The 55262-nt window shown below is 72.9% G+C and carries 56 protein-coding genes and 3 pseudogenes (1 of these 59 running past the window's edge); 56 read left to right on the top strand and 3 right to left on the bottom strand.

Going from position 1 to position 55262, the window contains the following annotated elements; all coding sequences use genetic code 11:
* On the bottom strand, nt 1–236 hold the 5' portion of the coding sequence (gene flgM, locus PSEJ35_RS0106520) for a flagellar biosynthesis anti-sigma factor FlgM (protein WP_028917095.1). The gene continues 70 nt to the left of window position 1, outside the view; only the first 236 of its 306 coding nucleotides appear in the window; its start codon is at nt 234–236; its stop codon lies beyond the left edge, outside the window.
* A 78-nt stretch (nt 237–314) separates the two neighbouring features.
* The gene (flgA, locus tag PSEJ35_RS0106515; protein ID WP_028917094.1) at nt 315–965 is read right to left on the bottom strand and encodes a flagellar basal body P-ring formation chaperone FlgA; all 651 of its coding nucleotides are present in this window, start codon (nt 963–965) and stop codon (nt 315–317) included.
* Nucleotides 966–1062: 97 nt separating this feature from the next.
* Here flgA and PSEJ35_RS0106510 point away from each other — a divergent pair, with 97 nt between their 5' ends.
* From PSEJ35_RS0106510 to PSEJ35_RS0106375, 28 genes are all read left to right on the top strand, one after another.
* Nucleotides 1063–2007 carry a chemotaxis protein gene (locus PSEJ35_RS0106510; RefSeq protein ID WP_028917093.1) on the top strand — a complete coding sequence of 315 codons (945 nt, stop codon included), beginning with the start codon at nt 1063–1065 and terminating at the stop codon, nt 2005–2007.
* Between the two features lie 81 nt (nt 2008–2088).
* Nucleotides 2089–2499, top strand: coding sequence for a flagellar basal body rod protein FlgB (gene flgB, locus PSEJ35_RS0106505; RefSeq protein WP_028917092.1), 411 nt, complete (start codon nt 2089–2091; stop codon nt 2497–2499).
* 3 nt (nt 2500–2502) lie between these two features.
* Nucleotides 2503–2910, top strand: coding sequence for a flagellar basal body rod protein FlgC (flgC, locus tag PSEJ35_RS0106500; RefSeq protein WP_028917091.1), 408 nt, complete (start codon nt 2503–2505; stop codon nt 2908–2910).
* Between the two features lie 11 nt (nt 2911–2921).
* A complete protein-coding gene (locus PSEJ35_RS0106495; RefSeq protein WP_028917090.1) occupies nt 2922–3590 on the top strand; it encodes a flagellar hook capping FlgD N-terminal domain-containing protein in 669 nt (222 codons plus the stop codon).
* 37 nt (nt 3591–3627) lie between these two features.
* Nucleotides 3628–4851: a flagellar hook protein FlgE gene (gene flgE / locus PSEJ35_RS0106490; protein ID WP_028917089.1), complete on the top strand. Its 1224-nt coding sequence runs from the start codon at nt 3628–3630 to the stop codon at nt 4849–4851.
* A gap of 97 nt (nt 4852–4948) precedes the next feature.
* Complete coding sequence (locus PSEJ35_RS0106485; protein WP_028917088.1) at nt 4949–5698, top strand: flagellar basal body rod protein FlgF; 750 nt, start codon at nt 4949–4951, stop codon at nt 5696–5698.
* A 196-nt stretch (nt 5699–5894) separates the two neighbouring features.
* Nucleotides 5895–6680, top strand: a complete 786-nt coding sequence (gene flgG / locus PSEJ35_RS0106480; protein ID WP_028917087.1) for a flagellar basal-body rod protein FlgG — start codon at nt 5895–5897, stop codon at nt 6678–6680.
* A 22-nt stretch (nt 6681–6702) separates the two neighbouring features.
* Complete coding sequence (flgH, locus tag PSEJ35_RS0106475) at nt 6703–7389, top strand: flagellar basal body L-ring protein FlgH (RefSeq protein ID WP_028917086.1); 687 nt, start codon at nt 6703–6705, stop codon at nt 7387–7389.
* A 9-nt stretch (nt 7390–7398) separates the two neighbouring features.
* Nucleotides 7399–8520 carry a flagellar basal body P-ring protein FlgI gene (locus PSEJ35_RS0106470; RefSeq protein ID WP_028917085.1) on the top strand — a complete coding sequence of 374 codons (1122 nt, stop codon included), beginning with the start codon at nt 7399–7401 and terminating at the stop codon, nt 8518–8520.
* Nucleotides 8520–9644: a flagellar assembly peptidoglycan hydrolase FlgJ gene (flgJ, locus tag PSEJ35_RS0106465; RefSeq protein ID WP_028917084.1), complete on the top strand. Its 1125-nt coding sequence runs from the start codon at nt 8520–8522 to the stop codon at nt 9642–9644. The genes PSEJ35_RS0106470 and flgJ overlap by 1 nt, the downstream gene beginning before the upstream one ends.
* A 5-nt stretch (nt 9645–9649) precedes the next feature.
* Nucleotides 9650–11530 carry a flagellar hook-associated protein FlgK gene (flgK, locus tag PSEJ35_RS0106460; protein WP_028917083.1) on the top strand — a complete coding sequence of 627 codons (1881 nt, stop codon included), beginning with the start codon at nt 9650–9652 and terminating at the stop codon, nt 11528–11530.
* The gene (gene flgL / locus PSEJ35_RS0106455; RefSeq protein WP_028917082.1) at nt 11527–12732 is read left to right on the top strand and encodes a flagellar hook-associated protein FlgL; all 1206 of its coding nucleotides are present in this window, start codon (nt 11527–11529) and stop codon (nt 12730–12732) included. Before flgK ends, flgL begins: the two co-directional genes overlap by 4 nt.
* A 260-nt stretch (nt 12733–12992) precedes the next feature.
* On the top strand, nt 12993–14210 hold the full coding sequence (locus PSEJ35_RS0106450; RefSeq protein WP_028917081.1) for a flagellin: 1218 nt from the start codon (nt 12993–12995) through the stop codon (nt 14208–14210).
* Between the two features lie 444 nt (nt 14211–14654).
* Nucleotides 14655–15974, top strand: a complete 1320-nt coding sequence (fliD, locus tag PSEJ35_RS0106445) for a flagellar filament capping protein FliD (RefSeq protein WP_028917080.1) — start codon at nt 14655–14657, stop codon at nt 15972–15974.
* Nucleotides 15975–16111: 137 nt separating this feature from the next.
* A complete protein-coding gene (gene fliS / locus PSEJ35_RS0106440; protein WP_028917079.1) occupies nt 16112–16525 on the top strand; it encodes a flagellar export chaperone FliS in 414 nt (137 codons plus the stop codon).
* Between the two features lie 2 nt (nt 16526–16527).
* Nucleotides 16528–16821, top strand: coding sequence for a hypothetical protein (locus tag PSEJ35_RS0106435; protein ID WP_028917078.1), 294 nt, complete (start codon nt 16528–16530; stop codon nt 16819–16821).
* A complete protein-coding gene (locus tag PSEJ35_RS0106430; RefSeq protein ID WP_028917077.1) occupies nt 16821–17399 on the top strand; it encodes a PilZ domain-containing protein in 579 nt (192 codons plus the stop codon). The genes PSEJ35_RS0106435 and PSEJ35_RS0106430 overlap by 1 nt, the downstream gene beginning before the upstream one ends.
* 136 nt (nt 17400–17535) lie before the next feature.
* Complete coding sequence (locus tag PSEJ35_RS0106425) at nt 17536–18168, top strand: response regulator transcription factor (RefSeq protein ID WP_028917076.1); 633 nt, start codon at nt 17536–17538, stop codon at nt 18166–18168.
* Between the two features lie 176 nt (nt 18169–18344).
* Nucleotides 18345–19763, top strand: a complete 1419-nt coding sequence (gene rpoN / locus PSEJ35_RS0106420; protein WP_028917075.1) for an RNA polymerase factor sigma-54 — start codon at nt 18345–18347, stop codon at nt 19761–19763.
* A gap of 10 nt (nt 19764–19773) precedes the next feature.
* Nucleotides 19774–20151, top strand: coding sequence for a response regulator transcription factor (locus tag PSEJ35_RS0106415; protein ID WP_028917074.1), 378 nt, complete (start codon nt 19774–19776; stop codon nt 20149–20151).
* Nucleotides 20148–21602 (top strand): sigma-54-dependent Fis family transcriptional regulator, encoded by a 1455-nt coding sequence (locus PSEJ35_RS0106410; protein ID WP_028917073.1) that lies wholly within the window; start codon nt 20148–20150, stop codon nt 21600–21602. Before PSEJ35_RS0106415 ends, PSEJ35_RS0106410 begins: the two co-directional genes overlap by 4 nt.
* Before the next feature lie 205 nt (nt 21603–21807).
* The gene (fliE, locus tag PSEJ35_RS0106405; protein WP_028917072.1) at nt 21808–22179 is read left to right on the top strand and encodes a flagellar hook-basal body complex protein FliE; all 372 of its coding nucleotides are present in this window, start codon (nt 21808–21810) and stop codon (nt 22177–22179) included.
* A gap of 19 nt (nt 22180–22198) precedes the next feature.
* Entirely contained in the window at nt 22199–23860 is a 1662-nt protein-coding gene (fliF, locus tag PSEJ35_RS0106400) for a flagellar basal-body MS-ring/collar protein FliF (protein WP_028917071.1), read from the top strand.
* A 13-nt stretch (nt 23861–23873) separates the two neighbouring features.
* Nucleotides 23874–24863: a flagellar motor switch protein FliG gene (gene fliG, locus PSEJ35_RS0106395; protein ID WP_028917070.1), complete on the top strand. Its 990-nt coding sequence runs from the start codon at nt 23874–23876 to the stop codon at nt 24861–24863.
* Nucleotides 24860–25477: a FliH/SctL family protein gene (locus PSEJ35_RS0106390; protein ID WP_028917069.1), complete on the top strand. Its 618-nt coding sequence runs from the start codon at nt 24860–24862 to the stop codon at nt 25475–25477. Before fliG ends, PSEJ35_RS0106390 begins: the two co-directional genes overlap by 4 nt.
* Nucleotides 25477–26886: a flagellar protein export ATPase FliI gene (fliI, locus tag PSEJ35_RS0106385; RefSeq protein WP_084635477.1), complete on the top strand. Its 1410-nt coding sequence runs from the start codon at nt 25477–25479 to the stop codon at nt 26884–26886. Before PSEJ35_RS0106390 ends, fliI begins: the two co-directional genes overlap by 1 nt.
* On the top strand, nt 26883–27335 hold the full coding sequence (gene fliJ, locus PSEJ35_RS0106380; RefSeq protein WP_028917067.1) for a flagellar export protein FliJ: 453 nt from the start codon (nt 26883–26885) through the stop codon (nt 27333–27335). The genes fliI and fliJ overlap by 4 nt, the downstream gene beginning before the upstream one ends.
* On the top strand, nt 27332–28405 hold the full coding sequence (locus tag PSEJ35_RS0106375) for a flagellar hook-length control protein FliK (protein WP_037082606.1): 1074 nt from the start codon (nt 27332–27334) through the stop codon (nt 28403–28405). Before fliJ ends, PSEJ35_RS0106375 begins: the two co-directional genes overlap by 4 nt.
* Nucleotides 28406–28477: 72 nt before the next feature.
* Here the strand turns inward: PSEJ35_RS0106375 and PSEJ35_RS15580 are convergent.
* Nucleotides 28478–29501 (bottom strand): annotated as a pseudogene (locus PSEJ35_RS15580) (glycerophosphodiester phosphodiesterase family protein).
* Between the two features lie 241 nt (nt 29502–29742).
* On the opposite strand from PSEJ35_RS15580, the gene PSEJ35_RS0106365 reads away from it, so the two are divergent.
* The 28 genes and pseudogenes from PSEJ35_RS0106365 to PSEJ35_RS0106235 all read left to right on the top strand — a co-directional run.
* Nucleotides 29743–30267 carry a flagellar basal body-associated FliL family protein gene (locus PSEJ35_RS0106365; RefSeq protein WP_028917065.1) on the top strand — a complete coding sequence of 175 codons (525 nt, stop codon included), beginning with the start codon at nt 29743–29745 and terminating at the stop codon, nt 30265–30267.
* A gap of 9 nt (nt 30268–30276) precedes the next feature.
* Nucleotides 30277–31296 carry a flagellar motor switch protein FliM gene (gene fliM, locus PSEJ35_RS0106360; RefSeq protein ID WP_028917064.1) on the top strand — a complete coding sequence of 340 codons (1020 nt, stop codon included), beginning with the start codon at nt 30277–30279 and terminating at the stop codon, nt 31294–31296.
* A complete protein-coding gene (gene fliN, locus PSEJ35_RS0106355) occupies nt 31293–31631 on the top strand; it encodes a flagellar motor switch protein FliN (protein ID WP_028917063.1) in 339 nt (112 codons plus the stop codon). The genes fliM and fliN overlap by 4 nt, the downstream gene beginning before the upstream one ends.
* Nucleotides 31628–32026: a flagellar biosynthetic protein FliO gene (gene fliO, locus PSEJ35_RS0106350; protein ID WP_028917062.1), complete on the top strand. Its 399-nt coding sequence runs from the start codon at nt 31628–31630 to the stop codon at nt 32024–32026. The genes fliN and fliO overlap by 4 nt, the downstream gene beginning before the upstream one ends.
* A 2-nt stretch (nt 32027–32028) precedes the next feature.
* Entirely contained in the window at nt 32029–32796 is a 768-nt protein-coding gene (gene fliP, locus PSEJ35_RS0106345; protein ID WP_028917061.1) for a flagellar type III secretion system pore protein FliP, read from the top strand.
* Nucleotides 32797–32798: 2 nt separating this feature from the next.
* Nucleotides 32799–33068 (top strand): flagellar biosynthetic protein FliQ, encoded by a 270-nt coding sequence (locus PSEJ35_RS0106340; RefSeq protein WP_028917060.1) that lies wholly within the window; start codon nt 32799–32801, stop codon nt 33066–33068.
* Between the two features lie 3 nt (nt 33069–33071).
* Nucleotides 33072–33866: a flagellar biosynthetic protein FliR gene (gene fliR / locus PSEJ35_RS0106335; protein ID WP_028917059.1), complete on the top strand. Its 795-nt coding sequence runs from the start codon at nt 33072–33074 to the stop codon at nt 33864–33866.
* A 57-nt stretch (nt 33867–33923) separates the two neighbouring features.
* Complete coding sequence (gene flhB, locus PSEJ35_RS0106330; protein WP_028917058.1) at nt 33924–35063, top strand: flagellar biosynthesis protein FlhB; 1140 nt, start codon at nt 33924–33926, stop codon at nt 35061–35063.
* Entirely contained in the window at nt 35060–37147 is a 2088-nt protein-coding gene (flhA, locus tag PSEJ35_RS0106325; RefSeq protein WP_028917057.1) for a flagellar biosynthesis protein FlhA, read from the top strand. Before flhB ends, flhA begins: the two co-directional genes overlap by 4 nt.
* Nucleotides 37148–37292: 145 nt before the next feature.
* Complete coding sequence (flhF, locus tag PSEJ35_RS0106320; RefSeq protein ID WP_028917056.1) at nt 37293–38588, top strand: flagellar biosynthesis protein FlhF; 1296 nt, start codon at nt 37293–37295, stop codon at nt 38586–38588.
* Nucleotides 38575–39444, top strand: coding sequence for a P-loop NTPase (locus PSEJ35_RS0106315; protein WP_051412551.1), 870 nt, complete (start codon nt 38575–38577; stop codon nt 39442–39444). Before flhF ends, PSEJ35_RS0106315 begins: the two co-directional genes overlap by 14 nt.
* A complete protein-coding gene (locus PSEJ35_RS0106310; RefSeq protein WP_028917054.1) occupies nt 39441–40190 on the top strand; it encodes an RNA polymerase sigma factor FliA in 750 nt (249 codons plus the stop codon). The genes PSEJ35_RS0106315 and PSEJ35_RS0106310 overlap by 4 nt, the downstream gene beginning before the upstream one ends.
* A gap of 34 nt (nt 40191–40224) precedes the next feature.
* Nucleotides 40225–40617, top strand: a complete 393-nt coding sequence (gene cheY, locus PSEJ35_RS0106305) for a chemotaxis response regulator CheY (RefSeq protein WP_028917053.1) — start codon at nt 40225–40227, stop codon at nt 40615–40617.
* On the top strand, nt 40614–41228 hold the full coding sequence (locus tag PSEJ35_RS0106300; RefSeq protein ID WP_028917052.1) for a protein phosphatase CheZ: 615 nt from the start codon (nt 40614–40616) through the stop codon (nt 41226–41228). The genes cheY and PSEJ35_RS0106300 overlap by 4 nt, the downstream gene beginning before the upstream one ends.
* A gap of 4 nt (nt 41229–41232) precedes the next feature.
* Nucleotides 41233–43008, top strand: coding sequence for a chemotaxis protein CheA (locus PSEJ35_RS0106295; protein ID WP_028917051.1), 1776 nt, complete (start codon nt 41233–41235; stop codon nt 43006–43008).
* 220 nt (nt 43009–43228) lie between these two features.
* The gene (locus tag PSEJ35_RS0106290; RefSeq protein WP_028917050.1) at nt 43229–43969 is read left to right on the top strand and encodes a flagellar motor protein; all 741 of its coding nucleotides are present in this window, start codon (nt 43229–43231) and stop codon (nt 43967–43969) included.
* A gap of 12 nt (nt 43970–43981) precedes the next feature.
* Nucleotides 43982–44806, top strand: a pseudogene (gene motD, locus PSEJ35_RS0106285) (flagellar motor protein MotD); the annotation flags it as partial.
* Between the two features lie 135 nt (nt 44807–44941).
* The gene (locus tag PSEJ35_RS0106280; protein WP_028917048.1) at nt 44942–45724 is read left to right on the top strand and encodes a ParA family protein; all 783 of its coding nucleotides are present in this window, start codon (nt 44942–44944) and stop codon (nt 45722–45724) included.
* A 74-nt stretch (nt 45725–45798) separates the two neighbouring features.
* Nucleotides 45799–46362, top strand: a pseudogene (locus PSEJ35_RS15575) (chemotaxis protein CheW); the annotation flags it as partial.
* A gap of 216 nt (nt 46363–46578) precedes the next feature.
* Entirely contained in the window at nt 46579–46890 is a 312-nt protein-coding gene (locus tag PSEJ35_RS0106270) for an STAS domain-containing protein (RefSeq protein ID WP_028917047.1), read from the top strand.
* On the top strand, nt 46887–47252 hold the full coding sequence (locus PSEJ35_RS0106265; RefSeq protein WP_028917046.1) for a response regulator: 366 nt from the start codon (nt 46887–46889) through the stop codon (nt 47250–47252). The genes PSEJ35_RS0106270 and PSEJ35_RS0106265 overlap by 4 nt, the downstream gene beginning before the upstream one ends.
* A 31-nt stretch (nt 47253–47283) precedes the next feature.
* Nucleotides 47284–49227: a chemotaxis protein CheA gene (locus PSEJ35_RS0106260; RefSeq protein WP_028917045.1), complete on the top strand. Its 1944-nt coding sequence runs from the start codon at nt 47284–47286 to the stop codon at nt 49225–49227.
* A 205-nt stretch (nt 49228–49432) separates the two neighbouring features.
* Complete coding sequence (locus tag PSEJ35_RS17435; protein WP_198014159.1) at nt 49433–49843, top strand: hypothetical protein; 411 nt, start codon at nt 49433–49435, stop codon at nt 49841–49843.
* Nucleotides 49768–50805: an ATP-binding protein gene (locus PSEJ35_RS15570; RefSeq protein WP_198014158.1), complete on the top strand. Its 1038-nt coding sequence runs from the start codon at nt 49768–49770 to the stop codon at nt 50803–50805. Before PSEJ35_RS17435 ends, PSEJ35_RS15570 begins: the two co-directional genes overlap by 76 nt.
* Nucleotides 50806–51014: 209 nt before the next feature.
* Nucleotides 51015–51848 carry a flagellar brake protein gene (locus PSEJ35_RS0106250; RefSeq protein WP_084635457.1) on the top strand — a complete coding sequence of 278 codons (834 nt, stop codon included), beginning with the start codon at nt 51015–51017 and terminating at the stop codon, nt 51846–51848.
* A 202-nt stretch (nt 51849–52050) separates the two neighbouring features.
* Nucleotides 52051–52533: a chemotaxis protein CheW gene (locus PSEJ35_RS0106245; RefSeq protein ID WP_028917043.1), complete on the top strand. Its 483-nt coding sequence runs from the start codon at nt 52051–52053 to the stop codon at nt 52531–52533.
* Nucleotides 52534–52611: 78 nt separating this feature from the next.
* On the top strand, nt 52612–52998 hold the full coding sequence (locus PSEJ35_RS0106240; protein WP_037082602.1) for a hypothetical protein: 387 nt from the start codon (nt 52612–52614) through the stop codon (nt 52996–52998).
* A gap of 64 nt (nt 52999–53062) precedes the next feature.
* Nucleotides 53063–55262: methyl-accepting chemotaxis protein (locus PSEJ35_RS0106235; RefSeq protein WP_028917041.1), on the top strand; the 2200-nt coding region annotated here is incomplete at its 3' end.

Genomic DNA, 55262 nt, shown 5'->3' with positions numbered 1-55262 from the left:
GCTTCCAGCGCCTGCCGGACCTGGGCCACGCGCGCGGCGTCCACCGCGGGCGCCGCGGCCAGCTCGCGCTGCAGCGCCTGCAGGCCCGCGGTCTCGCCGGTCAGGCGCAGGCTGTCGCCGGGCTGGGCGGCCTGGACCGGGGCGGAACGGTCCGCACCGGCGGGAGCGACGCGGCCGGCGGCCGGGTCGATGCCGCGCACGGCCGGGGGCGGGACGCCTTCGATCTTCTGGCTCATGGGAGCGGATCCTTGTACGGGTACGCGAGGGGTATCGGCAGGGACAGGGATGACTTTAGCGGACCGGGGGGGGCGGGTTCATGGGCCGACCAGGACGTCGCCGCCCGCCCCCACCCGCCCCTGCAGGACCTTGCGCGAGGACAGGTTCTCCACCGTGACCCGCTCATCCTGGCCGGCGTCGCCCAGGGCGCGTCCGGCCACCCGGACTTCGACGCCCCCGCGCCGGGAGACCAGTGCGACCGTATCGCCGCGGCGTACCAGCCGGGGCGCGGCCAGGTCGCTGGCCGAAAGCACCGTGCCGGCCGGCAGGGTCCGCCGGGCCACCCGCCCGACCGCCTGCGCCGGATCCGACAGCGCCGCCCCGGCGATGCGCGAGACGTCGCGCTGCTCGGTGGCCAGGGCCTCGGCCGCGACCGGCTCGCCGGCCGCTACGCCCCGCGCCAGCACCACCACCGCCTGGCTGCGCCGCTGCCGCACCGGGACGAACAGGCGCCAGCCGTCCGGGCAGGCCACCTCGACCGTGCCCGCCGACGCCTGCCGCGCGACCAGCGGCCGCCCGCACAACGGCATGCGCAGGGCCGGATCCAGGCTGGCCTCGGCCTGCCCGCCGGGCACGGCCGACAGGGCCGCCTCGCGGATCGACGCCACCGGCTGGAAGCCGCCGCCCGCCACCGCCGGTATCGGCAGGCCGAGCAGGAACACGAGTGCGAGGCGGGACGGCAGCGACATCGGCGGACCTGTGAGGGACGACAACCTGCCCTAGCCCATGCAAGCGGCGTGCCGCGGCTGCGCTCAAGGCCGCGACCGCCCCGCCGATACCGGGCACATGGCGTACAACCTGCTCAACCGGATCGACCAGCGCACCCGCCTGGCAGGCCACAACCGCCTGGCGCTGCTGTTGTTCCGCCTCGGCGGCCGCCAGCTTTTTGGCGTCAACGTCTTCAAGGTGCAGGAGGTGCTGCGGCGCCCGCCGCTGTTCCAGCTGCCCGGGCTGCCGGGCCAGTTCGTGGGCGCGGCGGACGTGCGCGGCCGCTCGGTCCCCGTGCTGGACCTGGGCCTAGCGATCGGCCATCCCGAGCGCAACGCGCCGGGGGATGCGGACACCCAGTACCTGGTGGTGACCGAGTTCAACCGCTCGGTGCAGGGCTTCCTGGTCAGCGACGTCGAGCGCATCGTCAACATCGCCGTGGAGGACATCCACCCGCCCCCGGACCTGGGGGCCGAGAGTACCTACCTGACGGCCGTGACCCGCTTCCAGGACGAGCTGATCCAGGTGCTGGACGTGGAGAGCGTGCTGGCGGACATCACCCGTTCGCGGATGGACGCGGTGCTTTCGCCGGAGATGGTGCTGCCGCCCGGGTCGCCGCCGCTGCAGGTCCTGGTGGTGGACGATTCGCGGGTGGCGCGGCAGCAGATGCGCAGCATGCTGGACCAGTTGGGAGTGGGCGTGACCCTGCTGTCGGACGGCCGCCAGGCGCTGGACCACCTGCTGCAGGTGCACGCAGGCGGCGAGGACCCGACCCGCCGCTACGCCATGGTGATCTCCGACATCGAGATGCCGGCGATGGACGGCTACACCCTGACGACGGAAATCCGGCGCCACCCGGCCCTGGCGGGACTGTACGTGCTGCTGCACACCTCGCTGTCGGGGGTGTTCAACAACGCCATGGTCGAACGGGTGGGCGCCAACGCCTTCGTCGCCAAGTACAGCCCGCACGAGCTGGCCGAGCACGTGCTGGTGCGGCTGCGCGAGGTGGCCGGGGGCGCCTGAGCCGCGCGCCCCCGTTCTCGCCGGCCGGTCCTGGCACGCGCCTTGCCTGTCTTCCGGGCGACGGTCCGCCCGGAGGCGCCCATGCCCGACCCGATCTCCACCTATTTCGGCGTGCACGCCGACGCCCTGCCGCTGCGCGAGCAACGCATGAAGCTGCTCGCCAGCAACCTGGCCAACGCCGACACCCCGGGGTACCAGGCCCAGGACCTGGACTTCGACGCCGCCCTGGCCGCGGCGCGCCGCCAGCGCGAAGGCAGCGCCGTGCCCGGCGCGCGCGCCACCCACGAGCGCCACCTCGGCGATGCCCTGGACCTGGGCGCGGCGCCGTTCCGGTTTGCGCGCCCGGCCGGCCAGCCCAGCCTGGACGGCAACACCGTGGATCCGGACGCCGAGCGCGCCGCCTACGGCCGCGCCGCGCTGGAGTACCGCGCCTCGCTGAGCTTCCTCGAATCCAAGGTGCGCACCCTGCTCACCGCCATCACCGGACAGTAAGCCATGAGCAACCTGCCGATCTTCGACGTCGCCGGTTCCGCGCTGCAGGCGCAGTCCGTGCGCCTGAGCACCATCGCCAGCAACCTGGCCAACGCCGACTCGGTGGCCGGCTCGCCCGAGGCCGTCTACCGGCCGCTGCAGCCGGTGTTCCAGGCACAGGCCAGCGCCAGCGACCCCAGCCTCACCGGCGTGCGCGTGCGCCAGATCGCCCAGAGCGAAGCGCCGCCGGTGCGCCGCTACGAGCCCGGCCATCCGCTGGCCGACGCGGACGGGTACGTGTTCGCGCCGGACGTGGACCCGGTGGCGCAGATGGTCGATCTGATCTCCGCCTCGCGCAGCTACCAGGCCGGCGTGGAAGTGATCAACACCGCCAAGGAACTCGCCCTGGCCACCCTGACCATGGGCCGCTGAGGAGTCCGCGCGTGAACAGCATCGCCAGCGACATCTATGCCAGCCTCGGCCTGGCCGCGCCTCCGGCGCAGCAGGACAAGAAGGACGCCGCGCTCGGCCAGGCCGATTTCCTGCGCCTGATGACCGAGCAGCTCAAGCACCAGGACCCGCTCAAGCCGATGGAGAACAGCGCTTTCCTCGGGCAACTGGCGCAGTTCTCCACGGTCCAGGGCATCCAGGACCTCAACGGCCAGGTCCGCGACTTCTCCGCCGCGCTGGGGGCGGACCAGTTGCTGCGCGGCGCCTCCCTGGTCGGCCGGACCGTGCTGGTGCCTTCGGCCAAGGTGGCGCTGGGCCAGGACGGCGGCGCCAGCGGCGCGGTGGCCGCGCCCAACGCCGGGACGGTGGTGTTCCAGGTCACCGACGCCAGCGGCCGCACCGTGCGCGAGTTCAGCGTCGCGGCCGAACGCTCCGGCGAGGTCGCCTTCGCCTGGGACGGCACCGACGCGGCCGGCGAGCGGCTGCCGCCCGGGGCCTACGGCATCCAGGCCCGGCACGTGGACGCCACCGGCGCCATCACCCGGCTGGACACCTACGTCCACGGGCGGGTGGAGAGCGTGACCGTCGGCAGCGACGGCCTGCACGTCAACCTGCCCGGCCTGGGCACCGCCCCGCTCGACTACGTGCTCCGCGTGAGCTGAGCACCGTTCCTCCGCAAGCCTTCCGCAGGAGTACGCCATGAGCTTCAACACCTCCCTGTCCGGCATCAACGCCGCCAGCAGCGACCTCAACGTCACCGCCAACAACATCGCCAACGTCAACACGACCGGCTTCAAGGAGTCCCGGGCCGAGTTCGCGGACCTGTTCTCGTACACGTCCTGGGGGCTGGCGCGCAACGCCATCGGCGCCGGGGTGCGCCTGACCAACGTCGCCCAGCAGTTCTCCCAGGGCAACATCGAGCCCACCGGGCGCAGCCTGGACATGGCCATCGACGGCGAGGGCTTCTTCACCGTCAACAAGAACGGCGCCACCCTGTACACCCGCGCCGGGAACTTCCAGACCGACAACCAGGGCTTCGTCGTCACCCCCGACGGCGCGCGCCTGCAGGTGTTCGCCCCGCGCAGCAACGGCGAGGGCTTCGACGTGGGCCGCATGGGCGACCTGCGACTGCAGACCACCGACAGCCCGCCGCGGCAGACCGGGCTGGTGGAGCTGATGGCCACGCTGCCCGGCAACGCCGCCGCGCCGGCAGTGGCTCCGTTCGACCCGGCCGACGCCAACACCTACAACGAATCCACGGGCGGAGTGACCGTGTATGACTCGCTGGGCGTCAGCCACGTGCAGACCTCGTACTTCGTCAAGACCGCCAACCCGAACGAATGGCAGGTCTACAACTACGTCGACGGCACCCAGGTCGGCACGCCGACGACACTGCAGTTCTCCGACAGCGGCGAGCTGCTGGTCCCGGCCAACGGCCGGATCGTCATGGACCCGTTCACCCCGGCCACCGGCGCGGGCGTGCTGAACATGACCCTGGACCTGACCGGCACCACCCAGTACGGCGAGCGCTTCGCGCTGCGCGGGGTGAACCAGGACGGCTACGCCAGCGGCAAGCTCAACGAGATCAGCATTTCGCAGGAGGGCGTGGTGTTCGCCCGCTACTCCAACGGTGCCGACGTGGCCCTGGGCCAGGTGGCGTTGACCACCTTCGTCAACCCCCAGGGCCTGCAGCCGCAGGGCAACAACATGTGGGGCGAGAGCTACGCCTCGGGCACGCCGCGCACCGGCGCGCCGGATACCTCGGATTTCGGCCAGATCCAGTCCGGCGCGCTGGAGTCCTCGACCGTGGACCTGACCGAGCAGTTGGTGAACATGATCGTGGCCCAGCGCAACTTCCAGGCCAACGCGCAGATGATCACCACCCAGGACCAGGTCACGCAGACAGTGATCAACATCCGGTGACCGGGCTCCGGGACAGGGCCAGGGCGTCGCGCAAGCGCCGGCCGGCCCGTCCCGGTCGCCCCGCACCGGTCCCCGCCCCGCCCGGAGTCCGGCCGCCATGGACAAAGCCCTCTACATCGCCATGACCGGCGCCCGCGCCTCCCTGCAGGCGCAGGGCACGGTCTCGCACAACCTGGCCAATGCCGACACCGCCGGGTTCAAGGCGGCGCTGGCCAATACCGAGGCGTTTCCGGTGCACGGCCCGGGGCACGCTTCGCGCACCGCGGCGCTGCACGTGGACCAGGGCTTCGACGCCCGCGCCGGCGCGCAGCGGGTGACCGGCAACCCGCTGGACGTCTCGCTGCACCCGGACCGCTGGCTGGCGGTGCAGGCCGCGGACGGCAGCCAGGCCTATACCCGCGCCGGCAATCTGGCGCTGACGCCCAACGGGCAGCTGGTCACCGCCGGCGGGCGGCCGTTGCTGGACCCGCAGGGCAATCCCATCGCCCTGCCCCCGCACCAGGCGCTGGAGATCGGCCACGACGGCACGCTCTCCATCGTCCCGCTCGGTCAGGGCGCGGACACCCTGGCCGAAGTCGGCCGCCTGCACGTGGTCCAGGCCACCCCGGACCGGCTGGTGCGCGGCCTGGACGGGCTGATGCGCAGCGCCGACCCGGCGCAGCCGCCGCCGCCGGCCGCCGGTGCGGTCCTGTCCACCGGGATGCTGGAGGAGAGCAATGTCGACGCCGCCGGGGCGTTGGTGCAGATGATCCAGTTGCAGCGGCAGTTCGAAATGCAGGTCAAGGTGATCCAGCGCGGCGACGACAATGCGCAGGCGGCCAATACCCTGCTGCGCCTGGGCGGCTGAGGCCGGGCGTCAATCGATCGTCGCCGGGCCGGGCGCCAGGGGCGCCGGCCGTGCCGCGCGGCCATCGACTCCCGAGGGCCAGGGCGCCCGCAAGGGGTGGGCGTCGATATCGAAGCGTCGTCGCGCGCAGGCGCCGCGGTTCTGGCACGCGCCCTGCATGTTTCCCCGCGTCACTCCGTCTTCCGAGGTATGCGCCATGAACCAGGCACTGTGGGTCGCCAAGACCGGACTGGACGCACAGCAGACGCGGATGTCGGTGGTGGCCAACAACCTGGCCAACACCAACACCACCGGCTTCAAGCGCGACCGCGCCAACTTCGAGGACCTGCTGTACCAGCAGGTGCGCCAGCCGGGCGGCGCGACCTCGGCGCAGACCCAGTTGCCTTCCGGCCTGCAGCTGGGCACCGGGGTGCGCGTGGTGTCCACCGCCAAGGACTTCCAGCAGGGCAATCCGCAGCAGACCGGGCGGTCGCTGGACGTGATGATCAACGGCCGCGGGTTCTTCGAAGTGCTGATGCCCGACGGCACCTCGGCCTACACCCGCGACGGCAGCTTCCAGGTCAACGCCCAGGGCGAACTGGTCACCAGCAGCGGCTATCCGGTGCAGCCGGGCATCCAGATCCCCGAGGGCGCGCAGTCGCTGACCATCGGCAACGACGGCACGGTGACGGTGCAGGTGGCCGGCGAGGCGCAGTCGCTGGAGATCGGGGCGCTGACCCTGACCGATTTCGTCAATCCGGCCGGCCTGCAGGCGCGCGGCGAGAACCTCTACGTGGAGACCACCGCCTCGGGGCCGGCGCAGAACGGCACGCCCGGCCTCAACGGCCTGGGCCTGCTGGTGCAGGGATCGCTGGAGGGCAGCAACGTCAACGTGGTGGAGGAGCTGGTGAGCATGATCGAGACGCAGCGCGCCTACGAGATGAACGCCAAGGCCATCTCCACCACGGACGCCATGCTCGGCTACCTGAACAACAACGTCTGACCGCGGCACCACGAGGCCCGCCATGAAGCGCCAGGCACTGTTCCTCGCCCTGCTCCCGACCGCCGCGCTGTCGCTGGGCGGCTGCGTCGCCGCCGGCGACGTGCGTCCCTACCCGCCCATGGCGCCGGTGGCGCCGCTGGCGGCCACCGCCACGCCGGCCACCCCCGGGGCGATCTACCCGGGCGGACAGGGGCTGTCGCTGTACGCCGACCGCGTCGCGCGCGACGTCGGCGACCTGCTGACCATCCAGCTGGTCGAGTCCACCACCGCGCAGACCAGCGCCAGCACGCAGGTGGCCAAGAACGGCCAGATCGAGGTCTCGGCGCCGGCGCTGTTCGGCGGGCCGGTCACCTACCACGGGCGCGACATCCTCTCGGCCTCGGCCGCCGCCGAGCGCGAGTTCGACGGCCAGGGCCGCAGCCAGCAGAGCAACCGCCTGCAGGGCAGCGTCACCGTCACCGTGGTCCAGCGCCTGCCCAACGGCAACCTGGTGGTCCAGGGCGAAAAGAACCTGCGTCTGAACCAGGGCGACGAGCTGGTGCAGATCCAGGGCATCGTGCGCCCGGCCGACATCGGCCACGACAACACCGTGCCCTCGAGCAAGGTCGGCCAGGCCCGGATCGTCTACGGCGGCCGCGGTGCGCTGGCGCAGTCCAACGCGATGGGCTGGCTGGGCCGCTTCTTCAACTCGCGCCTGGCGCCCTACTGAGGAGCCCCCATGCAACCCGAGCCTTCGTCCCGCACTCGCCCCAGGTGGCTGTCGGTCCTCCTGCTGCTGGTCGCGCTCCCGGCCCAGGCCGAGCGCATCAAGGACCTGGCCAGCGTCGGCGGCGTGCGCGGCAACGCCCTGGTCGGCTACGGCCTGGTGGTGGGCCTGGACAACAGCGGCGACCGCACCAGCCAGGCGCCGTTCACCGTGCAGAGCCTGAGGAACATGCTCGGCGAACTGGGCGTGACCATCCCGCCCAACGTCAACCCGCAGCTGAAGAACGTGGCCGCGGTGGCGATCCACGCCGAACTGCCGCCCTTCGCCAAGCCCGGCCAGACCATCGACGTGACCGTGTCCTCGATCGGCAACGCGGTCTCCCTGCGCGGCGGCTCGTTGCTGATGGCACCGCTGCGCGGCGCCGACGGCCAGGTCTACGCCATCGCCCAGGGCAACCTGGTGGTCGGCGGCTTCGGCGCCCAGGGACGGGACGGCTCGCGGGTGTCGGTGAACGTGCCCAGCGTCGGCCGCATCCCCAACGGCGCCACGGTCGAGCGCGCGCTGCCGGACGTGTTCGGCGCCGGCGGCGAGATCAAACTGAACCTGCACCGCAACGACTTCACCACCGTCGCGCGCATGGTGCAGGCGCTGGAGCAGGCCTTCGGCCCGGGAGTGGCGCGGGCGGTGGACGGGGTCACCGTCGCGCTCGCGGCACCCACCGACCCGGGCGCGCGGATCGGCTTCCTGGCCCGGGTCGAAAACCTGGAACTCACCCCGGGCAGTGCGCCGGCCAAGGTGATCGTCAACTCGCGCACCGGTACGGTGGTGATCGGCTCGCAGGTGCGGGTGATGCCGGCCGCGGTCTCGCACGGCGCGCTGACCGTCACCATCGGCGAGGACCTGCAGGTCAGCCAGCCGGGCGCCTTCACCGGCGGCAGCACCGTCGTCGCGCCCTCCTCCACCGTCGGCACCTCGCAGGAAGGCAGCCGCATGTTCAAGTTCGAAGGCGGCACCACCCTGGACGAGATCGTGCGCGCGGTGAACGAGGTCGGGGCGGCGCCGGGCGACCTGATCGCCATCCTCGAGGCGCTGCGCCAGGCCGGTGCGCTGCGCGTGGAGCTGGAGGTGATCTGATGCGCATCGCCGGGTCGCCGATGGAGCTGGCGCCCGCGCCGCGGGCCGATGCCGCGCGCATCGACCAGGTCGCGCGCCAGCTCGAGGGCCAGTTCGCGCAGATGCTGGTCAAGAGCATGCGCGACGCCAGCTTCGGCGACGCCCTGTTCCCGGGCGAGAACCGGACCTTCCGCGACCTCTACGACCAGCGGCTGGCCCAGGCCCTGACCGAGGGCAAGGGCCTGGGGCTGGCGCCGATGATCGCGCGCCAGCTGGCCCGGCAGAGCGGCGCGGCCGAGACGCAGGCGCCCCCGGCGCCGGACGCCCGCATCGGCCCGACGCGCGCGGCGGCGGCCTACGCGCGCACCGACGCGGCCACCGCAGCGCCGGTGGCCACCGCCGTGGACCGCGCCCTGGACCTGATCGCCGGCCGTGAGGCCGAGGGTGCGTCCGATGGCGCCTCGCCGCTGGACGCGCTGGTGCAGCGGCTGATGGCCGCGCCGCGCGCTGCGCTGGCCTCCGCGCGCGAACCTGATCCGGCGGCCGCCGCCGCGGCGGAACAGGCCGCCGCCGGCTTCGCCCCGCGCAGCCCGGAACGCTTCGTGGCCGGCATCTGGCACCACGCCCAGGCCGCGGCCCGCGAGCTAGGCGTGGACGCGCGCGCGCTCGTGGCCCAGGCCGCGCTGGAAACCGGCTGGGGCCGCAGGCAGATCCAGCGCGCGGACGGCGGTAGCGCGCACAACCTGTTCGGGATCAAGGCCGCCGGCTGGCGCGGCGAGCGCGCCACCGCGAGCACCCACGAATATGTGGACGGCGTGCGCCGGCGCGAGACCGCGCAATTCCGCGCCTATGCATCGCCGGCCGAGAGCTTCGCCGACTACGTGCGGCTGCTGAAGGAGAACCCGCGCTACCGCCAGGCGCTGCAGTCCGGCGGCGACGTCGGCCGCTTCGCCCGCGCCCTGCAACAGGCCGGCTACGCCACCGATCCCTCCTATGCGGCCAAGATCGCCGCCATCGCCAACGGGCCGACCATCGGCCGCGCGGCGGAGGCGATCGCCGGGGTCGCCGCACACATGCGGGCCGCGGCGCCGGCGGGCGCCGGCCAGGCCGTCGCCAGCGCCCTGGGCGCCGCCACCCGGAGATAATCCCGATGTCCGTCCTGTCCACCGGCACCGGCGCCCTGATCGCGTTCCAACGCGCCCTGGCCACCGTCAGCCACAACGTCGCCAACCTCAACACCGAAGGCTACAGCCGGCAGCGCGCCGAGTTCGCCACCCGCAACCCCACCTTCCAGGGGTACGGCTACGTCGGCAACGGCGCCACCATCGCCGACATCCGCCGCCTGGGCGACGAATTGGCCAACTCGCGGCTGCTGGACAGCGGCGGCGAACTGGCGCGGCTGCAGCAGCTGGCCGGCCTGTCCGGGCGCGTGGACAAGCTGTTCTCCGATCCCGCCACCGGCCTCTCCGGCGCCTGGTCCAGCTTCTTCGACGCGGTGTCCGCGCTCTCCTCCGATGCCTCGGCCGCCGCCGGGCGCGAGCAACTCCTGGCGCAGGGCAAGGCGCTGGCCGGCCGCTTCGGCCAGCTGGACGCGCAACTGCGCGCCCTGGATGCGGAAGTCGGCCAGGGCCTGGTCGCCGGCGCACAGGAGATCAACCGGCTGGCGGCCGAGATCGCGCGCCTCAATGCCCGCATCGGCGACGCCGCCAGCGCCGCGCCCGACCTGCTGGACCGGCGCGACCAGCTGGTGCGGGAACTGGCCGCCTACACCGGCGGCACCGCGGTCGTCCAGGACGGCGGCACGATCAACGTGTTCACCGCCGGCGGCCAGGCGCTGGTGATCGGCAGCCGCGCCTCCACGCTTTCCACGGTCGCCGACCCCTACCGGCCGGAGCGGCTGCAACTGGCGCTCACCAGCCAGGGCACCACCGTGCCCCTGGACCAGCGCAGCCTCGGCGGCCGCATGGGCGGGCTGATCGAGTTCCGCAGCAGCGTGCTGGACCCGGCGGCGGCCGAGCTGGGGCGCATCGCCGTGGCCACGGCCCTGACCTTCAACGCCGGCCACCGCGCGGGCATGGACCTCTACGGCAACCTGGGCGGGGACTTCTTCGCCGTACCCGCGCCGCGGGTCGCCGCGCGCGCCGGCAATGGCAGCGGCGCCAGTGTCGCCGCACGGGTCGACGATGTCTCGCGGCTGACCGGCCAGGACCTGGTGCTGCGCTTCGACGGCGCCGGCTGGACCGCGCACCGGGTGGACACGGGAGCGCCGGTGGCGCTGTCCGGCAGCGGCACCGCGGGCGACCCGCTGCGGGTGGACGGCCTGGCGCTGGTGGTGTCCACCGCCCCGCCCCCCGCCGAAGGCGACCGCTTCCTGCTGCAGCCCACCGCCGGCGCCGCATCCGGGCTGGGCCTGGCCATCACCGATCCCTCCCGCATCGCCGCGGCCACCCCGGTCTCGGCCAGCGCGCAACTGGGCAACCTCGGCAGCGGTCGCCTGTCGGGCCTGCGCGTGGACGACGCGACGCACCCGGCGCTGCTGGACGAGGTGGCGATCGAGTTCATCGATGCCGGCCAGTACACCATCGACGGCCAGGGGCCCTACCCGTACACCCCCGGGCAGACCCTGTCGGCCAACGGCTGGAGCCTGGTGCTGGACGGCGCGCCGGCCGCCGGCGACCGCTTCGTAGTCGCCGCCACTCCGCCGCGCTCGGGCGACAACGGCAACGCCGCCCGCCTGGCCGGCCTGGACGGCGCGCCCGTGCTCGGCGGCGGCACCTCCAGCCTGAACGACGCACTCGGCGGACTGGTCGCCGCGGTCGGCTCGGCCGCGCGGCAGACGCAATACTCGGCCGATGCGCAGCAGGTCATCCACGACGACGCCGTGGCCGCGCGCGAGGCGGTGTCCGGCGTCAACCTCGACGAGGAGGCGGCCAACATGCTCCGGTTGCAGCAGGCCTACCAGGCGGCGGCGCAGATCATCGCCACCGCCGACGCCATGTTCCAGTCCATCCTCGGCGCGGTGCGGCGATGAACGGGCGCATCTCCACCGCGGCGATCTACCAGCAGTCGGTGAGCCTGATGCTGGGCAAGCAGGCGCGGCTGTCGCACCTCCAGCAGCAACTGGCCACCGGGCAGAAACTGGTCACCGCCAAGGACGACCCGGTCGCCGCCGGCGCGGCCGTGGGACTGGACCGCGCGCTGGCGGCGCTGGAGCAATTCGGCAAGAACGCCAATACCGTGCAGAATCGCCTGGGCCTGCAGGAAAACGCGCTGCAGCAGGCCGGGGAATTGATGGCGCAGGTCAACGACCTGGCGATCCAGGCCAACAGCGCCGCACTCAGCAATGCCGATCGCAAGGCCATCGCCGCCGAACTGGCGGCCATCCACGACAGCCTGCTGAGCCTGGCCAACAGCACCGACGGCGCCGGACGCTACCTGTTCGCCGGCGCCGCCGACGACACCGCCCCGTTCTCGCAGGTCGCCGGCCGGGTGGTCTACAACGGCGACCAGACGCAACGCCGCGTGGAAGTGGCGCCCGGCGCCTTCGTCGACGACGCCCTGCCCGGCAGCGAGATCTTCATGCGCATCCGCACCGGCGACGGCACCGTGGACGCGCAGGCCTCGCCCGGCAACACCGGCACCGGCCTGCTGATGGACTACGGCCGCGCGCCCGGCACGGAGGCGTGGGACGGCCGCCGCTACACCGTGGAGTTCACCGCTCCGGACGCGTACCGGGTGGTGGACGAGGACGGCAACGAAGTGGCCACCGGCGCATATGCCGACGGCGCGGAAATCGCCTTCGCCGGCCTGCGCCTGACCGTCGCCGGCCAGCCCGCCGCCGGCGACAGCTTCGGCATCGGCCCTTCCGCCAGCAAGGACGTGTTCGCCACCATCGCCGACCTGGTCCAGGCCCTGAACGCCGATCCGGCCACGCCTGCGCAGCGTGCGGCGATGCAGAACGCGCTCCAGGCCGGCATGCGCGACGTGCGCCAGGCCGCGGAGCGGATGATCGATGCGCGCGCGGCCGGCGGCGCGCAATTGGCGGCCATCGACGACGCGGCCGAACTGCGCGCATCCAACGAAGTCACCTTCAAGACCACGCTCTCCTCGCTCCGCGACCTGGACTATGCCGCCGCGATCGGCCAGTTCCAGCTCGAGCAGGCCGCGCTGCAGGCCGCGCAGAACCTGTTCGTGCGGATGCAGGGGATGTCGTTGTTCGACCGCCTGCGCTGACGCCCCGCACGACCCGGCCTCGGGTCCGTCGGATCCTGCGCGCGGGCCTCAAGTTTCCCGCCGTCTCGCCGACGCCGCACTCCTGGCTTTCGTTGCGGCGCGCAACGCCGGAAAAAACGCGCCAGCGACCGCTAAAGGTCGCAACCGCAGTGCCGTTAATCCTCACAGCAGCGGCAACGGCCTATGTGATGGCCCCCCTGCGAAGGTCCTGGCGACGCCGATCGCGCCCGCCGGAAGAATCGCATCCGAGGAGATATCGAATGGCACAGGTCATCAATACCAACGTCATGTCGCTGAACGCTCAGCGCAACCTGACCACCAACAGCGCCAGCCTGGCGACCACGATCCAGCGCCTGTCCTCCGGCCTGCGCATCAACAGCGCCAAGGACGACGCCGCCGGCCTGGCGATCAGCCAGCGCTTCACCACCCAGATCCGCGGCCTGGACGTGGCCGCCCGCAACGCCAACGACGGCATCTCGCTGGCGCAGACCGCCGAGGGCGCGATGGTCGAGATCGGCAACAACCTGCAGCGCATCCGCGAACTGGCGGTGCAGTCGGCCAACGCCACCAATTCCCCCAGCGACCGCGAGGCGCTGAACGCCGAAGTCACCCAGCTGCTGAAGGAAATCGACCGCGTCGCCAACCAGACCAACTTCAACGGCACCAAGCTGCTGGACGGCAGCTTCAGCGGCGCCCTGTTCCAGGTCGGCGCCAACGCCGGCCAGACCATCGGCATCAACAGCATCGTCGACGCCAACACCGACAAGCTGGGCACCATGAACTTCGCCACGGACGCCGCGGTGGGTGCGGTGGCTTCCGGCCCGGCCACCGGCGCCGGCAAGATCTCGGGCATCACCGTCGGCGTCACCAGCACCGCTACCGGCGCCACGGCCCAGACCATCAACATCGACGACGTCAAGTACGAAAGCGGTGACACCGCCGTCGACATCAACAAGAAGATCGCCTCGGCCATCAACGACAAGATGGACCAGACCGGCGTGTATGCCAAGGTCGACGACAGCACCGGCGCGATCACCCTGCAGGCGATCAAGGCCGACCAGTACACCTCCGGCTTTACCGCCGGCACGGCGACCGCCGATACCGGCGTGAGCACCAGCGCCGCCGGCTTCACGGCCCAGGACGCCACCGCCGTCAGCAGCCAGTCCAAGATCGGCACCCTGGACATCTCCACCTTCGTCGGTGCGCAGAAGGCTCTGGAAGTGGTCGACAAGGCCCTGACCAGCGTCAACTCGGCCCGCGCCGACATGGGTGCGGTGCAGAACCGCTTCACCTCGACCATCGCCAACCTGGCCACCACCTCCGAGAACCTGTCGGCCTCGCGCAGCCGCATCCGCGACACCGACTACGCCAAGGAGACCGCCGAGCTGACCCGCACGCAGATCCTGCAGCAGGCCGGTACCGCGATGCTGGCCCAGGCCAAGTCGATCCCGCAGAACGTGCTGAGCCTGCTGCAGTAACCGCAGCCGACCCGGCCGAACGGAAGCCCCTCTCGCGAGGGGCTTCTTTTTGGTTCCTTTCCTTCCGCATGGCGACGCTCCCCGGGGCCTCGCAGCCGCGATGCCGTCGCCGCACGAGGCCGCCGGTCCCCGGGGAGATAGGGCGCAAGCGGCACAGGCAGGCGCTGCGCTCCGACCGAAAGCAGGATGCTGTTGGGAGGGGTGAACCCTGTCCGCGGGGACGGCGACCCCCTCCGGTGCCGGCGCGCGCTTCCACCCCGACCCGTCGTGCGGACCGATCACCCTGCGGACGAACGATGGGGGCTGCCGGCAGGATTCGGGACGAGCGCGGCGTGGGCCGCACGCAGCGGCACGCAAGTTGCATGGTCGCAGCCGGCGTCGTTCAAGCCGGGCGGACGGCGGCCGATAGATCGCCTGGTCACCTCCGGCCCGTGGAGAACGCGCATGGCCACCTCCCCCATCGGCTCCGGCCTGGACATCCCGTCCCTGGTTTCCCAACTGGTCGCCTCGGCGCGCGCGCCGACGGAAAAGCGCATCACCGGCGCCGGCGCCGCCGCGACCGCCAAGCTCTCGGCAGTGGGCCAGATCAAGAGCGCCATGACCGCGTTGCAGACCGCGCTGAAGAGCGTCGCCGACAAGGCCGGCACACCGGCCTACAAGGCGACTACGGCCGCCGAGGCGGGGTTTGCCGCCACCGCCACGTCCAAGGCCGTGGCCGGCAGCTACACCGTGGAGGTAGTGCGGCTGGCCACCGCGCAGAAACTGGCCTCGGGCGCGTTCGCGGACGAGGCCGTGGTGGGCGCCGGCACGCTGACCATCGGCCATGGCCAGGATGCGAGCGTGTCGGTGCAGATCGAGGCCGACGCCACGCTGGACGAGGTGGCCGCCGCCATCAACCGGGCGGCCGGCGGCAAGGGCGTGGTCGCCAGCGTGGTCGTTTCCGACCAGGGCAGGCACCTGGTCCTGACCGCGGCGGGCACCGGCGCGGGCAACGCCCTGTCGCTTTCGGCCAGCGGCGACGGACCGCAGGCGCTGGTCGCGGGAATGAGCGAGCAGGTCGCCGCGCAGGACGCACTGGTGCGGGTGGACGGCTTCGAGCGGTCCGCGGGCAGCAACAGCATCGGCGACATCGTACCGGGGGTGGTGCTCAACCTGACCAAGGCCGCCGAGGGCACCACGCACACGCTGACCGTGGCCTCGGACAGCGCGCCCCTCAAGACCAGCCTGACCGCCTTCGCCAGCGCCTACAACGCCGCGGTCGGCGCGCTGCGCTCGGCCAGCAGCTACGACAGCACCACCCGGACGGCCTCGGCGCTGACCGGGGATTCGCTGGTCCGCTCGCTGCAGCAGCAACTGCGCGACCACGTCAGCGCCAACGTGGCCCAGCTCAAGGCGCTGGGCATCGCCCTGGACAGGGACGGGACGATGAGCTTCGACCCCGCGGCCCTGGACGACACGCTCGCCGCCGATCCCGGTGCGGCCGCGGCCATGTTCGGCAAGGACGGCCGCTATGGCGCGGCCATGAAACGGCTGCTGGACAGCCATCTGGATTCGACCGACGGCACCCTCGCGCAGCGCACCGACAGCCTGAACAAGCAGATCGAGGACCTGGAGGGGCAGCTCGACGACCTGGACCTGCGCATGCGCCGGCTCTCGGACATGTACACGGCCCAGTTCACGGCCATGGAGACGATGATCGCGCAATTGCAGAGCAGCACCAGCTCGCTCTCCAGCCTGCTGGCCTCGTCGAGGAACGGCGGATGACGCTCAAGTCGCGGCCCGGCGTGCCGATGATTTCCGTGTCGCGCTGCTTCCGGCCACGATCGGATCCGCGGCGGCATCGCATCGCATCGCAGCGCCGCGCGAGCGCCGGGCCCCGCCCTTGGAGGAATGACCCACCCATGCACGGTTCCAGCCGCCACTACGCCGAGCAGTACCGCCGGACCGGCATCTCCGCCAGCGTGGCCGAGGCCGATCCCCACCGCCTGATCGCCCTGCTGTTCGAGGGCGCGGCCCAGCGCATCCGCCTGGCGCAGGGCTGCATCGCGCGCAACGATCCGGCCCGCAAGGGCAAGGCGATCGGCGAGGCCTGCGCCATCATCGGCCACCTGAACGGGTCCCTGGACCACGAGGCCGGCGGCGACCTCGCCGCCAACCTGTCGGCGCTGTACGACTACCTGGTGCGGCGCCTGACCGAGGCCAACCTGCACAACGACGCGGCGGTGCTGGACGAGGTGCTGCAACTGCTGGGCGAGATCGAATCGGCCTGGAACGCCATTCCCCAGTCGCAGCGCACGGCCGGCGCGACCTCCTGAGCATGCATACCGCCGAGTCCCTGCAGGCCGAGGTCGCCGCCATCCAGGCGGCGTTGGCCGGCGAGCGCCTGGCCGAGCTGCCGTCGATGCTGCAGGCGCACGACGCGCACCTGCGCAGCTACTGCCGGGGCGTGGACGTGGAGGCCCAGCGCCCGGCGCTGGAACGCCTGCAGGCGCTGCACTGGGAATTGCTGGCGCAGATGCGCCAGCGCCAGCAGGAACTGCTGGCGGCGATGCGCCAGCAACGCCGTTCCGGGCGCGTCGCCCGCGCCTACGCCCATGCGGGGGAAGCGTGATGGGCGGCGCGGAACGGTTGGCGCCCGCGGCCGAGGCCGAGCTGTTCGCCGAAGCGCTCAGTTGCGAGCTGGTGCTGCCGGCGGACTTCCGCGCCGGCGCCGATGCGGGCCGGCAGGCCGAGGCCGAGGCGCTGCTGCGCGGACTGGCCCGGATCGAGGATCTGCGCAGCGAGGACGGCGGCGAGGAACGCGGCGAGGCGCACCTGCAACTGCAGCACATGGACGCCAAGCTCGACCTGGCGCTGGTGCTGCTCGGCAGGCTGCTGAGCCAGTCCGCCCCGGCGCTGCCCGCCTGCCCGTTGCGCTGGTCGGCACGGGGCCTGCGCCTGCAGCTCGGCCAGCCCGACGACGGCGCCCTGCCCGCGGCCGGGACCGCCGGCGTGCTGCGGCTGCAGCCGGCCGACTGGCTGCCGGACCGGCTGGAACTCCCGGCCACGGTGCTGGCCGTCGCTCCAACGCCCGGGGGCGCCTGGCTCTGGCTGCGCTTCCCGCCGCTGAAACCGGGACTGGAGGACGCGCTCGAGCGGCACCTGTTCCGCATGCACCGCCGCCAGATCGCCGACGAACGGCGGCGCTGAGCGCCCCCCGTCCCTTGCGCCGCGCACAGCGCCGCCGGAGCCGGCGCGACCGCCTCGCAGCGGACCGCGCAACCTACAAAAGGCCGGCACGATCGGCTAAGGTGGCGGCGTCCATCCGGGGACCTTCCGCCTGCCCGTGCGAGTTCTGATCGTCGACGACCACACCCTGGTGCGCGCCGGGCTCAGCCGGCTCCTGCAGACCTTCCAGGGCGTGGACGTGGTCGCCGAGGCCAGCGATGCCGACCAGGCCGTGGACCTGGCGGCCATGCACCGGCCCGACCTGGTGCTGCTGGACCTCTCGCTCCCGGGGCGCACCGGGCTGGAAGCGCTCAGCGGCATCCTGGAGCGGGCACCCGGCACCCGCGTGGTCATGATGTCCATGCACGACGATCCGATGCACGTGCGCGACGCACTGGACCGGGGCGCGGCCGGCTTCGTGGTCAAGGACGCCGCGCCGCTGGAGCTGGAGCTGGCGCTGCGCGCCGCGGCCGCCGGCGAGATGTTCCTCAGTCCGCGCATCTCCTCGAAGATGATGGCGCCACTGCTGGCGCGCTCGCGCCCGGCCGGCGTGGCCGGGTTGCCGCCGCGGCAACGCGAGATCCTGGGCCAGATCGGGCGCGGGCTGAGCAGCAAGGAGATCGCCGCGGCGCTGGGAATCAGCGTCAAGACCGTGGAGACCCACCGCGCCCGGATGATGGAGGCGCTGGGATGCCGGCGCGCCAGCGAACTGGTGCTGCTGGCGGTCAAGCACCGCCAGGAACTGGGCTGAGCAGCCGGCTTTCCGGCGCGGCCGCGTCGGAAAGCCGCGAAGACATCGGGGATTCCCCTACACGCCGTAGGGGCGCCGACTACCGCCTTCAGGCACGCCCCGATTCAATTCCCGTCGGCGCAGGCGCAGCATGGTCCCGTCGGCGCCGCACTTCCGGCGCGCTGGGGAAGAACACCATGAAAGCCACCGCCTCGGTCCAGCTGGGGCAGCAGTTGCACTTGACGCCGCAACTGCTGCAGTCCATCCGCCTGCTGCAGCTGGACACGCTGCAGTTGCGGCAGGAGCTCGCCCAGGCGCTCGCGCTCAACCCGCTGCTGGAGCTGGAGGAGGAGACGCCGCCGGCCGCCGCCGACGACGCGCAGGACGCGGCGGCGATCCCCGCGCTGGAGACGGCGGCGTTCGACGAGTTGCCCGAGCCGGTGCTGTGGGACGTGGCCGGCGCCGGCTGGAACGAGGGCGGCGACGACCGCATGCAGCGCATCGCCGAGCCGGCGTCCAGCGACCCGTGCGTGCGCGTGCTGCAGCGCCTGGCGCTGGAACTGGATCCCCGGACGCTGGAGCTGGCCGCGTTCTGGCTGGAGCACTGCGACGACGCCGGCTACCTGGACGGCGACCACGGCGCCCTGCTGCTGCGCGCCTGCGCCCGGTTCGACGTGGCCGCAGAACGGATCGAGGCCGTGCGCCAGCGCCTGTTGCACGGCGAGCCGGCCGGGCTGGCCGCGCGCGACCTGCGCGAGTGCCTGCAGGCGCAGCTGGCCGCCCTGCCCGGCCCGGTCCCCCGGCGTCCGCTGGCGGCGCGCATCCTCGAACGCTGCATGGAGGAACTGGCCGTCCACGACCACGCCGCCATCGCCCGCCGGCTGCAGGTCGAGACCGCGGACGTGGCCGAGGCGGTGCGCCTGGTGCTGTCGCTGCAGCCGCGCCCGGCCCAGGCCGAGGCCGAGCCGGCCGAGGCCGGCTACGTGGTGCCGGACGTGGTCGCCTGGCACGCGGACGGGCAATGGCGCGTCGCGCTCAACCCCGCCTCGGCCCCCAGGCTGGCGGTCAACCCGCTCTACGAGCGCGCCCTGGCCCAGGCCGAGGGCGAAGGCGCCGGTCGCATGCGCGAGCTGCTGCAGGAAGCGCGCTGGCTCACCCGCGGCCTGTCCATGCGCTACGAGACCCTGCTGCGCACCGCGCGCGTGCTGGTCGAACGCCAAGCCGCCTTCCTGCGCCACGGCGAGGAGGCAATGGCGCCGCTGACCCTGCGGGAGGTGGCCGACGCCATCGGCATGCACGAGTCCACGGTCTCGCGCATCACCAGCGGCAAGTACATCCAGACTCCGCGCGGCACGTTCGAACTCAAGCATTTCTTCGCCGTGCGCCTGGAGGGCGCCAGCGTCTCCGGCGCCGCGGCCAGGGCCATGGTCCGGCGCCTGATCGAGTCCGAGCCGCCGCACCGCCCGCTGGCCGACGAGGCCATCGCCGCGCTGCTGGCCCGCCAGGGGGTGCACATCGCGCGCCGCACCGTGGCCAAGTACCGCGAGCAGCTGAACATCGCCCCGGCCCGCGAGCGGCGCCGGGACGCCCCTGACCTGCTGGCCCGCGCGGGCTGAGGCATCTTCCATGCGCAAGATCCGCGTACTGATCGTCGACGACCACGAGGGCTTCATCAACGCCGCCCTGCGCCACTTCCGCCGGCTGGAGTGGCTGGAGGTGGCCGGCACCGCCGGCAACGGGCTGGAGGCCATCGCCCGCTCCGAGGCCCTGCGCCCGGACGCAGTGCTGATGGACCTGGCCATGCCGGAGATGGGCGGCTTGCAGGCCACGCGCCTGATCAAGGCCCAGGACGACCCGCCCTATGTGGTGATCGCCAGCCATTTCGACGACGCCGAGCACCGCGAGCACGCCAGCCGCGCCGGCGCCGATGGTTTCGTCAGCAAGCTTTCCTACCTCCAGGAAGTGATGCCGATCCTGGAGCGCCTGTCCCGAGGTGAAGCATGAGCGAGTCCCGGATCCTGGTGCTGGACGCCCGCGCCGAGCGGGCCGAGCGGCTGTGCGGCTTGCTGGAGTTCATGGACCTCAACCCGCGCTGGGCGGCCTCGCCGGCGGACGTGTCCACCGCGCGGCACCGGCCCAGCGACTGGATGGCGGTAGTGGTCGGCGAACTCGACCGGGCGGACGCGGCGCGCACCCTGCTGGCCTGGCTGGCGGCCGCGCCGCTGCCGCCGCCGGTGCTGCTGCTGGAGGGCGACCCGTCCGCGTTCGCCGCCGCCCATGGCCTGCACGAGGCCGGCGTGTGGGCGCTGGAATCGCCGATCCGGCACGCCCAGCTGGAGGCCTGCCTGCGCCGCGCCAGCCTGGCGCGGCTGGACGCCGAGCGGCAGGTGGCCGGCGCCCTGTCCGCCGACGGCGGCCCCACCGGCAGCAGCGCGGCCGTGCAGCGACTGCGGCGGATGATCGCCCAGGTAGCCCCGTTCGACACCACGGTACTGGTGCTGGGCGAGTCCGGTACAGGCAAGGAGGTGGCCGCGCGCGCGATCCATCGCCAGTCCGCGCGGCGCGATGGCCCGTTCGTGGCCATCAACTGCGGCGCGATCCCGCCGGACCTGCTGGAGAGCGAACTGTTCGGCCACGAGAAGGGCGCCTTCACCGGCGCGCTGAGCGCGCGCAAGGGCCGCTTCGAGATGGCCGAGGGCGGCACCCTGCTGCTGGACGAGATCGGCGACATGAGCCTGCCGATGCAGGTCAAGCTGCTGCGCGTGCTGCAGGAGCGCAGCTTCGAGCGGGTCGGCGGCAACCAGACCATCCGCTGCGACGTACGGGTGATCGCCGCCACCCACCGCGACCTGGAGCAGCGCATCGCGCAGGGCCAGTTCCGCGAGGACCTGTTCTACCGGCTCAACGTGTTCCCGATCGAGATGCCGCCGCTGCGCGAGCGGCGCGAGGACCTGCCGGCGCTGGTGGACACCATCGCCGCCCAGCTGGCCCGGACCGGCCGCGGCGAGGTGCGCTTCGCCGAGAGCGCGCTGGCGGCACTGGCCGGCTACCCCTGGCCGGGCAACGTGCGCGAGCTGACCAACCTGGTCGAACGCCTGGCGGTGCTGCACCCCGGCGGCCTGGTGCGACTGGAGGACCTGCCGGCGCGCTACCGCGAACACTTGCCCGCGACGGCCGGCGCCCCGGCCGCGGCCCCGGCGGCGGCCGCGCCGGTCCGCGCGCCGGCGCCGCAGCCGGCGACCACCACGTCGCTGCCCGAGGACGGCCTGGACCTGCGCGAGCACATGGCGCAGATCGAGCTGAAGCTGATCCGGCAGGCGCTGGAGCGCACCCAGGGCGTGGTCGCCCACGCGGCGCAGTTGCTCGGCCTGCGCCGCACCACCCTGGTGGAGAAGCTGCGCAAGTACGGCATCGACCGCGAGGTCGTGGGTACGGAGGCCGAGCGCGCGGCGTGAGCCGCGCCGGGATGCGCGCCGCGGCCCTCCCGGCTGGCCCACGCCGATCCGGCGGACCGGGCAGTCCGCATTTCCCCGCCTCGTTCCACCCGCGCCACGCCCTGCCCGGGGGTGGGCGCCGTGCCGGGACGGATCACCGCCGCGGGCGCGGCACACGGCTTGCATCGCCCCGTTGCGGCCCCGACGCGCACGAGTACCGACCGCCATGACCGATTCGATCAGCTCCGTCCTGTCGCAGATACGCGCCTACCAGAACCAGCTCGGCCAGGTGGCGCGCGTGGCCGGCGACGCCCCACGCAGCGACGCCCTCGGCGGACCGGCCGCGCTGCCCGGGCAGCCGCCGGCGGCCGCACGTCCCAGCTTCGGCGAGACCTTGCGCGGCGCGCTGGAAGGCGTCAACGCCGCGCAGCAGCGCGCCGGTGCGCTGGCGCAGGCGTTCGAGCGCGGCGAACCGGGCGCCGACCTGGCGCGGGTGATGGTCGCCGCGCAGCAGTCCCAGGTCGCCTTCCGCGCCACCGTCGAGGTGCGCAACCGTCTGGTACAGGCGTACCAAGACGTCATGAACATGCCGCTGTAACGCAAGGATCCGGACCGCCATGGCCCTTTCCATCGCCAAGGAAAGCTTCAACCGCGAGCAGGCCGCCGAGAAGGCGGCGCAGGCGGTGGTCCGGCTGCAGGAAATGCAGCTGATGCGCCGGCTCGGGATCATGCTGTCGATCGCGCTGGCGGTGGCCGCCGGCCTCTACGTCTTCTTCTGGTCGCAGAAGCCGCAGTACAGCCCGCTCTACACCGGCCTGGACCCCAAGGCCACGGCCGAAGCGACCGACCTGCTGCGCGCGGCCAACATCCCTTTCCGGCTCGACCCGGCCACCGGCGCCATCTCGGTGCCGGAGGCGCACCTGCACGACGCGCGCCTGAAGCTGGCCGGCTCGGGCCTGACCGACAGCGGCCGCCTCGGCTTCGAGCTGATGGAGCGCGACCCGGGCTTCGGGGTCAGCCAGTTCGTCGAGAACGCGCGCTACCAGCATGCGCTGGAGACCGAACTGGTGCGCACCATCGCCACCCTGCGCCCGGTGCGGGACGCGCGCGTGCACCTGGCCATCCCCAAGCCCTCTGCCTTCACCCGGCAGCGGGAAGCGGCCAGCGCGTCGGTGGTCCTGGAACTGCGCGCCGGCGCGCTGCTCGAGCGGCACCAGGTCGACGCCATCGTCCACCTGGTTGCCTCCAGCATTCCCGACCTGCCGCCGGAACGGGTCACCGTGGTGGACCAGAACGGCCGCCTGCTCAGCCGCAACGGCGCCGACAGCGCCTCGGAACTGAGCGCGGTGCAGTTCGAGCAGGTCCGCCGCCAGGAGACCTCGTTCAACCAGCGCATCCGCGAACTGCTCGAGCCGATGACCGGCCCGGGCCGGGTCAACGCGGAGGTCACCGTGGACATGGACTTCTCGGTCACGGAGGAGGCCCGCGAACTGTTCAACGGCGAGCCGGCCAAGCTGCGCAGCGAGCAGGTCAGCGAGAACACCCGCGAAGGCGACGGCCCGCAGGGCGTGCCGGGCGCGGCCAGCAACACCCCGCCGGGCGCGGCGGCGGCCCCTGCCGCCGCGCCCGCCCCCGCCGAGACCTCGCGCACGGCCAGCCGCAACTTCGAGCTGGACCGCACCCTGCAGCACACCCGGCAGCCCGCCGGCCGCATCCGCCGCATCACCGCCGCGGTCCTGGTCGACCACGTGCTGCGCCCGGCCGCCGACGGCAAGACCGCGCTGCAACCCCTGCGGCCCGAGGAACTCCGGCGGGTGGAGGACCTGGTCAAGCAGGCCGTCGGCTTCGACCCGGCGCGCGGCGACGTGGTCTCGGTGGTCAACGCGCCGTTCGTGCGCGAGACCGGAGCGCCTGCGGAAGCGCCGAAATGGTGGGAGGATCCGCGGCTGCGCGACGCCCTGCGCCTGCTGGTCGGCGCGGCGGTGGTGCTGGCCCTGGCGTTCGGCGTGCTGCGCCCCGCGCTGCGCCAGATCGCCGCGCCCGCCGCCGGCGCCGCGCGGGAGACGCAGCCGGCGACCGCGGAAGTGGCGCTGGTGGACGATCCCGCGCCCGCGCTGGCCGAGGACAGCGCCCGCATCGGCCAGCAGCCGCGCCCGCCCATGGCGCTGGCCTCCGACGCTTACGAGGACCGCCTGCGCAACGCGCGCGAGGCGGTGCGCGCCGATTCCAAGCGGGTGGCCCAGGTAGTGAAGGACTGGTTGGGCAATGAAGCAGGCTAGCAACCACGACGAACTGAGCGGCGTGCAGCGCGCCGCGGTGCTGCTGCTCTCGCTGGGCGAGGCCGACGCGGCCGAGGTGCTCAAGCACATGGGCGCCAAGGAAGTGCAGAAGCTGGGCCTGGCCATGGCCACCATGAACGGCGTCACCCGCGAGCAGGTGCTGCGGGTGATGGACGAGTTCGAGGGTGCGCTGGACAAGCAGACCTCGCTGGGCGTGGGCGCGGACGACTACATCCGCAACGTGCTGATCCAGGCCCTGGGCGCGGACAAGGCCGGCAGCCTGATCGACCGCATCCTGCTGGGCCGCAACACCACCGGCTTGGACACCCTGCGCTGGATGGACCCGCGCGCCATCGCCGACCTGGTGCGCAACGAGCACCCGCAGATCATCGCCATCGTGCTCTCGCACCTGGACGCCGACCACGCCGCCGACACCCTGCGCCTGCTGCCCGAGCGCACCCGCGCCGACGTGCTGCTGCGCATCGCCACCCTGGACGGTATCCCGCCCAACGCGCTCAACGAGCTCAACGAGGTCATGGAGCGCCAGTTCGCCGGCAACCAAAACCTGAAGGCGTCCAACATCGGCGGGGTCAAGGTCGCGGCCAACATCCTCAACTTCCTCGAGACCGGCCAGGAGCCCTCGATCCTGGGCACGATCTCCAAGGTGGACCCGGATCTGAGCCAGCGCATCCAGGACCTGATGTTCGTGTTCGACGACCTGGTCGAACTGGAGGACCGCGAACTGCAGGCGCTGCTGCGCGAGGTCTCCGGCGAGCGCCTGGGCATCGCCCTGCGCGGCGCCGACGTGCGCGTGCGCGAGAAGATCACCCGCAACATGTCCCAGCGCGCGGCCGAGATCCTGCTGGAGGACATGGAGGCGCGCGGCCCGGTGCGCCTGTCCGACGTGGAGGCTGCGCAGAAGGAAATCCTGACCATCGTCCGCCGCCTGGCCGACGAGGGCGTGATCAACCTCAACGGCAGCGGCAGCGAGGAGCTGGTATGAGCGCCGCGGTCCGCTGGGTGGCGCCGGAACTGTCGGCCGTCCCCTCGCCGGCGGCCGAGCCGGCCGCCGCGGTGCCGGTCCCGCGACCGCCCACCCTGGAGGAAATCCAGGCCATCGAGGAGGCCGCCCGCCGCGAGGGCTACCAGGCGGGCCTGGAGCAGGGCCGCCAGGAAGGCTTCGCCCAGGGCCAAGCCGAGGTGCGGCGGCTGGCCGCGCAGATCGAGGGCATCCTGGACAACTTCACCCGGCCGCTGACGCGGCTGGAGGACGAGGTCACCGCCGCGCTGGGCGAGCTGGCGGTGCGCATCGCCGGCAGCCTGGTCGGGCGCGCCTATGCCGCCGACCCGGTGCTGCTGTCGGACCTGGTGGCCGAGGCGCTGGACGCGGTCGGCGGCAGCAGCCGCGAGGTCGAGGTGCGCCTGCACCCGGACGACATCGCTGCGCTGGCGCCGCTGCTGGCGCTGGTTTCGGGGGCGCGGCTGGTGCCGGACCCGGCGCTGGGCCGCGGCGACCTGCGCGTGCACGCCGAGGCGGTGCGCATCGACGGCACCCTCGAGGCGCGCCTGCGCGGCGCGCTGGAAAGCGTGGTGCACAAGGCCGGGGCCGGCGCATGATGCCGGCCGCCCCGCCCCCGCCCGAGCGCGCGGTCCCGGCCGTCCCGGCCGACTGGCTGGCCGCGCGCAACCTGCGCCTGGCCGCGCGCCTGGACGCGATTTCCTTGGACCCGGCCGCCGGCCGCGGCCTGATCCGCGAGGGCGTCCTGCGCCGCGCGGTCGGCCTGACCCTGGAGGCCACCGGCTGCGAGGCGCCCATGGGCGCGACCTGCAAGGTCGAAGTCGCCGACGGCGGCTGGGTCGAGGCCGAGGTCGTGGGCTTCGCCGGCGAGCGCACCTCGCTGATGCCCAGCGCCGAGCTGCACGGCCTGCTGCCGAACGCGCGCGTGGTGCCGGTGCGCCGCCGCGGCGGCGTCGAGGTCGGCGAGGGTCTGCTCGGCCGCGTGATCGACAGCGACGGCGCCCCGCTGGACGGCCGCGGCCCGATCCGCGCCGAGGCCAGCGTGGGCATGGCCGGCGTGGCCATCAACCCGCTGGCGCGCGAGCCCATCACCCAGCCGCTGGACGTGGGCGTGCGCGCGATCAACGCGCTGCTGCCGATCGGGCGCGGCCAGCGCGTGGGCCTGTTCGCCGGCTCCGGCGTCGGCAAGTCGACGCTGCTGGGGATGATGACCCGCTATACCGCCGCCGACGCGATCGTGGTCGGCCTGATCGGCGAACGCGGGCGCGAGGTGCGCGACTTCGTCGAGACCACGCTGGGCGAGGAAGGCCTGCGCCGCGCGGTGGTGGTGGCCGCGCCGGCCGACCGCCCGCCGCTGGCGCGCCTGCACGGCGCCTACCGCGCCACCGCCATCGCCGAGTGGTTCCGCGACCAGGGCCTGAACGTGCTGCTGCTGATGGACTCGCTGACCCGGTTCGCCCAGGCCCAGCGCGAGGTCGGCCTGTCGGTGGGCGAGCCGCCGACCACCCGCGGCTACCCGCCCAGCGTGTTCGCCAAGCTGCCGGCGCTGGTGGAGCGCGCCGGCAACGGCGCCGCCGGGCGCGGCTCGATCACCGCGTTCTACACCGTGTTGACCGAGGGCGACGACCCGCAGGACCCCATCGCCGACGCCGCCCGCGCCATCCTCGACGGCCACATCCTGCTGTCGCGCCGGATTGCCGACGCCGGGCTGTACCCGGCCATCGACGTGGAGTCCTCGGTCAGCCGCGTGGTCCAGGACATCGCCGACGAGACCTGGCGCGCACGCATCCGCGCGCTCAAGCGCCTGGTCGCGGCCTACAACGCCAACCGCGACCTGATCGCCATCGGCGCCTACCAGCGCGGCAACGACCCGGTGGTGGACGAGGCGCTGGAGCGCTGGCCGGAGATCGTCGAGTTCCTCGGCCAGGACGTGGCCCGCGCCGCCGACCTGCACCACAGCCGCGCCGCCCTGGCGCAACTGCTGCAAGACAAGGAGAACCCCGCATGATGCAGTCCCGCCGCCTCGATCCGTTGCTGCGCCGCGCGCAGGAGCACGAGGACGCCGTGGCCCGCGAGCTGGCCGAGCGCCAACGGGCGCACGCGCTGCAGGAATCGCGCCTGGAGGAGCTGCGCCGCTACGCGGAGGAATACGCATCCAGCCAGATGGCCGCCACCAGCCCGGCGCAGCTGGCCAACCGCCGCGCCTTCCTCGAACGCCTGGAGAACGCGGTGGCGCAGCAGAGCCGTACCGTGGACAGCAGCCGTGCGCGCCTGGAGGCCGAGCGCACCCGCCTGCTGCTGGCCAGCCGCGACAAGCAGGTGCTGGAGCAGCTGGCCGCGTCCTACCGGGCGCAGGAACGCAAGGTGGACGAGCGCCGCAGCCAGCGCGAGATGGACGACCTGGGTGCCCGCCGCGTGCGGCTGGCGGCGCAGTCCAGCGAAGGAGAGCCGGCATGAACGCGCTCTCGGCGCTGCCGCCGGCAGCGCCCCCCGGCAGCGGCCCCGCCGCCCCGCCGGCCACCGCGGCCGCGGCCGCGCCCGGGGCGGCGGGCGGTTTCGCGCGGCTGCTCGAAGGCGGCGGCCCGGGCGGCGGCCAGCCGGGGCAGGATCCCGCGGCCGACGATCGCCCGGCGGCCGGCGCCGAGGCGGCGGTCCCGGGCCTGCCGCCGATGCCGCCCGGGGACACGGCCGATGCCGTCCCCGGGACCGATACCGAAGCGTCGGCCGAGGACGAGGAGTGGCCGCCGGCAGGCCTGGCCGCGCTGGCCCTGGCCGCGACGCCGCCCTCGCCCCCCCTGCCCGCACCCGTCGGACCGGCCGTGCCGGCCGCCCCGGCGGCAGCGATCCCCGGGAATGCCGCCGCCGTCGCCCAGATGGGCAGGCCCTTGCCGGGGCTCGCGGCGCCCGGGGCGGCCGCCGCACCGGGCGGGGAGACGGCCGAGTCCGCGGGCGATGCGGCCGCGCCGATGGCGATGCTTTCCGTCCCCGACCTGCCCGCCGCGTCCGACGGCGAGGCTGCGCCGCAGCCGTTCCCGTTGCCGGCCGCGGCCGCAGCGCCTGTCCTGCGCGGGGACCCGCCGGCGACGCTCTTGCCGGCCACGGCACCCACCCCGGACCTGCACGCCGACGACTTCGCCGATGCCTTCGGCGCCCGCCTGCACTGGCTGGCCGAGCAGAAGGTCGGTCACGCCCGGATCCGGATCTCGCCGCACGACCTGGGCCCGGTGGAGGTCCACCTGCGCCTGGACGGCGAGCGGGTGTCGGCGGACTTCCTCAGCGCACAGCCCGAGGTCCGCCAGGCGCTGGAACAGAGCCTGCCGCGGCTGCGCGAGCTGCTCGGCCAGCACGGCTTCCAGCTCGCCCACGCCGGGGTCGGCCAGCAGCCCCGCCACGACGGCCAGGGCGGCGGCTCCCGTGCCGGCGGCGACGCGGCGGGATCGGCCGGCGACACGGCGTCCCCCGCGACTGGCGCCGCCGACGCGCCGGCCCCGGCGCGGGCGCGCGGCCTGCTGGACGCGTACGCCTGAGCCGACCCGGACGGACATGCGCCGACGGCATCCCGCTGCCCCAGCCGGGACCCCCGCATCCAGGTTCCGCGCCTACTTCCTCGTCGGGACGACGCCGTCCACCGCGGCGCGCCCCAGTGCGCTGTCGTCGGTGAAGAAGCCGTCGATGCCTGCCTCCAGGTAGGCGCGCAACTCGGCGATGGCCCCGGCTTCGCTGCGCGTTCCCGGCAAGGCGCCCTGGCGCAGCGCCGGCGGCAGGAAGGCGTTCTCCGGGCGGAAGGTGTAGGGCCATACCTGCAGCCCGGCCGCGTGCGCCTGGCGCAGCAGCGGCGTCGGCGACCCCAGGCCGCCGTCGGCGGCCAGCGGAATCACCGTCCGCGTCGGCGGGCCGAGCAGCTCGGCGTAGCCGGCGATCTCGCGCAGCCCCTCGGCGCTGGCCATGCGCCCGTAGGTCAGGTCGCCGCCGGCCGCGACGACGTCGGCCGGGCGTTGCTCCGGTGCCCCAGCAGCTGCAGCAGGCGGATGTTGGGGTGGCGCGGACCCAGGCGCGAGCGCAGATAGCGCAGGTTGCCGACCTCGAACGACTGGATCGCGACCGGCGCCTGCCGGGTGTACGGATGCGCCAGCAGCACGTCCAGCAGGCGGTCCTCCATGGCCAGCCCCCGGGCGGCGAAATGGCTGCCGTGCTTGATCTCCGGCGCCAGCCCCACGATCCGCCCGCGGGCGGCGGCTTCGGCCGCGACCCGATCGATCAGTTCTTCCAGTGTCGCCAGCCGGTAGCGGCCGTCGTGTGCGGTGCCGCGCAGCGCCGGCAACCGTTCGCGGGCGTACAGGGTCCTGAGCTCGGCCAGGGTGAAGCCCTCGCTGAACCACCCTTCCACCGTCTCCCCGTCGATGCCCGGGCCGTGCGCCGGGCCGCGAAGCCTGGATGCGAGGCGACGTCGGTGGTGGAGCCGATCTCGTTCTCGTGGCGGATCAGCAGGTGGCCGTCGGCGGTCGCCATCAGGTCGGGCTCGACCACGTCCGCACCGTCGGCGATGGCGCGCGCGAAGGCTTCCAGGCTGTGCTCGGGCAGGACCGCGCTGGCGCCGCGATGGGCGACCACCTGCGGCGGCATCGCCCCGCCCGCGGCGGCGTGCGCTTCCGCGGCCAGGCCCAGGCCCAGCACCAGCGCCGCGACGATTCGTTGACGCATGGCCATGGCGTTCCTCCTCCACCCGGCGCCGGCGGCGGCGCCTTCGCCGGCAGCATGCCAGCGCAGCATGACACCGCCGGGTCCGCCGGCGCGCCCGGTTCTCCCCCGCGCCGGCGGCACGCGGCTTGCATCGTCCGGTCGCCTTCCGAAGGAGACCCCCCACGTGCCCGCCGCTGCCGAAAAGACCTCCCGCTCCCAGCCGCCTGGACCCGGTCCCGCGGGCGGCGGTCGGCTGCCGCTGCTGGTCAGCGCGGTGGCGGTGCTGGTCGCGGCCGGCGCCGCCGGCGGCTGGTACTGGAGCGCGCGCAATGCGCCCGAGGCCGAGCGCCAGGCCGTCGCCACGCCGCACGGCCCGCGCCTGCCGGCGCCGGCGCAGTACCTGGCGCTGGAGCCGCCGTTCGTGGTCAATCTCGACGGCGGGCTGGAGGGGACGCAGTACCTGCAGGTCGAGATCCAGCTGATGACCCGCGACCCGGCCGCGCTGGCCGACCTGGAGCGGCACACACCGGCCATCCGTGCGCGCCTGCTGATGCTGCTGGCGCAGCAGACCGCGCAGGACATCGCCGACCGCGCCGGCAAGGAGCGGTTGCAGGCCCAAGCGCTGGCCGAGGTGCAGCGGCTGATGCGGGCCGAGACCGGCAAGCCGGCGGCCGAGGCGCTGCTGTTCACCAGCTTCGTCACCCAGTAGGCGGCGCGCATGAGCATCAACGACCTGCTTTCCCAGGACGAGATCGACGCGCTGCTGCACGGCGTGGATTCGGGCGCGGTCAGCACCGAGCCCGAACCGGTCAATCCCGGCATGGCGCGGCCGTACGACTTCGCCAGCCAGGACCGGATCATCCGCGGGCGCATGCCGACCCTGGAAATGGTCAACGAGCGCTTCGTGCGGCTGTGGCGCATCGGTCTGTTCAACCTGATCCGCCGCTCGGCGGACCTGTCGGTGCGCGGCATCGATCTGATCAAGTTCGGCGAGTACCTGCACTCGCTGTACGTGCCCACCAACCTCAACCTGATCCGCTTCAAGCCGCTGCGCGGCACCGGCCTGATCGTGTTCGAGCCCAAGCTGGTGTTCGCGGTGGTGGACAACTTCTTCGGCGGCGACGGGCGCTACCCCACCCGGATCGAGGGGCGCGAGTTCACCCCCACCGAGATGCGGGTGATCCAGCTGATGCTGCGCCAGACCTTCGCCGATCTGGCCGAGGCCTGGGCGCCGGTGCTGGACGTGGAGTTCGAGTACATCAACTCCGAGGTCAACCCGCACTTCGCCAACATCGTCACCCCGCGCGAATACGTGGTGGTCAGCCGCTTCCACGTCGAGTTGGAGGGCGGCGGCGGCGAGATCCACGTCACCCTGCCCTACTCCATGCTCGAGCCGATCCGCGAGCTGCTCGACGCCGGCATCCAGAGCGACCGCATCGACCGCGACGAGAGCTGGAACGCCACCCTGCGCGAGCAACTGCTGCTGGCCGAGGTCGCCGTGTCCAGCGTGCTGGCCGAGAAGCGCATCGACCTGCGCCGGCTCACCCGGCTCAAGGTCGGCGACATCCTGCCCATCGAGCTGCCGGACACGGTGCCGGTGTGCGTGGAGGACATCCCGGTGTTCACCGGCCAGTTCGGCGTGGCCAACGGCCGCAACGCGGTGAAGATCGTCCACACCCGTCCGCCCGGGAGCGCGGTCCCGCGCGCCCCCGGCCCTGCCGAGGAAACGCCCGCATGAGCCCCAACGAACAGACCGATGCCAGCCCGGCGCAGTTCGACGCGCTGCAGGAGGAGGCCGCGACCGACGCCCGCGACCTCAACCTGGACGTGATCCTGGACGTGCCGGTGACGCTCTCGCTGGAAGTCGGCCGCACGCGCATGCCGATCCGCAACCTGCTGCAGCTCAACCAGGGCTCGGTGATCGAGCTGGAACGCGGCGCCGGCGAACCGCTGGACGTGTACGTCAACGGCACCCTGATCGCGCACGGCGAGGTGGTGGTGATCAACGACCGCTTCGGCGTGCGCCTGACCGACGTGGTCAGCCCCAGCGAGCGCATCCGGAGGCTGCGGTGATCCTCGCCGCCGCCGCGCCCGCCGCCAGGGCCGTCCAGGCCGGCGCGCACGCGCCGGCCGGTCCGGGCCTGCTGGGCGCGTTCCTGGCGCTGCTGCTGGTGCTGGGGCTGATTCTGGCGCTGGCGTGGCTGCTGCGCCGGCTGCCGGGGACCGGCTTGCGCCAGGCCGAGGGCCTGAGGGTGGTGGCCAGCCTCGCGCTCGGCGCCCGGGAACGGGCGGTGGTGGTGCAGGTCGGCGCCGAGCAACTGCTTCTGGGGGTCTCGCCCGGCGGGGTGCGCTTGCTGCACGCCCTGCCCGCACCCCTGCCGCCGCCGTCCGCACCGCCGCTGCCGGACCTGAAGAAGCTCCCGGACTTCGCCCAGTTGCTGGCGCAGCGGCTCAGGAAGGACAAGTGACCATGCGCCGTCGCCGGATCCTCGCCGCACTCGGCCTGTTGCTCGCGTTCGCGCCCCTGCTGGCGCTGGCCGCGCCCGCCGCCGCGCCGCAACTGCCTTCGCTTCCCGACGTCACCGTCGGCCGCATCGGCGAGGCGCCGGTGAGCCTGCCGTTGCAGACCCTGCTGCTGATGACGGCCATCACCCTGCTGCCCTCGCTGCTGCTTGTGATGACCGCCTTCACCCGCATCGTGATCGTGCTGGCCCTGCTGCGCCAGGCGCTGGGCACCGGGCAGACGCCCTCCAACCAGATCCTGGTCGGGCTGGCCCTGTTCCTGACCGCGCTGGTGATGATGCCGGTATGGCAGAAGGCCTGGGACGCCGGCGTGGCGCCCTACCTCGACGGCCGGATCGACTTCCGCACCGCCTGGGAACTGGGCACCGCCCCGCTGCGGGCGTTCATGCTGGCCCAGGTGCGCGAGACCGACCTGATGACCTTCGCCGGCCTGGCCGGGCACGGCACCTACAGCGGCCCGGACGCGGTGCCCTTCCAGGTGCTGGTGGCCTCGTTCGTGACCAGCGAGCTGAAGACCGCCTTCGAGATCGGCTTCCTGATCTTCATTCCCTTCGTGATCATCGACCTGGTGGTGGCCAGCGTGCTGATGTCGATGGGCATGATGATGCTCTCGCCCATGCTGGTGTCGGCGCCGTTCAAGATCCTGCTGTTCGTGCTGGTGGACGGCTGGGTGCTGACCGTGGGCACGCTGGCGGCCAGCTTCAACGGGATCTGAGCATGACCCCGGAACTGGCCCTGACCGAACTGCGCCGCGGCCTGGAGGTCGCGCTGTGGGTGGGCGGCCCGCTGCTGGTGGCGGTGCTGGTGGTGGGCGTGGCGGTGGGCATCGTCCAGGCCGCCACCCAGCTCAACGAACCCACCATCGCCTTCGTCGCCAAGGCCGCGGCGCTCACCGCGGCCCTGTTCGCCGCCGGCAGCTTCCTGCTGGCCTACCTGGTGGACTACACCGTCGCGCTGTTCCAGCGCATCCCCCACCTGATCGGCTGAGCCATGGACGCGGCCACCGCGATGGCGATCGACGGCCAGCGGGCCTTCGGCATGATCGGGGCGGTGCTGTGGACCCTGCTGCGCACCGGCGCCATGCTGATGGCGATGCCGCTGGTCGGCACGCGGGCGGTGCCGGTGCGGATCCGGGTGCTGGTCGCCGGCACCCTGGCCCTGGCGATCTCGCCGCTGCTGCCGCCGCCCCCGGCCTTTTCCGGGCTGGACGCGGCCACGGTGCTGGCCGTGGCGCGCGAGCTGGCGGTGGGCGTGGCCATGGGGCTGGCCCTGCGGCTGGTGTTCGAGGCCGGCGCCCTGGCCGGCGAACTGGTCTCGCAGGGCATGGGCCTGGCCTTCGCGCAGATGACCGATCCGCTGCGCGGCACCAGTTCCGGCGTGGTCGGGCAATGGTTCTACCTCGCCTTCGGCCTGCTGTTCTTCGCCGCCGACGGGCACCTGGCGATGGTGTCGCTGCTGGTGCGCAGCTACCAGGCGCTGCCGCTGGGCGCCGCGTGGCCGGACACGGCGGCGATGCTCGGCGTGGTGCCGGGACTCTTCGGCCAGGTCCTGCGCGGGGGCCTGCTCCTGGCGCTTCCGGTGATGGTGGCCATGCTCGCCACCAACCTGGCCTTCGGCGCGCTGGCGCGCGCCGCGCCGGCGCTCAACCCCATCCAGCTCGGCCTGCCGGTGGCGGTGCTGATGGGCCTGCTGCTGCTGGCGGTGCTGATCGGGGAACTGGCCGCGCCGATCCGGGCGCTGTTCGAACTGGCGTTCGCCGCCGCCGGCCGCGTCGCCGCGCCCTGAGCCGGCCGGAACGGCACTTGCATCGCCCGGCGACGACCCCGGGCGCAGGAGCCTGCCATGGCCGAGAACGAAGACGGCCAGGAACGCACCGAACAACCTACCGAAAAACGCCTGCGCGAGGCCCGCGAGCGGGGCGACATCCCACGCTCGCGCGAGCTGGCCACCGCGGCGGTGTTCGGCGCCGGCGTGCTGGCGCTGGTGGCCGCCGGGCCCATGCTCGGGCGCCACGCCCTGGGCTGGATGCGGCAGGCGCTCAGCCCGGACCCGATGCTGCGGGAAGCGCCCGAGCGGCTGCTGGCCCACACCGGCACGCTGACGCTCGGGCTGCTGGCGGTGGCCGCGCCGCTGTTGGCCGTATGCCTGGCGGCCGCGTTCGCCGGACCGCTGGCGATGGGCGGGCTCCGGATGGCCTCCAAGGGCCTGGTCCCGGACCTGAAGCGGCTGGACCCGCTGGCCGGGCTCAAGCGCATCTACGGGCCCGAGGGCCTGGCGGAACTGGCCAAGTCGCTGCTGCGGGTGGCGCTGGTGGGCGCCGCCGCCGGGCTGGCCCTGCTGCATGGCCTGGACGTGCTGCGGGCCATGCCCGGGCAAGGGCTGGAAGCGGCCGCGCGCACCGGCCTGCGCTTCGCCGGCAGCCTGCTGCTGGCCACCGCCGCCGCGCTGCTGCTGCTGGCCGCCATGGACGCGCCGTACCAGAAGTGGAACTGGCTGCGGAAGCTGAAGATGACGCGGCAGGAGCTGCGCGAGGAGCTGAAGGAGACCGAAGGCCGGCCGGAGGTGAAGGGCCGCATCCGCCAGTTGCAGTTGCAGCTGTCGCAGCGGCGGATGATGGAGGCGGTCCCCACCGCCGACGTGATCGTGGTCAATCCCACCCACTATGCCGTGGCGCTCAAGTACGACGGCGGCGCCATGCGCGCGCCCACGGTGGTGGCCAAGGGCGTGGACGAGGTTGCCCTGCGCATCCGCGAACTGGCCGAGCGCCACCGCGTCGCGGTGGTGTCGGCGCCGCCGCTGGCACGCGCCTTGTATCGGGAGGGGCAGCTCGGCCAGGAGATTCCCGTGAGGCTGTACGCCGCCGTCGCCCAGGTGCTGTCCTACGTCTACCAACTGCGCGCCTGGCGGACCGGCGCCGTGCGCGCGCACCCGCAGCTGGGTCCGGTGGCGGTGGACGAGTTCCAGGAAGGCGACGGCCGATGAGCGCCGTGGCCCACCCGCCGCTGGGGCGCCGCCTGCTGGAACTGGCCCGCAACGGGCTGGGCGCCCCGCTCATCGTGCTGGCGATGCTGGCGATGGTGGTGGTGCCGCTGGCGCCGCCGGTGCTGGACGCGCTGTTCAGCCTGAACATCGCCGTGTCCCTGGTGGTGCTGCTGGCCGTGGTGTACGTGCGCCGGCCACTGGACTTCACCGTCTTCCCCATCGTGCTGCTGACCACGACCATGCTGCGCCTGGCGCTGAACGTGGCCTCCACCCGGGTGATCCTGCTCAACGGCCACAACGGCCACGAGGCCGCCGGCCAGGTGATCGCGGCCTTCGGCGAGTTCGTGGTCGGCGGCAACTACGCCGTGGGCATCGTGGTCTTCGCCATCCTGACCATCATCAACTTCGTGGTCATCACCAAGGGCGCCGGGCGCATCTCCGAGGTGACCGCGCGCTTCATCCTCGACGCCATGCCCGGCAAGCAGATGGCCATCGACGCCGACCTCAACGCCGGCCTGCTGACCCGGGAGGAGGCCAAGGCCCGGCGCGAGGAGGTGCGCGAGGAGGCCGACTTCTACGGCGCGATGGACGGCGCCAGCAAGTTCATCCGCGGCGACGCCATCGCCGGCATCCTGATCCTGTTCATCAACCTGGTCGGGGGGCTGGCGGTGGGCGTGCTGCAGCACGGCATGCCGGTGGGCGACGCGGCCGCCACCTACACCCTGCTGTCGATCGGCGACGGCCTGGTGGCGCAGCTGCCGGCGCTGCTGGTGTCCACCGCGGTGGCCATGCTGGTGACCCGCGCCTCGCGGGCGCAGGACATGGGCGGGGCGGTGGCCGGGCAGGTGTTCGGCCAGCACCGGGCGCTGGCGATCGCCGCCGGCATCCTGGTGACGGTGGGGCTGGTGCCCGGCATGCCCAACGCCGCCTTTTTGACGCTGGGTGCGTTGCTCGGCTTCTGCGCCTGGCGGCTGTGGCGCGCGCAGCGGCCGGCCGCGGCGGAAGCCGCGCCCGGCGAGGCCGCCGCCGCGCTCCCGGCATCCGCCCCGGCCGCCGCCGAACTGGACTGGGACGAATTGCGCCCGGTCGATCCGCTGGGCCTGGAAGTGGGCTACCGCCTGATCCCGCTGGTTGACCAGGCCCAGGGCGGTGAACTGATGGCGCGGATCAAGGGCGTGCGCCGCAAGCTCACCCATGAGATCGGCTTCCTGGTCCCGCCGGTCCACATCCGCGACAACCTGGAGCTGCAGGCGACGCAGTACCGGCTGCTGGTCCACGGGGTGCCGGTGGCCACGGCCGAGGTGCATCCGGACCGCGAACTGGCCCTGGACCCGGGCGGCGCGCTCGGTCCCATCGACGGCATCCAGGGCAAGGACCCGGCCTTCGGCCTGGACGCGGTCTGGATCCTGCCGCGCCAGCGCGCCCAGGCCGAGGCGCTGGGCTACACCGTGGTCGACCCGGCCACCGTGGTCGCCACCCATTTCTCGCACCTGGTGCGAGAGCACGCGCCGGAGCTGCTGGGCCACGAGGAGGTCCAGCAACTGCTGGCCACCCTGGCCAAGAGCGCGCCGCGGCTGGCCGAGGACCTCACCCCCAAGGCGCTGCCGCTGCCGGTGGTGGTCCGGGTGCTGCAGAACCTGCTGGTCGAGCGGGTTCCGATCCGCCAGCTGCGCCGGATCGCCGAGGCGCTGGTCGAGCACAGCGCGCACAGCCAGGACCCGGCGGTGCTCACCGCCGCGGTGCGCAACGCCCTGGGCCGGTTCATCGTCCAGGAGATCGCGGGGATGGCGCCGGAACTGCCGGTGTACACCCTGGCCGCGCCGCTGGAACGGGTCTTGCAGGACTCGGCCCAGGGCAACGGCGCGGCATTGGAGCCCGGGCTGGCCGAGCGGCTGCAGCAGAGCCTGGCCGAGTGCGCGGGCCGGCAGGAGGCGCGCGGCGAGCCGGCGGTGGTGCTGGTGCCGGCGCCGGTCCGCGCCGCGCTGGCGCGGCTGGTCCGGCACAGCGTGCCCTCGCTGTCGGTGCTGGCCTACACCGAAGTGCCCGAGGACAAGCGACTGAAGCTGATCGGCACGATCAGCTGAAGCCCGGACCGGGTCCGGCCGGTGCCTGGAGGACGGAGGAGACGATGACTGACATGACTGCCCGCAACACCGCCGCGCGCGTGGAGCCAGGCCGCTGCTCCCGCCCGCGGAATCCGAATCCCGCTCCCCCATCCCGGGCCCTCCCATGAAGATCAAGCGTTTCGTCGCCCCGGACATGCGCACCGCGCTGCGGCTGGTCCGCGCCGAACACGGCGCCGATGCGGTCATCCTGTCCAACCGCCGCACCGAGGAAGGCGTGGAGATCGTCGCCGCCAGCAACTACGACGAGGAAGCGGTCCAGCGCGCTCTGGCCGAGGCGCAGCGGGCCGCCGAGCCGGCGCCGCAGCCGGATCCCGTGCTGGCCGCCCCTCTCCCGGCCCAGGCGCCGCGCCCGGACTTCGCCGCGGCCATGGCCGCGGCGCTGGCGCCCCCGCTTGCGGAGTCCGCCATGCGTTCGACGCCGGCAGCCGCGGTCGCGGCGGCCGATGCGCTCCCCGCGCCGGCGCCGGTCGCCGCGGTGCCGGCGCCGGCCAGCGACGAGCAACTGGCGGCCATGCGCGAGGAACTGGCGCAGATGCGGCGGATGATCGAGCGCGAGATGCACCGCCTGACCGACGAGCGCCTGCGTGGCTCCCCGGTCCGGCTGCAGGCCATGGAGTTGATGGAGGACTACGGCTTCGACGCCGACATCACCCGCGACGTGGTCCTGCAGTTGCCGCCGGACACGCCCCTGCACCGCGGCCGCGGCCTGATGCTGGGGCTGATCGCCCGGACCCTCCCGGTGTGCCCGGTCGACCCGCTGGACCAGGGCGGCGTCATCGCCCTGGTCGGCCCCACCGGCGCCGGCAAGACCACCACCATCGCCAAGCTGGCCGCCCGCTTCGTCGCCGCGCACGGCCCGCGCGACATCGCCCTGGTGACCACCGACACCGCCCGCATCGGCGGCCGCGAGCAGTTGCACGGCTACGGCCGCCAGCTGGGCATCGCCGTGCACGAGGCCGACAGCGACGCGGCCCTGATCCAGTTGCTGCAGCGCCTCCAGGACTACCGCACGGTGCTGGTGGACACCGCCGGCCTGGGCCAGCGCGACCGCGCCCTGGCCAGCCAGTTGAACTGGCTGCGCGCCGCGCGCCAGGTGAGCACGCTGCTGGTGCTGCCGGCCAATTCCCACTACGCGGACCTGGACGAGGTCGTGCGCCGCTTCGGCGCGGCCAGGCCGCAGGGCGTGGTGCTGACCAAGGTGGACGAGACCGGGCGCCTGGGCAGCGCGCTGTCGGTGGTGGTCGACCACCAGCTGCCGCTGACCTGGATCGCCGACGGCCAGCGCGTCCCGGACGACCTGCACCGGGCCAACGCCGCCAGCCTGGTCCTGCGCCTTGAAGATCTGCGCCGCGCTGCCGATAAGCCGAACAACCCGGAGCACGACCATGCTGCCGCATGAGCCCCGCCCCCTGACCATGCCACCTCCCAACGCGCCGCTCGCCCCCGTCCGCAGCATCGCCGTCACCGGCGGCAAGGGCGGCGTGGGCAAGACCAACATCTCGGTGAACCTGGCCGCCTCGCTGGCCGGGCTGGGCAAGCGCACCCTGCTGCTGGACGCCGACCTGGGCCTGGCCAACGTGGACGTGCTGCTGGGCCTGTCGCCGCAGCACACCCTGGCCGACCTGGTCGCCGGGCGCTGCGAACTGGAGGACGTCATCCTCGAAGGCCCGGGCGGGCTGCTGGTGGTCCCGGCCGCCTCGGGCCGCCGGCACATGGCCGAGTTGCAACCGGCCCAGCACGTGGGCCTGGTCAACGTGTTCAACGACCTGCAGCGCGAGCTGGACATCCTGGTGGTGGACACCGCCGCCGGCATCACCGACAGCGTGCTGACCTTCTGCCAGGCCGCGCAGGACGCGGTCGTGGTGGTCTGCGACGAGCCGGCCTCGCTGACCGACGCCTACGCCCTGATCAAGGTGCTGTCCCGCGAGCGCGGGGTGGACCGGGTACAGGTGGTGGCCAACATGGTGCGCAGCCCGGCCGAGGGCCGCGGCCTGTACGACAAGCTGGCGCGGGTCTGCGAACGCTTCCTGGGCGACGTCTCGCTCAACTACCTGGGCGCGGTGCCGCAGTGCGACTGGCTGCGGATGGCAGTGCAGCGCCAGCAGGCGGTGGCCACCGCCTACCCCGCCAGTCCCTCGGCCCGCGCCATCGCCGAGATCGCGCGGCGCGCGGCGCGCTGGCAGGCGCCGCTGGCCCCCCGCGGCAACATCGAGTTCTTCGTCGACCGGATGATCCGGCAGGGGGCCGTGGCATGAGCCTGGCCGCCACCGCCGAATACCGCGCCGTGCAGCGCGCCAGCGCCGGCGAATGCGTGACCCGCCACGCCGACCTGGTGCGGCGCATCGCCCACCACCTGGCCGCGCGCCTGCCGGCCAGCGTGGAGATCGACGACCTGATCCAGTCCGGCATGATCGGCCTGATCGAGGCCTCGCGCAGCTACGACCCCGAACAGGGAGCCTCGTTCGAGACCTACGCCTCGATCCGCATCCGCGGCGCGATGATCGACGAGATCCGGCGCGGCGACTGGGTGCCGCGCTCGGTCCACCGCCGCGCGCGCGACGCGGCCGCGGCGGTGCGCGAGATCGAGCAGGCCACCGGCCGCGCCGCCGCCCCGCAGGAGATCGCCGCGCGGTTGGACATGCCGCTGCCGGACTACCTGCGGCTGCTGGAGGACGCCTCCCGCGGCCAGGTGCTGAGCCTGGACTCGCACGTGGAGGACCATGGCGAGGTCCCGGTGCACGGCAACGGCCCCACCCCGCAGCAGGCCCTGGAGCGCAGCGACTTCGCCCGCGAGCTGGCCGCGGCCATCGCCCGGCTGCCCGAACGCGAGCAGCTGGTGCTGTCGCTGTACTACGAGCAGGAACTGAACCTGAAGGAAATCGGCGCCGTGCTCGGCGTCAGCGAGTCGCGCGTGTGCCAGATTCACGGCCAGGCCGTGCTGCGCCTGCGCGGCAGGCTGTCGGACTACGAGTCGCGCGACGCCGGCCTGGAAGACGGCTGAGTCCCCCGAACCCGCACCACCACTGGAGTACGAAGTGAACAAGAACATGCGCATCCTGATCGTGGACGACTTCTCGACGATGCGTCGCATCGTCAAGAACCTGCTCAACGATCTGGGTTACAGCAACACCGCCGAGGCCGACGACGGCCACAGCGCGCTGGCGGCCCTGCGCTCGGCCCCGTTCGACTTCGTGGTCACCGACTGGAACATGCCCGGCATGACCGGCATCGAGCTGCTGCGCGCCATCCGCGCCGACGAGAAGCTCAAGACCCTCCCCGTGCTGATGGTCACGGCCGAGGCCAAGCGCGAGCAGATCATCGAGGCGGCGCAGAACGGCGTGAACGGCTACATCATCAAGCCGTTCACCGCACAGACCCTGGAAGAGAAGCTCGGCAAGATCTTCGAGCGCCTGGCGGCCACCGCATGAACGCCGCCGCCGAGTCGCCCGAGCGCAGCGCGCTGATCCAGCGCCTGCACGACGCCCTGGACGCGCTGGAGCGCGGCGACGAGCGCGCGCTGCGCGCCGAGATCGACGCCCTGGCCGCCGCCCGCACCCGCCCGCTGGTGCAGGGCCTGGGCCGCCTTGCGCGCGAGCTGAGCCAGGCGCTGGGCGAGCTGCCGGCCGCCGGCGCCCACGCCGGCGAGCTGGACGACGCCTGCGCCCGCCTGGACCACGTGGTGGCCATGACCGAGCAGGCCAGCCACCGCACCCTGGACCTCACCGAGTCCTGCCGCGGCCTGGTCGAGCAGCTGCAGCGCACCGGCCTGGACGACTCGCAGCAGGCGCTGCTCGGGCAGATCCGCGGCCAGCTCTCTGAAATGGCGCTGGCGCAGAGCTACCAGGACCTGACCGGGCAGATCATCCGCCGCGTGGCCGGCATCGTGCGCCGCGTGCACGAGGGTTTCGGCGCTCTCGGCCTGCCGCCCCGCGAGGACGCGCGCGACCCGGCGCTGTCCGGCCCCGCGGTGGCCGGGCTGGACCGCCACGCCGTGTCCCAGGACGACGCCGACGCCCTGCTCTCCGGCCTGGGCCTGTGACGCCATGAGCGGGGTGACGCCGGAAATCGCCGCCGATTTCGTCGTCGAGGCGCAGGAGATCCTGGACCGCCTTGGCGAGCAGCTCGTCGCCCTGGAGCAGGCGCCGGACGACCGCGACCAGCTCAACGCGGTGTTCCGCGGCTTCCATACCCTCAAGGGCGGCGCCGGCTTCCTCGGCGTGCAGCCCATGGTCGAGCTGTGCCACGCCGCCGAGGAGACCCTGGGCGCGGCCCGCGCAGGCCAGGCGCGGCTGGAGGCCCAGCACTTCGACGCCGCCCAGCGCTCGCTGGACTGGCTGCAGAGCATGCTCGACGCGCTGTCCGCCGGCACCGAGCCCGAGCACGCCCCGCCGGAGCTGATCGCCCAGTTCGACATCGACGCCGCCGCACCGGTGCCCGCCCCCGCGCCGGCGGCGCCCGCGCCTGCTGCTCCGGCCCCCGCCTCCGACCTGATCGACGACGACGAGTTCGAGGCGCTGCTGGACCAGTTGCACGGCGCCGCGCCCCCCGGCGCCCGGCCGCTGCCCGCGGTGGCGGAAGCCGCCGCGCCGGCGCCCGTGGCTCCGCGCCCGCCGGCACAGCCGCCCGCGCCGAAGCCGGCCGCCGCGCCGCCGCGGCCGGCCGCGGCCGAGGCCGAGCAGGCCGTGCGCGTGGACACGCGGCGCCTGGACGCCATCGTCAACCTGATCGGCGAGCTGGTGCTGGCCCGCAACCGCCTCAAGACCCTGCGCGCGCGCCTGCGCGACGAGGAGCTGGACCGCGCCGTGGCCGGCCTGGACGTGGCCACCTCGCGCCTGCAGTCGGCGGTGATGCGCACGCGCATGCAGCCGGTGGGCAAGGTGTTCTCGCGCTTCCCCAAGGTGGCCCGCGACGTGGCCCGCTCGCTGCGCAAGGAAGTGGAGCTGGAGGTGGTCGGCGCCGAGACCGAGCTCGACCGCAACCTGGTCGAGGCCCTGGCTGACCCGCTGGTGCACCTGGTGCGCAACGGCATCGACCACGGCATCGAGGCGCCGGAGCTGCGCGAGGCCGCCGGCAAGCCGCGCGTCGGGCGCCTGCGCCTGGCCGCGCAGCAGGAAGGCGACTACGTCGGCATCGAGGTGCAGGACGACGGCGCCGGGATCGACCCCGAGCGGCTGCGCGCCAAGGCGCGCGAGAAGGGCCTGCTGGACGCCGAGGCCGCCGCGCGCCTGGGACCCGAGGAGTGCCTGAACCTGATCTTCCTGCCCGGCTTCTCCACCAAGGCCGAGGTCACCGACATCTCCGGCCGCGGGGTGGGCATGGACGTGGTCCAGTCGCGCATCCGCGAGCTGGGCGGCCAGATCCAGATCCAGTCCGAACTCGGGCGCGGCACCCGGTTCCTGATCCGGGTGCCGCTCACCCTGGCGATCCTGCCGACGCTCCTGGTGCAGGCGGGGGAAGCGGTGTACGCCCTGCCCCTGGCACGGGTGCAGGAGGTGCTGCATGCGGCGCCCTCGGCGCTGGGCTGGTTCGACGGCCGCCCGGTGCTGGACCGCCAGTCCCACACCCTGCTCCTGCTCGACCTGCGCCGCTGGCTGGGCCTGGCCCCGCTGGACGCCGCGCCGCTGACCGTGGTGGTGCTGCAGATGGGCGATGCGCGCTTCGGCCTGATCGTGGACCAGGTGCGCGGCCGCGAGGAAGTGGTGATCAAGCCGCTGCCGCGGGTCCTGCGCGGCCTGCCCGGCTATGCCGGCGCCACCCTCATCGGCGACGGCCGCCTGGCCCTGATCCTGGACGTGGACGGCTTGCGCGCCTCGGCCTGAGCCGGGCGCGCGTCGTATTCCCCTATCCCTCGCGCGTGCCCGGCGGCACGGAATGCAGCCGCGTCGGGCGGCGACCGCGGCAGGCCCGGCTCCGCGGCGTTCCATGCATGCGCGCGGTTCGCGCAAGACGGCGCTTGCGTGGTCCGGGCCTCTCCTGGACGAATCCCGCTGAAAAGGCGGATCGCTAAAGAGCACGGCACCCCCGCCGATACCGGCAGGCATGGACATCCTCAGTCTCGTCGGGTTGCTGCTGGCGCTGGTGGCGCTGGTCGGCGGCAGCATCCTCAAGGGCGCCGGGCTGGGCGCGCTCTGGTCCTCGGCCGCGTTCGTGATCGTGATCCTCGGCACCGTCGCGGCGATCTTCGTGCACACGCCGCCGCGCGTTTTCCGCCGCGCCCTCGGCATCCTCGGCTGGGTCATGCGCCCGCCGGTGTCCGAGCGCGAGGCGCTGATGGCGCAGATCCTCGAATGGAGCCACGTGGCGCGGCGCCAGGGCCTGCTGGGACTGGAGCCGCAGGTGCAGGAACAGACCGACCCATTCCTGCGCAAGGGCCTGCAGATGCTGGTGGACGGCGTGGAGCCGGAGCAGATCCGGCACATGCTGGAGATCGACCTGGACGGGCAGGAGCACCAGGACCTGGCAGCGGCCAAGGTGTTCGAGGGCATGGGCGTGTACGCGCCGACGCTGGGCATCATCGGCGCGGTGTTCGGGCTGATCGCGGTGATGAAGAACCTGGCCGACCCGAGCAAGCTCGGCCACGGCATCGCCGCCGCGTTCACCGCCACCATCTACGGCATCGCCTCGGCCAACCTGTTCTTCCTGCCCATCGCGGCCAAGCTCAAGAGCGTGATCGCCCGCCGCACCGGCGAGCGCGAGATGATCATCGAGGGGCTGATCGCCATCGCCCAGGGCGAGAACCCGCGGAACATCGAATCGAAGCTGGCCGGCTTCCTGCACTGATCAGCCGCGACCATGGCCCGGAGCAAGCGACACGAGGAGCACGTCAACCACGAGGCATGGGCGATTCCCTACGCCGACCTGCTGACGCTGCTGCTGGCCTTCTTCGTGGTCATGTACGCCATCTCGACCCTCAACGAGAGCAAGTACCGGGTGCTGGCCGACGCCCTGACCGCCGCCTTCGGCGGGGCGCCGCGCACGATCAGCCCGGTGCAGGTCGGCAACCACCAGTTGCAGGGCTCGGACTACGACCGACCCTCGCCGATCAAGTCCGGGGCCAAGCACGGCCCGTCGGCGCCTTCGCCCGCGCCCAACCCCACCCTGCTGCCGTCGCTGGCCTCGCACCTGCGTACCGGGCAGCCGATCGAGGTGACCAGCCGCGCGGCGGTGCAGCGCGCCCAGCGCCAGCTGGGCCACATCGCCGCGCGCATCGAGGACGCGCTCGCCCCGCTGGTGGACGCCCGCCTGATCACGGTCAAGCGCGCCGAACTGTGGCTGGAGGTGGAGATCAACAGCGACATCCTGTTCGACACCGGCTCGGCCGCGCTGGACCGGTCCGCGCGCGAGGTGCTCTCGCGCCTGGCGGCGGTGCTGCGCGACACGCCCAACCCGGTGCGGGTGGAGGGCTATACCGACGACCGCCCCATCGCCACCGCGCAGTTCCCCTCCAACTGGGAACTGTCGGCCGCGCGCGCGGCCAGCGTGGTCCACCTGTTCGTCGACCGCGGCCTGGCCCCGCAGCGGCTGGCGATGGTCGGCTACGGCGAATACCGGCCGCGGGCCGACAACCTGACCGAGGAGGGCCGCAACCGCAACCGGCGCGTGGTTCTGGTGGTGCTGGCGGCCCCCGGCGCCGATGCGGACGCGGGCCATGCGGTCAAGCCCGGCGCTTCGGCGCCGATATCGCAGGCGGGGCCTGCGCCCGGCGCCAGCGCCGCGGCCGGCGGCGGCAACCCGTAGAGGAGGATCCGAACGATGCGCGTGTGGGCGATCGCCAACCAGAAAGGCGGCGTAGGCAAGACCACCACCACCCTGGCCCTGGGCCGCGGACTGGCCCAGCGCGGACAGCGGGTGCTGCTGGTGGACCTGGACCCGCACGCCTCGCTCACGCGCGCCTTCGGCGTGCCCGCCGAGCCGCCGCCGGAAGGCGTCCTGGAACTGTTCGCCACCCCGCCGCGGCCGCTGGCCGCCCTGGCCCGCGCCAGCGCGGTGGAGCACCTGGCCTACGTCTGCGCCCAGACTGCGCTGGCCACCCTGGAGCGACGCAGCGCCAACCAGCCCGGGCTGGGCCTGGCGCTGTCGCAGGCGCTGGCGCGCCACGCCGGGCAGCACGACTACGTGCTGCTCGACTGCCCGCCCACGCTGGGCCTGCTGATGATCAACGCCCTGGCCGCGGCAGACCGCGTGGTCATCCCCACCCAGGCCGAGCCGCTGGCGCTGCACGGCCTGGTCGGCATGCGCCGCACCACGGAGATGGTGGAGCGCTCGCGGCGGCGGCCGTTGCCGGTCTCGGTGCTGCCGACCCTGTACGACCGCCGCACCCGCGCCGGCCAGGAGGCGCTCAAGCGCATGCAGGACGAACACGGCGACCGCGTCTGGGAGGATGCCATCCCGGTGGACACCCGCCTGTGCAACACCGAGCTGCTGGTGCAGCCGGCAACCGAGGATGGCTATCCGGGACGTGCCCTGTCCCGTTACCGGCGCGCGCTGGAATGGCTGCTGGCCAGCGACGCGCAGGCGCTGGAGCGCGCGGCATGAGCGCGGCCGCGGTGCTGGACGACTACCTGGACGGCCTGCTGGCGCCGGACTCGCCGCCGGCGCCGGCAACGACACCCGCGCCCCGGCCGCCGGCCACGGCGCTCCCGGCGGTTCCGCCGCGGGCGACGCCATCGCCGCCACGCCCGGTGCTGGCCGGCGCCGCACCGGCCTCGGCGCCGCTTCCGGCGCGCCCGGCAGAACGCAGGTCGCGCTGGCTGCGCCTGCGCTGCGCCGGACAGGCCTACGGGCTGGAGCTGCTGAAGGTCCAGGAGGTGGTGCTGCCCACCGCGCTGCTGCCGCTGCGCGGCACCCCGCCGGCGATGCTCGGGGTGATGAACCTGCGCGGCCAGGTGGTGCCGGTCCTGGACCTGGGCGTGCACCTGGGCCTGCCGCCGCAACCGTCGGCGCCGGCCACCCGCTTCGTGGTGCTCGAGGACAAGGGCGAGATCCTGGGCCTGCGGGTGTCGGCGGTGGAAGACGTGGCGACCCTGGCCGAGCACGAGGTCGAGGCCCCGGACGAGGCCCGCCTGGGACGGCTGCACAGCCGGCTGTTCCGAGGCGTGGCCCGGCAGTCCGGCGAACCGATGATCCTGCTCGATGCGTCCTGCCTGCTGGCCCCCGCCGCCGGGCCGGGCTGAAGCCGGCTTTCGCCCACGGGGATCGGTCGTGCCGGCGCGCGTTCCTGCGGACGTCCCGGGGCTGGGCCATGCACGCGGCGGCAACGCGCCACCTGCGCCCGGCACTGGCGATGCTCCCGCCGGAGCGTCGAAGCCGCGAGCCCGAGCCCCGCGAAAAGAACCTAAAGACCGGTCGCGGGCCGCCGCTATCGAGTCCAACCCCAACCCGGAAACGCGATGATCACCGTGCCCCTAGGCGAGGACCTTGGCATCGAGGCCAGCGCCGAGCTCAAGGAGCGCCTGGCGGCGCACCTGTCCGAACCGGCGCTGGCACTCGACGGCAGCGCGGTCAGGCACGTGCACACGGCCGGGATGCAGGTGCTGTGCGCCTTCTTCCGTACCCGCGGCGGGCTGGGCCGGCGCACCGAACTGCGCGACAGCAGCCAGGCGCTGCGCGACGCGGCGCGCCTGCTGGGCCTGTCCGCACAGTTGGGCCTCCCCCCCCAAGACGCAGCAGTCGAGAAGCAAACCGTGGAGAACGCCGCATGAGCGCACGTATTCTGGTAGTGGACGATTCGGCCTCGATGCGCCAGATGGTCTCCTTCGCCCTGACCTCCGCCGGCTACGCGGTGGAAGAAGCCGAGGACGGCCAGGTCGCCCTGGACCGCGCCCAGGGCCAGCGTTTCAACGCCGTGGTGACCGACGTCAACATGCCCAACATGGACGGCATCGCCCTGATCCGCGCCCTGCGCGGCCTGCCGGACTACCGGTTCACGCCGCTGCTGATGCTGACCACCGAATCGGCCGCCGACAAGAAGGCCGAGGGCAAGGCGGCCGGCGCCACCGGCTGGCTGGTCAAGCCGTTCAACCCCGAACAACTGGTCGCCACCGTCCAGAAGGTCCTGGGCTGATCCCCGCGAACACGTCCCGAGCCGCACCGCCATGAGCATGGACCTGCAACGCTTCCACGCCACCTACTTCGAGGAAAGTCGCGAGGGCCTGGACGCGATGGAGGCCGGGCTGCTGGCGCTGGAGGGCGGCAGCCTGGACCCCGAGGTGGTGAACTCGGTGTTCCGCGCCGCGCATTCGATCAAGGGCGGCGCGGCGACCTTCGGCTTCGAGAGGATGGCGGCGCTGACCCACGTGCTGGAGACGCTGCTGGACGAGATCCGCGGCGGCAAGCGCGCCCTGTCCGCCGGCGCGGTGGACGCCATGCTCGCCTCGGTGGACGTGCTGCGCGCGCTGCTGGCCGAGGCCGAGCACGGCAAGGCCGCCGACCCGGACGCGGTACAGGCGGTGCACGCGCGCCTTCAGCGGGAACTGGGATCCCAGGCCGCCGCGGAGCAGGCCGGGTCGGCCGAACCCGAGCCGGAGAGCTGGAAGATCGCCTTCTCCCCGGCGCCGTCGCTGTTCATGAGCGGCAACGACCCGCTGCGCATCCTGCGCGAACTGGAGCACCTGGGCCCGCTGGACGTCACCGCGCGGCTGGAGCGCATGCCCGACTTCCCCCAGCTGGATCCGCTGGAGGCCTGCATCGCCTGGGACCTGGGCCTGCACGGCCGGGTGCCGCGCAGCGCGATCGACGACGTGTTCGCCTGGGTGGTGGACGACTGCGAACTGGACATCCAGCCGCAGCCCCCCACGACCGGCACGGCCGGTGCAACGGCCGTGCCGGTCGCGACCCCCGCGCCCTCGCCAGTCGCCGCCGAGGCCGAAAGCTCGATCCGGGTGAGCGTGGACAAGGTCGACGCGCTGATCGATCTGGTCGGCGAACTGGTCATCACCCAGGCCATGCTCAAGCAGGTCAGCGGCGGCATGGACCCGGCGCAGGCCGAGCGTCTGTTCGCCGGCCTGGAGTTGCTGGAACGCAATACCCGCGACCTGCAGGAAGCGGTGATCGGCGTGCGCATGCTGCCCGTGGACGCGGTGTTCCGCCGCTTCCCCCGGCTGGTGCGCGACCTGTCCGCGCGCCTGGGCAAGCAGGTGCGCCTGCGCACCGTCGGCGAGGGCACCGAGTTGGACAAGGGCCTGATCGAGAAGATCGCCGACCCGTTGGTGCACCTGGTGCGCAACGCCATCGACCATGGCCTGGAGTCGCCGCAGGCGCGCCGCGACGCCGGCAAGGACGAGACCGGCACCATCACCCTGGCCGCATCGCACCAGGGCGGGCACATCGTGATCGAGGTGGCCGACGACGGCCGCGGCCTCGACCGCGCGCGGATCCTGGCCAAGGCCGCCGAGCGCGGGCTGCCCGTGCCCGACCATCCGAGCGACGCCCAGGTCTGGGACCTGATCTTCCAGCCCGGCTTCTCCACCGCCGAGCAGATCACCGACCTCTCCGGCCGCGGCGTGGGCATGGACGTGGTGCGCAAGAACATCCAGACCCTCGGCGGCGAGATCCAGATCGAGAGCAGCCCGGGGCGCGGCACCCGCGTGGTGATCCGGCTGCCGCTGACCCTGGCCATCCTCGACGGCATGGCGGTGTCGGCCGGCGGCGAGATCCTGATCCTGCCACTGAGCCATGTGCTGGAAGCCTTGCAGCCGCAGGTGGCCGACGTCCGCACCGTCGCCGGCGAAGGCCGGGTGCTGCGGGTGCGCGGCGAGTACCTGCCGCTGCTGTCGCTGGCCGGCCACTACGGCTACGACGGCGGCGGCGAGGAATCGCTGGTGGTGGTGGTCGAAGGCGACGGCCATAGGCTGGCGCTGGAGGTCGACGAGCTGGTCGGCCAGCAGCAGGTCGTGGTCAAGAACCTGGAGAAGAACTACCGGCGGGTTCCCGGCATCTCCGGCGCGACCATCCTCGGCGACGGCCGCGTCGCCCTGATCGTCGACGTCGGCGGGCTGGCGCGCATGCGCCAGCAGGCCGCCCTGCCCCGGGTGGCCTGACACTATCTGCCCTCCGCGCCTGTCCTTGGCCTGGCGCTCAACGGCCGCAACCGTGTAGTCTTGCCGCACCATGCCGGGACAGGGAATCCGCATGGGCGCGACGGTTGCATGCCTGCAGCGAACACAGCCCCACCATGATTCATTGCGGGCACTCAAGCGCGATGGGCGTCCCGTATGCGCACCCGAAATCTGGTAGGAGGCCGTCATGAACCCCATCCTCCGCTGGCTCAGGCGTCCTGCCATCGCCAACCCCGTGGACCGGCGCAACGCGCCGTTCATCCAGGGGCTGTTGCTGTTCTTCGGCATCTTCGTGCCCATCAACAAGGCGGTCTTCCTGTACGCGGTCGGCTCTGGGCAGTTTCCGCGCCCGGACTCACTGAAGCTGTGGGCGGACGTGGCGACCGACGTCCTGCTGGTCGCTGCGGCCTGGGTCGCCCTTTGGCGGGTCCGCAAGGGGCTTTCCGCGAGGGCGTTGCGCTTTTCCTCGCGGTCACGACGGCTTGCATCGGCATCGCCTACGCCAGCGTCGGACTGGTGCGCGTGGGCCTCGATCCGATCCCCTTGTTGCTGCTGTCGCTGGCCGGGCTGGTCATGGGACGCCGCGCACTGTGGCTGATGCTGGGATCGTTCGCGGCGATGCTGCTGGCCTGCGCGGTGCTGGACATGTTCCGCGCCGACCCGGTCGCTCCGGCCACCACCTTCGGCAAGGCCCTCTCCATCGCCGGGATCTGGCTGATCATCGCCCTGGTGCTGGACCGGACCGTCGCGGCCCTGCGCGACAGCCTGGAGGAATCCGAGCAACGGGGCCGAGCGCTGGAGCAGGCGTACCAACGGCTGGAGGCCGAGACCGCCGAGCGCGAGCGCACCCGCGAGCAACTGATCCATTCGCAGAAAATGGAACTGGCCGGTCGCCTCGCCAGCGGCCTGGCGCACGACTTCAACCACATCCTGTCCATCATCCTGGGATACGCCCAGCAGCGCCGCCGCCTGGCCGCCAACGGCGGCGAAGCGGCGCTGATGGGGGCGCTGGAAGGCGTGGAACTGGCGACCCGCCGCGCCACGGCGATCAGCAGGAAGCTGCTGAACTTCAGCCGCCTGGACGTTCGCCGCCCCGAGACCTTCGACGCCGGTCCGGCGCTTGAAGAGCTGAGACCGATGCTGCGGCAGTTGCTCGGCTCGCGGATCCAACTGCACCTGGAGCGACCGCAGGCCCCTCTTCCGATCCGCATGGACCGAGGCGACTTCGAGTTGACCATCCTCAATATCGCCGGCAACGCCAAGGACGCGCTGGACGAAAGGGGAACGTTCCGGTTGACCGCCTCGCGCGACGACACGGCCGGCACGGTGGTGCTGACCTGGAGCGACGACGGCCCGGGCATACCCGAATCGGTGAGGGACCGCGTGTTCACGCCCTTCTTCACCACCAAGCCCCTGGGCGAAGGCACGGGACTGGGGCTGTCCGTGGTGCAGGACATCGTCCTCGTGGCCGGCGGCCAGATCGGCATCGAATGCCCGCCCGAGGGCGGCACCTCGGTCCGCATCGTGCTTCCCCTGGCTACGCCGCCGCACGCTGCCTGATCGTCCCCCGCATGCTTTCCCTGCGGGAGTGCACGGGGCATCTTGCTCCCCATATCGTGCACGTGGCCACCGAGACCGCGGTATTGCTGGCGATGGTACGGCGACACACGGCGAGTGCGGCGCCTTGTAGGCGCACCTGCCCGGCCCCGGCGCCCGCCCTGGGCCGCACACCGGCGTCAACTCTGGCCCGGCGGCGCCGATAATCCTTGATGGCCACCCGCCCATCCCTCCGACCCATGCCGGTACCGAACGAACCCAACGCCGTCCCCCGGGACCCGGAGGATCCGGATCGCTTCCGGATCCATGATCCGCGCGAAATCGTGCGCGTACTGCAGGCCCTGGCCGAGGCCGGGGCGCTGATCAGCGCGCAGATCCTGCCCGGCGGGCACCCCTGCCCGACCGCGATCCTGCGGGTGGAGCCCGAGGCCGGCGGGGTATTGATCGACGGCAACCGCAACGAAGCGGTCAACCAGCGCATGGCCGCGGCCGAGCAGCTGGCCTGCGTCTCCCGGCTGGACCGTATCCGGATCGAGTTCCGCCTGCGCGGACTGCGCCGGGTGGAAGAGGCCGAGGGCGCCGCCTTCCACGCCCCGTTGCCGGAATGGGTGCTCAAGCTGCAGCGGCGCGAGCTGTACCGCGTGGCGCTGGTGCCCGGCCCGATGGCCACCGTCCAGGTGCCGCCCCCGCCCCCGCCCCCGGGCACGGACGCGGCCGGGGACCTGCAGCGAGCGCCGGATCCGGTGCTGGCACGGGTGCTGGACCTCAGCGGGAGCGGCCTGGCGCTGGCGGTGCGCGACGAGGACGAGACCCGGTTCCGCCCCGGCGCCGTGCTGGCGGACTGCCTGTTGCAACTGCCCGGGACCGATCCGCTGCCGGTCGCGCTGCAGGTGGCCCACCTCTCCCGTCGGGAGCCGTTGGCCGGCGCCAGCCTGCGCGCCGGCTGCCGCTTCGTGGACCCGGCTCCGGCGCTGGAGAACCGGATACTGCGCTACATCTTCCGCCTGGAACGCCAGCGCAGCGCGCGCGAGCGCCGGGCGGTGTGAGCCGTCGCCCGGCCGGCTCGGGCCGACCACGGGCACGCAGCCAGCCTTTCGCCGGGCCTGGCGACGTGCGCGGCCGCCATCCACCCTGCCGCCACTGCGGGAACGGCAACGAGGCACGCGCCTAAAGTTGCCGCCGGGGCGGCCGATGTTCCCGGGGAACCGATCCGCGCCGCGGCGCGGCAGCCCTGCAGGAGCGCCCCCGATGAGCAGTACCCCGGCCGGGAACACCGGCGAGTTCCTCACCTTCACCCTGGGCGACGAGCACTACGGTGTCGACATCCTCAAGGTGCAGGAGATCCGCGGCTACGACGCGGTCACCCGCGTGCCCGACGCCCCCGACTACATCAAGGGCGTGATCAACCTGCGCGGGACCATCGTCCCGGTGATCGACCTGCGCCTGAAGCTGCGCCTGCGCGAGGCCCGCTACGACGCCTTCACGGTGATGATCGTGCTCAACGTCGAGGACCGGGTGGTGGGCATCGTGGTCGACGGGGTGTCCGACGTGGTCCCGCTGTCGGCCGAGCAGATCCGGCCGACCCCCGAGTTCGGCGCCGGCGTGGACACCCGCTTCATCTCCGGCATCGGCACGCTCGACGAACGGATGCTGATCCTGCTGGACATCGACACACTGCTCGACAGCGCCGACATCGGCAGCGCCGCGGAGAAGGAAGCGCTGGAGGCCTAAAGTCCGCCGCCCCGGCGCCGATAGGCGGTCAAGGCCCCGCCGGCCGCCCCTTCCCCATCCTTGCACTGGAGTAGACGCATGAAGCCCGACCTCAAGATCCTGATCCTGATCCTGGCCAGCGCCGCGCTGGCCGCGCCATTGGCCGCCACGGCCCAGGAGGCCATCCCGGCCGAGCACGCCGTCCGCTTCGTCGGCAAGGACGGCATGGTCTGCGGCAAGGTGGAAAAGACCCGTTATGCGCAGAACTCCGAAGGCGAGCCGACGTTCCTGTACATGGGCGGCGCCTTTCCCCGCCATACTTTTTCCGCGCGCATCCCGGGCGACCAGCGCGACAAGTTCCGTCCGACTCCCGAGGAACTGGAAGGCCGCGACATCTGCGTGATCGGCACCATCCGCCGCGACGCGAGCCGGGCCGAGATCGCCGTCACCTCGCCGTCCAACATCAAGCTGGCCACCATCAAGTGACCGCCGGTCCGGGCGCGCGAACGCGCCCGGACCGTCCCTTCCGCAAGCCAGGGGACAACGTTCCATGCATCGGCTCAAGAATCTCAAGCTCGCGCCCAAGCTCATGCTGGCTTTCGGCGTGGTGCTGGCACTCATGGTCGCCCAGGGCGCAGGCGCCTACTTCGGCCTCGCCTCGCTCGACCGCGCCACGGCCCACCTGGCAGGCAACGTCGTGGACAAGGTGGCCACCGCCGCCGAACTGCGCGCGCTCCTGGGCGAGTTCCGCACCGCCTCGTACCGCGGCCTGGTGCGCGCCAGCGACGCAGTCAAGCAAGAGGCGCGCCGCCGCACGGCCGACCTGGCCCGGCAGATCGACCGGACCGCCGCCGACTACGGCCGCCTCCTGGCCACGGCCGAGGAGCGCAAGGTCCACGAGCGGTTCGTCGCCGCCTGGGCCAAGGCCAAGGCGTCCTACGGCTCGGTCGACGAGATGATCGACCTGGACCTGCCCGACGACGCCCTGGACACCTTCCTGGGCGAGACCAACGACCTGCACAACCAGGCCGCCGGCGCCGTCACCGCGCTGATCGAGGAAGCCGATCGCCAGGCGCAGGCCGCCAGCGCCAACGCCAGCAAGGCCTATGCCGCCTCCGGATCGGTCATCGTGATCATGTTGCTGGTGGGCATCGGCGGCGGCATCGCCATCGCCCTGCTGTTGGCGCGTGGCCTGGCCGGCGCCATGCGCGAGGCCGTCGGGGTGGCCAACGACGTGGCCGGGGGCAAGCTGGACAGCCGCATCGATACCTCGCGCCAGGACGAGATCGGCGACCTCATGAAGGCGCTGCAGCGGATGCAGCGCGACCTGCGCGAGCGCACCGAGCGCGACCAGCGCGCCGCTGCCGAGAACCTGCGCATCCGTACCGCGCTGGAAAGCTCCACCACCGGCCTGATCATCACCGACCGCGAGCTGGAGGTCGTCTACACCAACCCGGCGCTGCGCCGGATGCTGGAAGGCTATTCCGACCAGATCGTGGCCACCCTGCCGGACATCGACCCGGCGCGCCCGCTGGTGGGCCAGCCGGCCTCGGTCCTGGAGCACGGCGGCAAGATCGACCCGGCCCTGCTCGCCCGCCTGGAGCGCGACGGCCACGCCCAGCGCGAGATCCAGTACGGCCGGGCCTGCTTCGAGCAATACATCTCGCTCATCCGCGACGCCGACGGCGAGCAGGTGGGCACCGTCTGCGAATGGCGCGATCGCACCCTGGAAGTGCAGGTGGAGCAGGAAGTGGCGCGCGTGGTCCAGGCCGCCGCCGCCGGCGACCTGTCCGGGCGCATCGAGACCGAAGGCAAGCGCGGGTTCCTGCTGCAACTGGCCGAGCAGCTCAACGTGCTGCTGGACGCCAACGCGGTGAGCCTGTCGGAAGTCTCACGCCTGCTGACGGCGCTGTCGCAAGGCGACCTGACGGTGCGGATGGAGGGCGAGTTCCACGGAGTGTTCGCGCGCATGCGCGACGACGCCAACGCCACCGTGGCCCAGCTCACCGCCATCGTCTCCCGCATCCAGGACGCCTCGGCCGCCATCAACACCGCCTCCACCGAGATCGCCTCCGGCAACAACGACCTGTCCCGCCGCACCGAGCAGCAGGCCGCCAACCTCGAGGAAACGGCCGCCTCCATGGAAGAACTGACCTCCACCGTCAAGCAGAACGCCGACCACGCCCGACAGGCCAACCAACTGGCCATCGGCGCGGCCAACGTCGCCTCCGAGGGCGGACAGGTCGTCGGACAGGTCGTGGCCACCATGGCCGACATCCAGGCCGCCTCGCGCAAGATCGCCGACATCATCTCCGTCATCGATGGCATCGCCTTCCAGACCAACATCCTGGCCCTGAACGCGGCCGTGGAAGCCGCACGCGCCGGCGAACAGGGCCGCGGCTTTGCCGTGGTCGCCACCGAGGTCCGATCCCTGGCCCAGCGCAGCGCCACCGCCGCCAAGGAAATCAAGGCCCTGATCGAGGATTCCACCGGCAAGGTCGCCGACGGCGCCGCCCTGGCCGAGCGCGCCGGCAGGACCATGGGCGAGATCGTGGCCTCCGTGCAGCGGGTCACCGACATCATGGCCGAGATCAGCGCCGCCTCCCAGGAACAGGCCGCCGGCATCGAGCAGGTCAACCAGACCATCGTGCAGATGGACGAGACCACCCAGCAGAACGCCGCCCTCGTGGAAGAAGCCTCCGCCGCCGCGCGCGCCATGGAGGAACAGGCCGCTGGCCTGGCACAGGCCA

Origin of the sequence: Pseudoxanthomonas sp. J35, assembly GCF_000513995.1 — a bacterium.
Taxonomy (GTDB): Bacteria; Pseudomonadota; Gammaproteobacteria; order Xanthomonadales; family Xanthomonadaceae; genus Pseudoxanthomonas.
This window is presented reverse-complemented; position numbering and strand designations above follow the sequence as displayed.

Coding starts and splice junctions, on each gene's coding strand:
- flgA (WP_028917094.1), bottom strand. CDS start 965: ATGTCGCTGCCGTCCCGCCTCGCACTCGTGTTCCTGCTCGGCCTGCCG.
- PSEJ35_RS0106510 (WP_028917093.1), top strand. CDS start 1,063: ATGGCGTACAACCTGCTCAACCGGATCGACCAGCGCACCCGCCTGGCA.
- flgB (WP_028917092.1), top strand. CDS start 2,089: ATGCCCGACCCGATCTCCACCTATTTCGGCGTGCACGCCGACGCCCTG.
- flgC (WP_028917091.1), top strand. CDS start 2,503: ATGAGCAACCTGCCGATCTTCGACGTCGCCGGTTCCGCGCTGCAGGCG.
- flgE (WP_028917089.1), top strand. CDS start 3,628: ATGAGCTTCAACACCTCCCTGTCCGGCATCAACGCCGCCAGCAGCGAC.
- PSEJ35_RS0106485 (WP_028917088.1), top strand. CDS start 4,949: ATGGACAAAGCCCTCTACATCGCCATGACCGGCGCCCGCGCCTCCCTG.
- flgG (WP_028917087.1), top strand. CDS start 5,895: ATGAACCAGGCACTGTGGGTCGCCAAGACCGGACTGGACGCACAGCAG.
- flgH (WP_028917086.1), top strand. CDS start 6,703: ATGAAGCGCCAGGCACTGTTCCTCGCCCTGCTCCCGACCGCCGCGCTG.
- PSEJ35_RS0106470 (WP_028917085.1), top strand. CDS start 7,399: ATGCAACCCGAGCCTTCGTCCCGCACTCGCCCCAGGTGGCTGTCGGTC.
- flgJ (WP_028917084.1), top strand. CDS start 8,520: ATGCGCATCGCCGGGTCGCCGATGGAGCTGGCGCCCGCGCCGCGGGCC.
- flgK (WP_028917083.1), top strand. CDS start 9,650: ATGTCCGTCCTGTCCACCGGCACCGGCGCCCTGATCGCGTTCCAACGC.
- flgL (WP_028917082.1), top strand. CDS start 11,527: ATGAACGGGCGCATCTCCACCGCGGCGATCTACCAGCAGTCGGTGAGC.
- PSEJ35_RS0106450 (WP_028917081.1), top strand. CDS start 12,993: ATGGCACAGGTCATCAATACCAACGTCATGTCGCTGAACGCTCAGCGC.
- fliD (WP_028917080.1), top strand. CDS start 14,655: ATGGCCACCTCCCCCATCGGCTCCGGCCTGGACATCCCGTCCCTGGTT.
- fliS (WP_028917079.1), top strand. CDS start 16,112: ATGCACGGTTCCAGCCGCCACTACGCCGAGCAGTACCGCCGGACCGGC.
- PSEJ35_RS0106435 (WP_028917078.1), top strand. CDS start 16,528: ATGCATACCGCCGAGTCCCTGCAGGCCGAGGTCGCCGCCATCCAGGCG.
- PSEJ35_RS0106430 (WP_028917077.1), top strand. CDS start 16,821: ATGGGCGGCGCGGAACGGTTGGCGCCCGCGGCCGAGGCCGAGCTGTTC.
- rpoN (WP_028917075.1), top strand. CDS start 18,345: ATGAAAGCCACCGCCTCGGTCCAGCTGGGGCAGCAGTTGCACTTGACG.
- PSEJ35_RS0106415 (WP_028917074.1), top strand. CDS start 19,774: ATGCGCAAGATCCGCGTACTGATCGTCGACGACCACGAGGGCTTCATC.
- PSEJ35_RS0106410 (WP_028917073.1), top strand. CDS start 20,148: ATGAGCGAGTCCCGGATCCTGGTGCTGGACGCCCGCGCCGAGCGGGCC.
- fliE (WP_028917072.1), top strand. CDS start 21,808: ATGACCGATTCGATCAGCTCCGTCCTGTCGCAGATACGCGCCTACCAG.
- fliF (WP_028917071.1), top strand. CDS start 22,199: ATGGCCCTTTCCATCGCCAAGGAAAGCTTCAACCGCGAGCAGGCCGCC.
- PSEJ35_RS0106390 (WP_028917069.1), top strand. CDS start 24,860: ATGAGCGCCGCGGTCCGCTGGGTGGCGCCGGAACTGTCGGCCGTCCCC.
- fliI (WP_084635477.1), top strand. CDS start 25,477: ATGCCGGCCGCCCCGCCCCCGCCCGAGCGCGCGGTCCCGGCCGTCCCG.
- fliJ (WP_028917067.1), top strand. CDS start 26,883: ATGATGCAGTCCCGCCGCCTCGATCCGTTGCTGCGCCGCGCGCAGGAG.
- PSEJ35_RS0106375 (WP_037082606.1), top strand. CDS start 27,332: ATGAACGCGCTCTCGGCGCTGCCGCCGGCAGCGCCCCCCGGCAGCGGC.
- fliM (WP_028917064.1), top strand. CDS start 30,277: ATGAGCATCAACGACCTGCTTTCCCAGGACGAGATCGACGCGCTGCTG.
- fliN (WP_028917063.1), top strand. CDS start 31,293: ATGAGCCCCAACGAACAGACCGATGCCAGCCCGGCGCAGTTCGACGCG.
- fliP (WP_028917061.1), top strand. CDS start 32,029: ATGCGCCGTCGCCGGATCCTCGCCGCACTCGGCCTGTTGCTCGCGTTC.
- PSEJ35_RS0106340 (WP_028917060.1), top strand. CDS start 32,799: ATGACCCCGGAACTGGCCCTGACCGAACTGCGCCGCGGCCTGGAGGTC.
- fliR (WP_028917059.1), top strand. CDS start 33,072: ATGGACGCGGCCACCGCGATGGCGATCGACGGCCAGCGGGCCTTCGGC.
- flhB (WP_028917058.1), top strand. CDS start 33,924: ATGGCCGAGAACGAAGACGGCCAGGAACGCACCGAACAACCTACCGAA.
- flhA (WP_028917057.1), top strand. CDS start 35,060: ATGAGCGCCGTGGCCCACCCGCCGCTGGGGCGCCGCCTGCTGGAACTG.
- flhF (WP_028917056.1), top strand. CDS start 37,293: ATGAAGATCAAGCGTTTCGTCGCCCCGGACATGCGCACCGCGCTGCGG.
- PSEJ35_RS0106315 (WP_051412551.1), top strand. CDS start 38,575: ATGCTGCCGCATGAGCCCCGCCCCCTGACCATGCCACCTCCCAACGCG.
- PSEJ35_RS0106310 (WP_028917054.1), top strand. CDS start 39,441: ATGAGCCTGGCCGCCACCGCCGAATACCGCGCCGTGCAGCGCGCCAGC.
- PSEJ35_RS0106300 (WP_028917052.1), top strand. CDS start 40,614: ATGAACGCCGCCGCCGAGTCGCCCGAGCGCAGCGCGCTGATCCAGCGC.
- PSEJ35_RS0106295 (WP_028917051.1), top strand. CDS start 41,233: ATGAGCGGGGTGACGCCGGAAATCGCCGCCGATTTCGTCGTCGAGGCG.
- PSEJ35_RS0106290 (WP_028917050.1), top strand. CDS start 43,229: ATGGACATCCTCAGTCTCGTCGGGTTGCTGCTGGCGCTGGTGGCGCTG.
- PSEJ35_RS0106280 (WP_028917048.1), top strand. CDS start 44,942: ATGCGCGTGTGGGCGATCGCCAACCAGAAAGGCGGCGTAGGCAAGACC.
- PSEJ35_RS0106270 (WP_028917047.1), top strand. CDS start 46,579: ATGATCACCGTGCCCCTAGGCGAGGACCTTGGCATCGAGGCCAGCGCC.
- PSEJ35_RS0106265 (WP_028917046.1), top strand. CDS start 46,887: ATGAGCGCACGTATTCTGGTAGTGGACGATTCGGCCTCGATGCGCCAG.
- PSEJ35_RS0106260 (WP_028917045.1), top strand. CDS start 47,284: ATGAGCATGGACCTGCAACGCTTCCACGCCACCTACTTCGAGGAAAGT.
- PSEJ35_RS17435 (WP_198014159.1), top strand. CDS start 49,433: ATGAACCCCATCCTCCGCTGGCTCAGGCGTCCTGCCATCGCCAACCCC.
- PSEJ35_RS0106250 (WP_084635457.1), top strand. CDS start 51,015: ATGGCCACCCGCCCATCCCTCCGACCCATGCCGGTACCGAACGAACCC.
- PSEJ35_RS0106245 (WP_028917043.1), top strand. CDS start 52,051: ATGAGCAGTACCCCGGCCGGGAACACCGGCGAGTTCCTCACCTTCACC.
- PSEJ35_RS0106240 (WP_037082602.1), top strand. CDS start 52,612: ATGAAGCCCGACCTCAAGATCCTGATCCTGATCCTGGCCAGCGCCGCG.